Genomic DNA, 54,459 nt, shown 5'->3' on the forward strand with positions numbered 1-54,459 from the left:
GCGCCGGAAGTGGGGCGAATTATAGACTTCCAGAATCTGCCGTCAACACCTATTTATGCTTTTCTATCAATAACTTGTAGAAGGCCTGGAAACAGGTCGATTTCCCTCTATATAGAAGCGCAAATTCACGCCTTCTATATAGAAGGCATCTTTAGAGCACTCCGGCGTCCCTGAAAGCCGCGACCGCATCAGCGTCCAGACCCAACACCCGCTGCAAAACCTCCAACGTGTGCTCGCCCAACAAAGGAGGCGCATTACGATACTCGACTGGCGTCTCAGACAGTCGAATCGGGCTCGCGACCTGCGGCACCATACCAGCCAGCACGTGTGGCAATTCAATTGCCAGCCCGCGCGCCTTGACCTGAGGATCGGCAAACATCTGAGCCAGGTCATTAATAGGGCCGCACGGCACACCAGCCTGCTCTAATTGCAGCACCCACTCCGCGGTGGTCTTGAAGACCGTCGCCTGGCGGATAAGCGGGATCAACACCGCACGATTGGCCACCCGCAGCTTATTAGTCGCAAAGCGCGGATCGTCCGCCCACTGCGGCTGACCAGCCACCTCGGCAAATTTTCGGAACTGCCCGTCATTACCCACGGTGAGGATGAAGTCGCCATCCGCTGTAGGAAAGTCCTGGTAAGGCACGATATTCGGATGCGCATTACCCAGGCGCTTGGGAGCATTGCCTGTCGTCAGGTAATTCATCGCCTGGTTAGCCAGACAAGCCACCTGAACATCCAGCAACGCCATATCAATATGCTGTCCGCCACCAACATGCTCTCGATGAGCCAGCGCGGCAAGGATCGCCACAGTGGAATAGAGCCCGGTCAGTATGTCCGTCAGCGCCACACCGACTTTCACCGGCCCTGCGCCCTCCTCACCCTCCGGTCGCCCCGTCAAGCTCATCAGCCCGCCCAAGCCCTGGATCATGAAGTCATAACCCGCACGCTTGGCATAAGGCCCGGTCTGTCCAAACCCGGTGATCGAGCAATAGATCAGGTTCGGATTGATGGACTTGAGCGTCTCATAGTCCAACCCATAAGCCGCCAGACCACCAACCTTGAAGTTCTCGATCAGGATGTCGGACTTGGCCGCCAACTCACGCACCAGCTTTTGACCCTCTGGCCGCGTGAAGTCGATAGTCACCGATTGCTTGTTGCGATTGGCCGACAAGTAGTAGGCGGCCTCGCTGGTATTCTCGCCATAGGCGTCTTTCAGGAAGGGAGGGCCCCAGGCGCGCGTGTCGTCTCCATTGCCCGGGCGCTCGACCTTGATCACTTCGGCGCCAAGGTCTGCAAGGATCTGCCCGGCCCAAGGCCCGGCGAGCACCCGCGATAAATCCAGTACCCGTAGATGCGAAAGCGCGCCCATGGCCGTTCTCCTATTAATAGAACGCCTGGATGCCGGTCTGCGCGCGACCGAGGATCAGCGCATGGACGTCGTGAGTACCTTCGTAGGTGTTCACCACTTCCAGGTTCACCAGATGGCGAGCGACACCGAACTCATCGGAGATGCCGTTGCCGCCCAGCATGTCACGCGCCATGCGCGCGATGTCCAGCGACTTGCCGCAGGAGTTGCGCTTCATCATCGAGGTGATCTCGACTGCCGCAGTGCCTTCATCTTTCATACGACCCAGGCGCAGGCAACCTTGCAGTGCCAGGGTAATTTCGGTCTGCATGTCGGCCAGCTTTTTCTGGATCAATTGTGTGGCGGCCAACGGGCGACCGAACTGTTGACGATCCAGGGTGTATTGGCGAGCGGTATGCCAGCAGAACTCGGCAGCGCCCAGTGCGCCCCAGGAAATGCCGTAGCGTGCCGAGTTGAGGCAGGTGAAAGGGCCTTTCAGTCCACGCACGTCCGGGAAAATGTTCTCTTCAGGGACAAACACGTTGTCCATCACGATCTCGCCGGTAATCGACGCACGCAAACCCACCTTGCCGTGGATTGCTGGCGCGCTCAGGCCTTTCCAGCCCTTCTCCAGAACGAAACCACGGATGTCGCCGGCATCGTCCTTGCCCCAGACCACGAACACATCAGCGATCGGGCTGTTGGTGATCCACATCTTGCTGCCCGTCAGGCTGTAGCCTCCTTCCACTTTGCGCGCACGAGTAATCATCGCGCCAGGGTCGGAACCGTGGTTCGGTTCTGTCAGACCAAAGCAGCCAATCCATTCACCGGTAGCCAGTTTCGGCAGGTACTTTTGCTTCTGGGCTTCAGTACCGAATTCGTTGATCGGCACCATGACCAGCGAGGACTGCACACTCATCATCGAGCGATAGCCGGAGTCGACACGCTCGACTTCACGGGCAATCAGACCGTAGCTGACATAGTTCAGGCCGCTGCCGCCGTACTGCTCCGGAATGGTCGCACCCAGCAGACCCACTTCTCCCATCTCGCGGAAGATCGCAGGATCGGTCTTCTCATGACGGAAAGCTTCAAGAACGCGCGGCGCCAGCTTCTGCTGAGCGAATTGCTCGGCGGTGTCGCGAATCATGCGTTCTTCTTCGGTGAGCTGTTGATCCAGCAGCAGGGGATCGATCCAGTTGAAGCTAGCTTTACCGCCCATGAGTGAGTCCTCTCGAATCGGGTCAAATTGCGTGGGACTGATCCTAGGCCGGGTTCAGCGTTACAGCAAACGAGGATTTTGCATACTGTTGTGCTAATTTCTCACTCCGTAACATCGTAAAGTGGCTTTTATGCGATGCATTAGTGAGGTAGAAGTACATGCGCCGGAAAATCCCTAGCACGACTGCGCTGATCAGCTTTGAAGCGGCCGCGCGCCACGAGAGCTTTACCAAGGCGGCGCAGGAGCTTTCGCTCACCCAGGGTGCAATTTGCCGACAGATCGCCAGCCTGGAGGAGTTCCTCAGCGTCGAACTCTTCCGGCGCTCGCGGCGGGGAGTCAAGCTGACCGAGGCCGGACTTTCCTACAGCCGCCGCGTCGCCACCCAGCTCGACGCTGTCGAGCGCGACACGCTCTCAGTGATGGGGCAACAGGGCGCCAATGTGATCGAGTTGGCCGTAGTGCCGACCTTTGGTACTCAATGGCTGCTGCCACGGCTGAAGGACTTCCAGCACAAACACCCGGAAGTGACCGTCAACCTCACCAACCGCACACGGCCCTTCCTGTTTGCCGACACTGATTTCGATGCCGCGATCTATTTCGGCGATGCGGATTGGTCGGGTACCGAATCCCACAGGCTGATGGGTGAAAATCCGATGCCAGTGTGCAGTCCCACGTTACTAGGCGATAAGACCTCCCTGTCAGCCGATGAAATTGCCGACATGCCCCTGCTTCAGCAAACCACTCGCCCCTATGCCTGGCGTCAGTGGTTCAACTCACAGAATCTTAATGTGCCGCGAGACATGACAGGACCGCGCTACGAGCTATTCTCCATGCTTGCCCAAGCGGCGATGCACGATATGGGGATAGCCTTGATTCCGCCCTTTCTGATTCAACGCGAATTGGCCGAGAAGCGCTTGGTGATTGCCAACCCCCAGGCACTGTCGAGCATCAAGGCCTATTACTTGATGATTCCGGAGCGAAAGGTCGAATCGGCATCATTACGCGCTTTTCGTGATTGGCTGGTGAACCAGGCGCAGAGCTACAGCCTAGAAGGATAAAGGGTTAGCGCTGTTTACTGACCGCGTAGTCAGGAATAACAAAACCCTACAGATATAAGTATTTGTCGCATATTCGTAGACTGTACCGAAATCAGTACAAACGTCCCACAAGCGCCTAGCCACGTGGCCTTGAGCCTCCATTGATGAGCAATGACCTCTCATTCACGGTGCCGATGCGTAAATTCTTTAAATTTCGCCGCAATCCTTGCAAGGCACGGCCTACAAGGGATTGAGGCGGTTGGTTGCGACATTCGGTCACGGGGTGACTTGTAGTTAATTTTCCGTCACCCGTCATAATCCCTTGAAGGGCACAAAGTTCGCCTGCAAAATGCCGCGCCCCGCCCTGATTTGGCGGGATCGTGCTGATCGGCCGCCCCAGCCGCACCATCCGTAGTGCCTGGGTTTACTCAATAAGATCACGCAGGAGATTTGACGTGCACATTGGTGTTCCTCTCGAAACCCAGACGGGTGAAACGCGGGTTGCTGCAACCCCGGAAACCATCAAGAAGCTGATCGGCCAGGGTCATAAGGTCACTGTACAAAGCGGCGCCGGCATTAAAGCCAGTGTTGTCGACAGTGCTTATGAAGCGGCAGGCGCGACCATTGGCAGCGCCAACGATGCGTTTGGTGCCGAGCTGATCCTCAAGGTAGTCGCCCCCAGCGACAGCGAGCTGACGCTGATTAAAAGCGGCACCGTTGTGGTGGGGATGCTCAACCCGTTTAGCAATGAAACCATTGCCAAGCTGGCCGAGTGCGGCATTACCGCGTTCGCGCTGGAAGCCGCGCCTCGCACCTCCCGCGCCCAAAGCCTTGATGTGCTGTCCTCCCAAGCGAACATCGCCGGTTATAAAGCCGTGTTGCTGGCCGCTCATCACTACCCTCGCTTCATGCCGATGCTGATGACTGCTGCGGGCACCGTGAAAGCGGCACGCGTGCTGATTCTCGGTGCGGGTGTAGCCGGTTTGCAGGCGATCGCCACGGCGAAACGCCTGGGTGCAGTGATCGAAGCGTCCGACGTGCGCCCTGCTGTGAAAGAGCAGATCGAATCTCTCGGCGCCAAGTTCGTCGACGTCCCTTACGAAACCGATGAAGAGCGCGAATGCGCCGTCGGTGTCGGCGGTTACGCGCGACCAATGCCTGCCAGCTGGATGCAGCGTCAGGCCCTGGCTGTGCACGAACGCGCCAAGCAGGCCGACATCGTCATCACCACCGCACTCATCCCGGGCCGCAAGGCTCCGACACTGTTGAGCGCCGAAACCGTGGCTCAGATGAAGCCTGGCTCCGTGGTCATTGACCTCGCGGCAGCCCAGGGCGGCAACTGCCCGCTGACCGTGGCTGACCAGGTCGTCGTCGAGAATGGCGTGACCATTTGCGGCCCGACCAACCTGGCCGGCGCGGTTGCAGCAGACGCTTCGGCCCTGTACGCCCGCAACTTGCTGGACTTCCTGAAGCTGGTCTTCAACAAGGAAGGTCAGTTCGAAGTGAACCTAGAAGACGACATCGTCGCCGCGTGCCTGATGTGCCGCGACGGCCAAGTCATCCGCAAAAACGCCTAAGCAGGGATTCAGACGATGGAAGAGCTTATCTCCCCCGGTATCTACAACCTGATCATCTTTGTGCTGGCGATTTATGTCGGTTACCACGTGGTCTGGAACGTAACGCCTGCGCTGCACACGCCCCTGATGGCAGTCACCAACGCCATCTCGGCGATTGTCATTGTCGGTGCCATGCTGGCCGCCGCACTGACTGTGACGCCACTGGGCAAGACCATGGGCACCCTGGCGGTCGCTCTGGCTGCAGTGAACGTGTTTGGTGGCTTCCTGGTCACCCGCAGAATGCTTGAGATGTTCAAGAAAAAAGCCCCGAAAGCCGTAAAAGAAGAGGCGCCCAAGTAATGAGCATGAACCTTGTCACGACGCTCTACTTGATCGCGTCGATCTGCTTCATCCAGGCCCTCAAAGGCCTGTCGCACCCGACCACGTCGCGGCGCGGCAACGTATACGGCATGCTCGGCATGGCACTGGCGATCCTCACCACGGTCGGCCTCATCTATAAGCTGGGCGCTGAGCTGGCCACCGCCGGTATCGGTTATGTGATCGTCGGCCTGTTGGTCGGTGGCACTGCCGGTTCGATCATGGCCAAGCGCGTAGAAATGACCAAGATGCCGGAACTGGTCGCCTTCATGCACAGCATGATCGGTATGGCTGCGGTGTTCATTGCCATTGCCGCTGTCGTCGAGCCGCAATCGCTGGGCATCGTCAAACAGCTGGGTGACTCGATTCCTGCCGGTAACCGCCTGGAGTTGTTCCTCGGTGCCGCCATCGGTGCAATCACCTTCTCCGGCTCGGTGATCGCGTTCGGCAAGCTGTCCGGCAAGTACAAGTTCCGTCTGTTCCAGGGCGCACCAGTACAGTTCGGTGGCCAACACAAGCTGAACCTGCTGCTGGGCCTGGCGACACTGGGCCTCGGCGTGACCTTCATGCTGACTGGCAACCTCAGCGCCTTCGCTTTGATGCTGGCCTTGGCCTTTGTCCTGGGCGTGCTGATCATCATCCCGATCGGCGGCGCAGACATGCCGGTTGTGGTGTCGATGCTCAACAGTTACTCGGGCTGGGCGGCGGCAGGTATCGGCTTCTCGCTGAACAACTCGATGCTGATCATCGCAGGCTCGCTGGTGGGTTCGTCCGGTGCGATCCTCTCGTACATCATGTGCAAGGCGATGAACCGTTCGTTCTTCAACGTACTGCTCGGCGGTTTCGGCAACACCGCGGATGCGGCTGGTCCAGCTGGCTCGAAAGAAGCCCGTCCGGTGAAATCCGGTTCGGCTGACGATGCGACGTTCCTGCTGACCAACGCCGACACCGTGATCATCGTTCCGGGCTACGGCCTGGCGGTAGCGCGGGCACAGCACGCGCTGAAAGAGCTGACCGAGAAGCTGACCCATCGCGGCGTGACCGTGAAGTATGCGATCCACCCGGTTGCCGGTCGCATGCCTGGCCACATGAACGTGTTGCTGGCGGAGGCAGAAGTGCCTTACGACCAGGTATTCGAGATGGAAGACATCAACTCCGAGTTCGGTCAGGCCGACGTGGTGCTGGTGCTCGGCGCCAACGACGTGGTCAACCCAGCCGCCAAGAACGATCCGAAATCGCCGATTGCCGGCATGCCGATTCTCGAGGCGTTCAAGGCCAAGACCATCATCGTCAACAAGCGCTCGATGGCCAGCGGCTATGCCGGTCTGGACAACGAACTGTTCTACCTCGACAAAACCATGATGGTCTTCGGCGACGCCAAGAAAGTCATCGAAGACATGGTTAAAGCAGTCGAGTAAAAACTGCTCCAATGCAATACCAAAAACCCCGGCCTTTAGTAGGCTGGGGTTTTTTTATTCCTCATGAAACCCGACCAAAGGCTCTAAATCAGGGCTCTGCATTCGACCATGGTAGCGGGAGGAATTTTTCTGAAATCACTAGACTGAACACCTTGCTTCCGTTACCCGAGATAACAATCCATGTACCGTGATCGTATTCGCTTGCCTTCGTTGTTGGATAAGGTGATGAGCGCCGCTGACGCTGCCGCTCTGATTGAGGACGGCATGACCGTCGGCATGAGTGGTTTCACGCGTGCCGGCGAAGCCAAGGCCGTACCTCACGCATTGGCCGAACGCGCCAAAATCACTCCACTGAAAATCACGTTGATGACCGGCGCCAGCCTGGGCAACGACCTCGATAAACAGCTCACTGAAGCCGGCGTACTGTCGCGACGCATGCCATTCCAGGTCGACAGCACGCTGCGCAAGGCTATTAATGCCGGCGAAGTGATGTTCATTGACCAGCATCTCTCGGAAACGGTGGAATCGCTGCGCAACCAGCAGCTCAAACTGCCGGACATTGCGGTGATTGAAGCCGTGGCGATCACTGAGCAGGGGCATATCGTGCCGACCACGTCCGTGGGCAACTCAGCCAGCTTCGCGATTTTCGCCAAACACGTGATCGTTGAGATCAACCTGGCGCACAACCCGAATCTGGAAGGCCTGCACGACATCTATATCCCGACCTATCGCCCGACGCGTACGCCGATCCCGCTGGTGAAGGTCGATGATCGTATTGGCAGCACCGCGATACCGATCCCGCCAGAAAAAATCGTTGCGATTGTGATAACCAATCAGTCCGACTCACCGTCCACTGTCCTGCCACCGGATGTCGATACCCAGGCTATTGCCGACCATTTGATCGGCTTCTTCAAGCAGGAAGTAGCCGCAGGGCGCATGACCAACAAGCTCGGCCCCTTGCAGGCCGGCATCGGCACCATTGCCAACTCGGTAATGTGCGGCCTTATCGATTCGCCGTTCGAAGACCTGACCATGTACTCCGAAGTGCTGCAGGATTCGACCTTTGACCTGATCGATGCGGGCAAACTGAGTTTTGCTTCGGGCAGCTCGATTACCTTGTCCAGCCGGCGTAACGCCGATGTGTTCGGCAATCTCGAACGCTATAAGGACAAGCTGGTTTTGCGACCGCAGGAAATCTCAAACCACCCGGAAGTGGTGCGCCGGCTGGGCATCATCGGCATCAACACGGCGCTGGAGTTCGACCTGTACGGCAACGTCAACTCTACCCACGTCTGCGGCACGCGGATGATGAATGGCATCGGTGGTTCCGGGGACTTCGCGCGCAACGCGCACCTGGCGATCTTCGTCACCAAGTCCATCGCCAAGGGTGGCGCGATCTCCAGCGTGGTGCCTATGGTCAGCCATGTCGATCACACGGAACATGACGTTGACATCCTTGTGACCGAGATCGGCCTGGCGGACTTGCGGGGCCTGGCGCCACGTGAGCGCGCCCGGGTCATCATCGACAACTGTGTGCACCCGGATTATCGCCAGGCACTGGATGACTACTTTACGGCTGCTTGCGCAGTGGGTGGACATACACCGCATATCCTGCGCGATGCCCTGAGCTGGCACATCAACCTGGAAGAAACCGGGCGAATGCTGGCTGACTGATTCAGGAAAAATACAGCTGACACAAACACAGTTGTGTCAGCTGCCCTTCGCCTTCTTCGATTCCGTTTAAAACTGTACTTCTGTACCGGTCATTTCCTACAGTATCGACCTACCAAATCGTGTGAAATGAGCATTTATGCTCTTTATTGGTGCAGACAGGTACAGTTGCCTCAATTTAGACCAGTACACCCCCTATTAACAGTTAACTGGTCCCTCACAATACAGGTGAACTGTATCTACAGGGACTGGCCAAACGAGAGGATCATTGGCATCAGTTAAACCACTACCTAATCCCGCCATAAGCGGAAGGATGTCAACCATGGAACGTACACTCAGTTCCGAACTGTTCTTCGAAGACACTGCTGCAAAATCCCAGGCTTCCATGCCTCTGCGCGTTATTGCCAACCTGATGTTGTGGCAGCGCCGCATCTCCAGCCGCCATCAACTGGCTCGTCTGGATTCGCGTCTGCTGGCTGATGCCGGGATTAGCGAAGCACAACGCTACGAAGAGCTGAGCAAGCCGTTCTGGCGCTAAATTAGCGTCGCTGGCCCTGACCCACCGGGTCCACTGCCAGCATCCAAATTGAAAAAACAGAGCCCGTCGTGGGAAACCACGACGGGCTTTGTCGTTTTCGGCATTGGGCGGCGGCTATACAGAAGGGATAACGGAGAATAGGTACAGTTTAAGTATTTTATATATTGAACCAGTACAATTTCACCGCGGTGTATCTGTTACTCCATTACCAGCGGCATCAACATGAGCGTCCTGACTCAACAATTAAAGGACTGCGTCATGGATGACTTACTGAATGTTTGCGCCCCTCCCCTTCAAGCCAAGCTGCGATTCGGAAGGCTTAAACGATTGCTGACGGCGTTCGCTGATAGCCTTGAGCGCGCTCGAACCCGGCGTTTGTTGGGCCAAATGAATGAACATCAACTCTCGGACTTGGGCATTAGCCACGCCGATCGCCTGAGGGAAATGGACAAACCGTTCTGGCGTTGACGCTCTGCGCTGAAAGACAGGACTATTCGAAGCGATAAAAGCAGGCTTAATATCCAATCCGAACGTGGCGAGCGCTGAATGACAAGCGTCCGATACAACAGCTGCTTCATCACCTCACATTCGGTTTTCCAAAGGAGTTACACCATGTCCCGTCTTCGTCTGCTCAGCGCTGCAGCCCTGCTTGCCGTGGCTGCAAATTCCCACGCAACCAGCTTTATCGTGACCACAGATGCAGTGGTCGGCGCGCTGAAGTCCAGCTCCGATGCAACCTCCGATGTCACTTCTTCCTTTCGCGATGACAAGATTGTCCGCGCCGCCCGTGACGACGCCGCTAGCTACGTGGCCAGCGAAGGCGCCATTCGTGGTGTGAAACTGGAAAGCGCGTTCGACCACATTCGCCGCCAGGTCCCTCAACTAAACGCAACCGATGCACAACTGGCCCAGGCTATTCTGACCATCTAAGCGCTCCGTGCCATGGGATACGCCTGTCGTGTCCCAATGTTTCGACGCTGGCTCTACGCCGGGCGTTGAGCTAGCCTTGGGACTCGCTTTCGGCAATCGAGTCTCATGCGTTTTACTCCAAAGCTTGTTTTCATTTCGGTCATTCTCTCGGCTTTTTGGTCGGGCTCAACGCTTGCCTACGACGCCTTCAACCTGTCCACGCAAGGCATAGTCGCCACGGGTTACGCGACAAGCATGGTGACCGCTGCCCCCTTCGACCGTAAGCTGCTACTGGCTGCGCACGATGACGCTGCTGCGTTCATTGCCAGTGACGGCCAACTACGCGGAGCGCGACTGGAGTCGGCGCTGATTTACCTGCGCCAAACCCAACCAAAACTTCATGCAAGCGACCTTGAACTGGCGCAGGCAATTCTCGTCCAATAGTTATCCTTGTTCTTGCGGAGCTGTTCCATGCGCAACCCCCTGATTGCCGCCACTCTTGGCCTGCTGCTGTTGGCCGACATAGCCCATGCGCAAACCTTGGTTGCCACCAGTAACATCCTCATCAATGCCACGCGGCGCACGCTCGATTTCACGTCTGACACCACGACGTCCATCCGCGACTCCAAGATCGTCCGTGAAGCCCACGACGATGCAGCCAGCTTCGTTGCCAGCAACGGCGACATACGCGGCGCTCACCTGGAAGCGGCCCTCAATACCTTGCGCATCCGCGTACCGGAAGCCCGCGACGCCAGTGATCAGGTACTCGCCGAAGCCATCCTCGCGCTGTGAAGTTGCCCGGCGCCTGGCTCCTGGCCGGGGTAATGTTGCTGCTTTGCAACACGGCTCAGGCGAGCTTGCAATTACGGCTCAAGACAGAAGGCCTTAGCCCTGAACAACAGCAGGCCAGCCAAACATTGCTTGATGAAGCCATGCAGGCCTTGCCGCCACGCTTCATTGAGCAACTGGACCGGCGCATTGATGTCGGCTGGACCGATGACATGCCAAGCAATGCTTTCGGTCAGGCGTCGCTGGTCTCTGAGCTCGATCTGAACCGCAACTTGCTCGCCAGCCTCACCGATGGCAGTGCCGCGACAAAGAAAACCTATCGCCCCCACGGCACTGTCCGCCGCGAAATGCTCGCCACGGTGCTGCATGAGCTCACCCACATTTACGATCGCTCACGCCTGTGGCCAGACGCGGAGCGCAAGCTGATCCAGCGTTGTACCCGACGTAATGACAGTTCGGGCCTGATTGGCCTGCCCGATGAATGCCGAGGCCAGTCCGCACGGCGCTTTACCTTTAGCGATGACCCTCGTCTGCTGGATCTGGCCGGATGGCCGCAATACGTCGGTCGCCGTGGCGAGCGCGAACAGCACAACCGACAAATTGCCCGCAGCCCGGACATCTACGAGACGAGCAGCCCCAAGGAGTTCGTCGCGGTCAATATGGAGTATTTCCTCCTCGACCCGAGCTATGCCTGCCGGCGTCCCGCGCTGTATCGCTACTACAAGGAACATTTCGGTTGGGCGCCCGCCGCCAAAGACACTTGCGCCAAATCCTTCGCCTTCCTCAACGCCGGCAACGACTTCGCCAAACAACCGCTGGGGCAGGTCGATCCGGAACGGGTGTATGCCGTCGACTATCTGTTGGCCGAAGCCAACCAGAATTGGGTCAGCCGCTGGGGCCACAGCATGTTGCGCCTGGTGATCTGCGCGCCAGGGAGGCCAAGGGGACCGGACTGTCGTCTGGATCTGGACCAGCATCTGGTGTTGTCCTACCGGGCCTTTGTCGGTGACGTGCAACTCTCAAGTTGGGATGGACTAGTCGGCAAATACCCGTCGCGTCTGTTCGTCCTGCCGCTGTCCCAAGTAATCGATGAGTACACCAAAACCGAGCTGCGCAGCCTTGCGTCGGTGCCCCTGAACCTGTCACGTCGCGAGATCGAAGACGTGGTGGAGCACGCCGCCGAGATGCACTGGAGTTACGACGGCAATTATTTTTTCCTGTCCAACAACTGCGCGGTAGAAGGCCTGAAATTACTACGCAGCGGCACCAACAATGCGCAATTGGTCGGGCTCGACAGCATCATGCCCAACGGTTTGCTTGAAGTGCTCAAGGGCCGGGGGCTGGCTGATACCAGCGTACTGGATGATCCAAGAGAAGCCCTTCGCCTGGGCTATCGCTTTGACTCCTTCCGCGATCGCTACCAGGCGATGTTCGACGTGCTGAAAAAGCATTTGCCGATCAAGCAGGAAAAGGTCGAGGACTGGCTGGCGTTAAAAGCCGTCGAACGTCGGCAATGGTTCGAACAGGCTGATTTGCGAACCAGTGCGGCATTGCTGTTGCTGGAGCAGGCAAGCTTCCGTCAGCAGTTGGTGTTGGCCCAGGACGAAGTGAAACAGCGTTATCTGGGTGCAAGAGAGTTGAAGAACGGCGGAATGGACAAGGCCAATGCAACCTTGCAGCAGATTCTCGCCAATAGCGGCTTCCTCAGCCGTCCGGCAGAACTGCTGGGTACCGGCGGATATGGTTTGCCTCAGCCGAGTGAATGGCAGCGCCTGGAGTCGGAAAGCAGTCTGCGCCAGAAGCAGCTTCAGTTGCTCACTGGCGATCTGGACAAGGAAGTCCGGGCGCTGCTCGATCCGAGTCGTGCGGCTGAGATGGCCGCCAATGAAGCGAACCTGAAACAGATTGGCGAACATTTGCGCAAATTGCACAAAGCGGCTGGCGGATTGGAATTGCCATAAATAAAAAAGGCTTCGTGGATGATCCACGAAGCCTTTTTGTTACCTGCAGGTTAAATCAAAGCACGCCTTCCAGAATTTCATAGACGATCCCGGTGCCCACGGCGATCAATACAATGTCGCCGCCCGCACGGCGCCATTCGTAACCCGGGTAATACGGCAGTCGACCCAAGGCCCGGTTATCCAGGCGTTCGCCGTAATAGCCATGAGGCAACGGTCGGCCGCGAACCAGGTGAATACCTGGAGGTGGCGGCGCACCCCGTACGAAATAGCCGTGATTGTCATGAATGGTCTGACGCACCGGGCCGAAGTCTCGCGGTGGAGGGCCGCCGCGACGGTTGTCCTGCGGACCACGGTGATCATCACCATGATTGTCACCACGGTTATCGTAATGGCCCTGCTGCTGGCCGTCGCGGTCGTGATCGTCACGCTGATCGGCGCTCGCATGCAACAGAGGGGTGGCACTGAGCATCAGCACACCCAAGCTGGCAATCAGACGTTTCGGCATTTTCATCAGGTCTTTCCTCACTGCGCATACAGCAAAAAGGGCTCCAGAACGGTGTCCTGAAGCCCTCGGTCTTGCTATTTAGTGTGTGCCGCGAGGCGCTAATTCCTCTGTATCAGGAACTTTACCTTCAGCTGACGCGGGCCTTACGCACGCCATCGGCCAATGCCGCGCAAAGACTCAACACCCCATCCACTGCCTGTTCCGACGTCGAGGCATTGGCGATGTGGTCGATCAGTGCCGAACCCACCACAACACCATCCGCCAGGCGTGCGATGGCCGCCGCTTGCTCCGGTGTCCGAATGCCAAAACCGATGCTGATCGGCAGATCGGTGTGGCGACGCAGCCGCGCCACCGCTTCTTCCACGTGTTCCAGCGTCGCCGCGCCAGCACCGGTCACACCGGCAACGGACACGTAGTAGACAAACCCCGAGCTGCCGTTGAGAACGGTCGGCAGGCGCACATCATCGGTCGTCGGTGTCGTCAGACGGATGAAGTCCAGGCCTGCTGCCTGAGCCGGATCGCACAGCTCAGCGTTATGCTCCGGCGGCAAGTCGACCACGATCAGGCCATCAACGCCTGCCGCCTTGGCGTCGGCAATGAAACGCGGCACGCCATACATGTGAATCGGGTTGAAGTAACCCATTAGCACCAGCGGCGTGTCGCTATTGCCTTCACGGAACTCGCGAACCATTTGCAGGGTTTTCGCCAGGTTCTGCTTGGCGCCCAGCGCACGAATGTTCGCCAGTTGGATCGCCGGGCCATCAGCCATCGGATCGGTGAAGGGCATGCCCAACTCGATCACGTCGGCACCCGCACCGGGCAAGCCTTTGAGAATCGCCAGGGACGTGTCATAGCTCGGGTCGCCGGCGGTGACGAAGGTCACCAGAGCGGCACGGTTTTGTTCCTTGAGTTCGGCAAAACGCGTTTGCAGGCGGCTCATCAGTGTTTCTCCTGCTGGGAGTGCTCTTGTTGAGAGTGTTCCATATGGTGCATCACGGTTTGCATGTCTTTGTCGCCACGACCGGACAGGTTGACCACCATCAGGTGATCTTTCGGCAAGGTCGGCGCACGTTTGAACACTTCGGCCAAGGCGTGGGCGCTTTCCAGTGCAGGAATGATCCCTTCCAGGCGACAGCATTTATGGAACGCGTCGAGGGCTTCGTTATCGGTCACCGAGGTGTACTGGACGCGACCAATGTCATGCAACCAGGCGTGCTCAGGGCCGATGCCTGGATAGTCGAGGCCGGCAGAAATCGAGTGGGCGTCGATGATCTGGCCATCGTCGTCCTGCAGCAGGAAAGTACGGTTACCGTGCAGCACGCCTGGCACGCCACCGTTCAGGCTGGCGGCATGCTTGCCGGTTTCGATACCGTATCCAGCGGCTTCGACACCAATGATCTCGACGCTTTTGTCGTCGAGGAACGGATGAAACAGGCCCATGGCGTTGGAGCCGCCACCGATGCACGCCACCAGGCTGTCCGGCAGACGGCCTTCCTGGGCTTGCAGTTGATCACGGGTTTCCTTGCCGATAACGGCCTGGAAGTCACGGACCATGGCGGGATAAGGGTGCGGACCGGCGACGGTGCCGATCAGGTAGAACGTGCTGTCAACGTTGGTTACCCAGTCACGCAGGGCTTCGTTCATCGCATCTTTGAGCGTGCCAGTGCCGGCCACCACCGGAATCACTTCGGCGCCGAGCAGTTTCATGCGGAACACGTTGGCCTGCTGACGTTCAATGTCAGTGGTACCCATGTAGATCACGCACTGCAGGCCGAAGCGCGCTGCCACGGTGGCAGTCGCCACGCCGTGCATGCCGGCGCCGGTCTCGGCGATGATGCGTTTCTTGCCCATGCGCCGCGCCAGCAGGATCTGGCCGATGCAGTTGTTGATCTTGTGCGCGCCAGTGTGGTTGAGCTCTTCACGTTTCAGATAAATCTTCGCACCGCCGCAGAACTCGGTCAGGCGCTCAGCGAAATACAGTGGGCTTGGACGTCCGACGTAATCACGCTGGAAGTAGGCCAGTTCTTCTTTGAACGCCGGATCTTCCTTGGCCAACTCGTATTCACGGGCCAGATCGAGCACCAACGGCATCAAGGTTTCGGCAACGTAGCGGCCGCCGAACGAGCCAAACAGGCCATTGGCATCGGGGCCGGTACGCAAATTAGTCTGGGTCATGGGTCGCTCCAGTTGGATTCGTGAGATGACAATGACGATCACTCTACCCCTGACGCCCTGGCCTGAAAACCGATAAGATCGCCACAACCTGTCAGGAAAACTCACAGATTCCATGAGCCACGATCTCCCCCCGCTGAACGCCCTTCGCGCTTTCGAAGCCACTGCCCGCTTGAACAGCGTCAGTCAGGCCGCCGAACAACTGCACGTCACTCATGGCGCCGTCAGCCGGCAACTCAAGGTGCTTGAAGAACACTTGGGCGTCAGCCTGTTCATCAAGGATGGACGCGGCCTGAAACTCACAGATTCAGGCGTGCGTTTACGTGATGCCAGCAGCGAAGCCTTCGAGCGTTTACGCACGGTGTGTGCCGAGCTGACCCAAAGCACCGCCGATGCGCCATTCGTCCTCGGTTGCTCGGGCAGCTTGCTGGCGCGCTGGTTTATTCCGCGCTTGGGACGACTGAATGCGGACCTGCCGGACCTGCGTCTGCACCTGTCGGCAGGGGAAGGCGATCTGGATCCGCGTCGGCCGGGGCTCGATGCCTTGTTGGTGTTTGCCGAGCCGCCATGGCCGGCAGACATGCAAGTCTATGAGCTGGCCAGCGAACGGATCGGCCCTGTGATGAGCCCGCGCTTCGCGGGTTACGAAAGGCTGCAAGGTGCACCGGCCAGCGCGCTGCTGACCGAGCCGTTGCTGCACACCACATCGCGCCCGCAGGCCTGGCCTAGCTGGGCACAGCAAAACGGCCTCGACGCCAAGGCGTTGAAGTACGGTCAGGGTTTTGAGCATTTATATTATTTGCTGGAAGCTGCAGTCGCGGGGCTGGGCGTGGCGATTGCGCCTGAGCCGCTGGTGGCCGAGGACTTGAAGGCCGGTCGCCTGGTTGCGCCATGGGGTTTCAGTGAAACCCCGGCGCAACTGGCGTTGTGGCTACCCAAGCGCGCCGCGGACGGGCGCGCTCGGCAGTTGGCGCAATGGCTCAAGAATGAGCTGCGCCAACCCGATTAGTCACCGCGCTTGCACAGCAGGTACGCCGCCAGCAGACCGAGGGCACCGACAGCAACGCCAGCGGTAGTCCAAGGGTGTTCCTGGGCGTAGTCCCGAGTGGCAATCCCGGTTTCGCGGGTTTTGACTTTGACTTCCTCATACGCATCGCTAAGCAGATGGCGCGAGTGTTTCAGCGCGTTCTCGGCGTTGCTTTTGAGCGCTTTAAGGGTTTTACGCGACTCGTCCGAGGCATCGTCTTTCAGGCTTTCCAACGATTTTAGCAGACTCTCGATCTCGGCTTCCATGCTTTGCAATGAGGCTTTACGTAAAGAGGTGTTGGCCATGGTGGCTCTCCTTCATTGATATGAGTTGCGTGTGTTGGTTGGGACTTCAACGGTTCGAGAAAGTGCAGTAAATCTGAACTTATGCGTGGCATCAGCCGACAGAAGTAAGACGAAAAATCACTGCTAGGCTGTATTTCACACCCTGAGGAGAACGCCACATGACTGATCACCACACCTACAAAAAAGTCGAGCTGGTTGGCTCATCCACGTCCAGTATCGAAGACGCGATCAACAATGCACTGGCCGAAGCCAGTAAAAGCATCAAGTACCTGGAATGGTTCGAAGTCACCGAAACCCGCGGACATATCAAGGACGGCAAAGCGGCGCATTTCCAGGTGACTCTCAAAGTCGGGTTCCGGATTGCCAGCAGCTGACTTTGAGCTAGTCTTCTGAACTTGCGCGCTGGCCGAGCGCCATAGGGAAATGGCAAGCGCTATATGAGTGCCTCTGGCCCGTGGCTGGATGCTCCCTTTGACCCGACCAGGAATGCGACCGATGAAGAATCTTATTTTGGCGGTAGGTTTGTTGAGCCTTGCGGGGACGGCCTTCGCTGATGGCAAATCGTGTGAAGCGCTGAAAGCAGAAATCGCGGCGAAACTTGATGCCAAGGGCGTTTCCGGTTATTCACTGGAAATCGTCGATAAAGGCGCCGAAGCCGGCGGCAAAAAAGTTGGCACCTGTGAAAAGGGCGCCAAGGTCATCGTTTACAAGAAGTAAGCGGGTTCCCGCGCAAATGAAAAAGCCGACGCAATGCGTCGGCTTTTTTGTAAGTCCATTTTGGGCCTCAGCCCTTCATGACCTGCGCCAGTAACTCATAGGAATGCACACGGTCGCCGTGTTCGTACAGATCACAGGTGAAGATCAGCTCGTCGGCCTGGGTCTGCTCGACCAGCACTTCCAGTTTGGCGCGGATTTTCTGTGGGCTACCCACCATCGCAAGGCCAAGGAAATCGCCGACGGCTTCTTTCTCGTGGGGCAACCACAATCCATCCATGCTCTTCACCGGCGGGCGCTGCACCAGGCTCTGGCCGCGCATCAACGCGAGAATACGTTGGTAGACCGATGTCGCCAGGTAATCCGCTTGCTCATCGGTGTCAGCCGCCACCAGTGGCACACCGAGCATCACATAGGGTTTATCCAACACCGCTGAAGGCTTGAAGTGATTGCGGTAGACGCGAATCGCTTCATGCATGAAGCGCGGTGCGAAATGCGAGGCGAACGCGTAGGGCAAACCGCGTTCACCGGCCAGTTGTGCACTGAACAGGCTGGAGCCGAGCAGCCAGACCGGGACATTGGTCCCGGTGCCCGGCATGGCGATGATCCGCTGGTCCGGCGTACGAGGCCCGAGGTATCGCATCAGTTCGGCGACGTCCTCGGGGAAATCGTCAGCACTGCCAGAGCGTTCACGACGCAGCGCCCGGGCGGTCATTTGATCGGAACCGGGCGCACGACCCAGGCCCAGATCGATCCGTCCCGGGTAGAGACTCTCAAGGGTGCCGAATTGCTCTGCAATCACCAACGGCGCATGGTTTGGCAGCATCACACCGCCGGAACCGACCCGAATGGTCGAGGTGCCGCCGGCCAGATACCCAAGCAATACCGAGGTGGCCGAACTGGCGATGCCGTCCATATTGTGGTGTTCGGCGACCCAGAAGCGGTTGTAACCGAATTTCTCGACGTGTTGCGCAAGGTCCAGCGAGTTACGCAGCGACTGGGCCGCACTGCCATTCTCGCGCACGGGTACCAGATCGAGGGTCGAAAACTTGATATCGGACAGTCGTTTCATAAACCTGCTTCTCCAATTGAGGTCGCAGGTTTTTTTTCGCGAACGAAAACCTGCCGAATGCATAAGCGTGCTTCATGCAATAAGGGCATATACCCGAGTTTCAATAGCCACGGCAAAAAAACCTACGAAAACGGTAGGAATAATCAGATCAGGTGAACTTTGCGCCACCGTCTATCCTCAGAACCCTAGCAACCGAAAACCACAAAGGTGCGACGTTCCGCACCGGATCTTGAGGAGGCAGACATGGCTATTACGAAGAAAGCATCGGCTCATTGGGAAGGTGACCTGAAAACCGGCATCGGCTCGATCTCCACTGAAACCGGCGTACTCAGAGAAGCGCCTTATGGCTTCAAGGCTCGTTTCGAAGGGGGCAAAGGCACCAATCCCGAAGAGCTCATCGGCGCAGCCCACGCAGGCTGTTTCTCCATGGCGTTTTCGATGATCCTCGGCGATGCCGGCCTCAAGGCTGAGAGCATCGACACCAATGCCGAAGTTACCCTGGATCAGGTCGAGGGCGGTTTTGCGATCACCGCAGTGAAGTTGATCCTCAAGGCGAAAATTCCTGGGGCCACGCAGGCGCAGTTCGAGGAGTTGAGCAACAAAGCCAAAGAAGGCTGCCCAGTGTCCAAAGTGCTGAATGCGAAAATCAGCCTGGATGCAACGCTGGTTAGCTGATAACCAGGTACTGACGTCTTCACGAGCAGGCTCGCTCCCCACATTTGGAATCCATTCAAAATGTGGGGAGCGAGCCTGCTTGCGATGCGAGTTTACAAACGACACCCCCCCCCAACGGCTCAACCTGTGAGCGATGTCAGAACTCGCTTTGCAAAACTGTGGTCGAATAAATGACAGCAGCTGAAACGCAGGTCCCTGCGCGCTGCCTCAATGGAGCCTCACCATGAAACGTTTTGCCTTGGCGATTATGTGTTGTGCACTGGCCACATCGGCTCTGGCGGCAACGAAATCCTGTGAAGAACTCAAGGCCGAAATCGAAGCCAAGATCCAGGCCAACAACGTCTCGTCCTATACCCTGGAAATCGTCACCAACGAAGAAGTGCACGATCAAAACATGGTCGTCGGCTCTTGCGACGCCGGTACCAAGAAAATCATCTACCAGAAGAACGACCGCTGATCCGCCTCACATGAGGCAATAAGATTCTCGATCTTCGGCGACGATTTCCCGCTTGGCGTTATACAACCGGGCACCGGGGGTAAACGCCATCGACTGGCCTACCAGCACGTAACGCTGGCCGGCTTCGAAATGATCGTATCGGATGGTCAGGTAGCACAGCCGCTCCGTAGGCCCATCCATCAAACTCGGGCCACCCCCGCCGGGCACTTCGAAGTCGAATCGCACAATCAGCTCATGGCTGCCGGGCGTCACTTGAAAAAAACGCCCGTCAGGCATTCGCTGCTTATCCAGACGTTCGGCCATGAGCAATTTGTCGTTGGGGAACGGTGTAGAAAAATCCACCCAGGCCATTTGCGGGTTAACCGCCGGCAACGGGCTCTGGCAGCCGGTAACGACGCCGGCAGCGAGCAACAACATCAACCTGCGCATGATGAATGTCCCACTGATTGGTGATTCAGCATAACGCCGATCAGCTGCGTTGACAGCCTGCAGGTGTGCCCCGACCAATCACTTTTCGCTGCTGATCATAAAGTTTCGCCCACGGCCGAAAACCGATATTCCCCGCTTGCAACTGATACCGCTCGCCGGCGTTGAAGTCGTTGAATTTCACATTCAGCTGGCAGTCGCGCCACAGCGGCTTGGCATCAGGACCGATATTGGTGGGCTGCACCGCAAACTGGTAACGCACCGTCAGCTCATGGCTTCCCGGCTGAACCTGGAAATAGCGTTTGTCGGGTGAAGCCTTTTTATCGACTTCCAGCGCTTGCAATGTGGTGTCTTCCTGCCGCGAATCCAGATCGATCCACGCTTGAGACGGATCATGGTGAGGGAATCCGAATCCGGCACAGCCGGTCAGCATCAATAAGCCTCCCGTCAGCATCAATTTGCGCATAGCGGAGCTCCAGTCAGGCGGGATAGTCTTGCGGGCAGACTTTCCATGGATGATTTTTATTTTGATCAGGCCGCTTCCAAGCCTTGGGTTACTTGATCGCGTTTTTCGGATTTTGTTTCCGGGTGTATTGCTTTTACTGCTCAGCGGCTGCGCCAGCGTCAGCTATTACAGCCAACTGGCCAGCGGTCAGCTGCAATTGCTGCGAGCCAGGGAGCCGGTTTCCAGCGTCGTCGCCGATCCGCAGCGCAGCGCACAATTACGTGCGCATCTGGCGCAATCACAAAAGGCCCGCACGTTTGCCAGCCAACAGCTGCACCTTCCGGACAATCAGAGCTACCGACTGTATGCCGACATCGGCCGGCCGTTTGTGGTCTGGAATGTCTTCTCCACGCCGGAATTTTCCCTCACACCACAGAACCATTGTTTTCCCATCGCCGGCTGCGTCGCCTACCGCGGTTATTACAGCCAGAGTGCCGCCCGCGGCGAGGCTGCATTGCAACGCCTGAATGGTATGGACGTGTCGATTGGTGGTGTTGAAGCCTATTCGACGCTTGGCTGGTTCAACGATCCGATTATCAGTTCGATGATGGGTTGGGGCGACGAGCGGTTGGCGACGTTGATCTTTCATGAGCTCGCCCATCAACGCTTTTATGTGAAGAACGACACTGAATTCAACGAGTCTTTCGCCACCTTTGTCGAGCAGGAAGGCACCCGCCAATGGCGTGCATTACGCGGCCTGCCTCCGGACGATGGTGTGCAGTCACAACACCGGGATCAGTTCATCCAGTTGGTTCTGGACACTCGCAAACGACTTGAAAAGCTGTACGCCCTGCCGTTACCCGCAGACCAGATGCGCCAACGCAAAGCGGCGGAGTTCGAACGACTGCGCCAGGAGTATCGGCAGCTGCGCGACAGCCGATGGGCCGGGGACAAACGCTACGACGCGTGGATCAATGCGCCGATGAACAATGCGCGGTTGTTGCCGTTCGGGTTGTATGACCAATGGGTGCCGGCGTTTGCCACGTTGTTTAAGCAGGTTGACGGGGACTGGGTGAAGTTTTATGCGGCGGTCGAGAGGCTGGGTGCGTTGCCGATAGGTGAACGCAAGGCGGCGCTGAAGGCTTTGGCGGGGTCATAAAATTTCAGTGGCTTAAAGGGCCTCATCGCGAGCAGGCTCGCTCCCACAGGTCCGTGTCGTGTACGAAAAATGCGTACGACCCAGATCCTGTGGGAGCGGGCTTGCCCGCGATGGCGATTCAACTAGCGCTGCAAAAACGCCTGATGCATCTCTTCAAGCGTTTCGAAGTGATACGCGGGCGCTTCAGCGCTCAACTCTTCCCGGCTGCCAAACCCATAACCCACCGCCGCCGCATCCAATCCATTGCTGCGAGCACCGATCAGGTCGTGTTTGCGATCGCCAATCATCAGCGTGCTGGCCGGGTCCAGACCTTCTTCAGCCATCAGGTGGGCTATCAACTCGACCTTGTTGGTCCGGGTGCCATCCAGTTCGCTGCCATAAATCACTTTGAAGTGCTTGGCGAAATCGAAGTGCCGGGCGATTTCCCGGGCAAACACCCACGGTTTGGACGTCGCGATGTACAGCTGGCGCCCTTGCCCGCTCAAGGTTTCCAACAACGGCGTAACGCCGTCGAATACGCGGTTCTCATACAAACCGGTCACCTTGAAACGTTCGCGATAGAAATTCACGGCTTCCCAGGCTTTGGCCTCGTCGAACGCGTAAAACTGCATGAACGCCTGCAACAACGGCGGGCCGATGAAGTGTTCGAGCTTGGTCAAGTCAGGCTCATCGATGCCCAGTTTGTTCAGGGCAAACTGGATCGAGCGCGTAATGCCCTCACGCGGATCAGTCAGGGTGCCATCGAGGTCGAACAGTACGGTTTGGTAATGCATGAAAATTCCTGGGCAAGTGCGGGACGCTTTCCGTTAGTCGAGGCTCAGAGCAAGTCGTAGCCTTCGGCCATGTGCAAGTCTTTGAGCTTCACGTAATTCGCCGCACTGTAGGTAAAGAAGGCTTTTTCCTTATCCGTCAGCGCACGGATCTGTTTCACCGGGCTCCCCACATAAAGGAAGCCGCTTTCCAGGCGTTTGCCCGGCGGCACCAGACTGCCAGCGCCGATAATCACATCGTCCTCGATCACGGCACCGTCCATGACGATGCTGCCCATGCCGATCAGAATCCGGTTGCCGACGCTGCAGCCATGCAGCATGACCTTGTGGGCGATGGTCACGTCGTCTCCGATCAGGCAGGCAAAGCCATCCGGGTTGAACGGCCCGGCGTGAGTGATGTGCAACACGCAGCCATCCTGAACGCTGGTGCGCGCGCCGATACGGATGCGGTGCATGTCGCCACGGATGACGGTCAGCGGCCAGACCGAGCTGTCTTCGCCGATTTCGACGTCGCCGATCACCACTGCCGAACCGTCGACAAAAGCGCCTTTGCCCAGTAGCGGCGTATGGTTCTGATACTTGCGAAGGGTCACGATAGGGTTTCTCTCTGTTACCGATAGCTGCGGTGAGCGTCGATTGTAATTAAGATGGCCGCATGTTTCTTCCAGCCAAGGTGCCAACCGTGAGCGTGAACAACCCTCTTTTGCAGTCCTACGACCTGCCGCCGTTCTCGGCGATCCGCGCCGAACACGTGCAACCGGCGATTGACCAGATTCTGGCTGACAACCGTGCCGCCATTATCGAGATCCTCAAAACCCAGCGCAAACAGCCGACCTGGGCCGGCCTGGTGCTGGCGATGGACGAACTCAATGATCGCCTGGGCGCAGCCTGGAGCCCGGTCAGCCACCTCAACGCCGTGTGCAACAGCGCCGAACTGCGCGAAGCCTACGAGTCCTGCCTGCCGGCATTAAGCGCCTACTCCACCGAACTGGGCCAGAACCGCGAGCTGTTCGAGGCTTTCGAAGCCTTGGCCACCAGCCCTGAGGCTGCCGGTTTCGATGTGGCGCAGAAAACTATCCTGGAACACTCCCTGCGTGACTTCCGTTTGTCGGGTATCGACCTCCCGCCAGCCGAGCAAAAACGCTACGCCGAAGTGCAGAGCAAACTGTCGGAACTCGGCAGCCGCTTCTCCAACCAGTTGCTCGACGCCACTCAAGCCTGGACCAAACACGTTACCGACGAAGCCGCCCTCGCCGGCCTGACCGATTCGGCCAAGGCGCAAATGGCTGCTGCGGCCCAAGCCAAAGGCCTGGAAGGCTTTCTGATCACCCTGGAATTCCCAAGCTATTACGCGGTGATGACCTACGCCCACGACCGCGCCTTGCGTGAAGAAGTCTACGCCGCCTACTGCACGCGTGCGTCGGACCAGGGCCCGAATGCCGGCCAGAACGACAATGGCCCGGTCATGGAAGAAATCCTCGACCTGCGTCAGGAATTGGCCAAGCTGCTGGGTTTCGCCAGCTTCTCGGAACTGAGTCTGGCGACCAAGATGGCCGAATCCAGCGATCAGGTGCTGAGTTTCCTACGAGACCTGGCCAAGCGCAGCAAACCGTTTGCCACCCGCGACCTGGAACAACTCAAGGCTTACGCCGCCGAACAAGGCTGCCCGGACCTGCAAAGCTGGGACAGCGGTTTCTACGGTGAAAAACTGCGCGAACAACGCTACAGCGTTGCCCAGGAAGCACTGCGAGCCTACTTCCCGATCGACAAAGTACTGGGCGGTCTGTTCGCCATCGTCCAACGCCTGTACGGCATCGAGATTGCCGAGCTCAAAGGCTTCGACACCTGGCACCCGGACGTTCGCCTGTTCGAAATCAAGGAAAACGGCCAGCACGTCGGCCGCTTCTTCTTCGACCTCTACGCTCGCGCCAACAAGCGTGGCGGTGCATGGATGGACGGCGCACGCGACCGTCGCCGTACCATTAGCGGCGTATTGCAAAGCCCGGTGGCTAACCTTGTGTGCAACTTCACACCGGCCGACAGCGGCAAACCTGCGCTGCTGACCCACGACGAAGTCACCACACTGTTCCACGAATTCGGTCACGGCCTGCATCACCTGCTGACCCGCGTCGAACACGCTGGCGTGTCCGGCATCAACGGCGTGGCGTGGGACGCGGTCGAATTGCCAAGCCAGTTCATGGAAAACTGGTGCTGGGAACCGGAAGGCCTGGCGCTGATTTCCGGTCACTACGAAACCGGAGAGCCGCTGCCGCAGGACCTGCTGGAAAAAATGCTCGCGGCGAAAAACTTCCAGTCCGGCCTGATGATGGTCCGACAGCTGGAGTTTTCGTTGTTCGACTTTGACCTGCACGCCACCCACGGTGACGGCCGCAGCGTGGCGCAAGTGCTAGAAGGCGTGCGCGACGAGGTGTCGGTCATGCGTCCACCAGCCTACAACCGTTTCCCCAACAGCTTTGCGCACATCTTCGCCGGCGGTTACGCGGCGGGTTACTACAGCTACAAATGGGCCGAAGTGCTGTCGGCGGATGCCTTCTCGAAATTCGAAGAAGAAGGCGTGCTGAACGCCGAGACCGGTCGCGCTTTTCGCGAAGCGATCCTGGCGCGCGGCGGTTCTCAGGAGCCAATGGTGCTGTTCGTCGACTTCCGCGGACGTGCGCCGTCGATTGACGCACTCTTGCGCCACAGCGGCCTGACTGAGGTCGCGGCAGCATGAGCGAGGGTCCTGTGATTACGAAGAAGCGCTTTATCGCCGGGGCGGTCTGCCCGGCCTGCAGCGAGCCCGACAAATTGATGATGTGGAATGAAGACGAGGTTCCGCACCGCGAGTGCGTGGGCTGCGGTTATTCCGACACGTTGAATGAACAAGGTCTGTCCGTGCCCAAGGAATTGGGCACGCGGGTCAATACATCGGCGCTGAAGGCGCCGGACGCCAAGGTTCAGGCGGTGCAGTTTTTCCCGAACCCGAAGCTGAAGAAAAAGCCTGACGAGCAATAATGAATCGCCACCGTCCACACCTTCAGGGTGTGGACGGTAGCCTCATGATCCCTTCTTGCTATTTATTCTCGACGTTCGCCGATTTGAACCAGTTCTTCATCGAGCACATGGCGAAAGGGCTGGTACTGCAATCGCCATTGGCCAATGCGGTACGCAATTTGTCGGTATCCGCCTGCATCATGTAGCGAACACCGTCCTTGAAGTGGGTGCTGTCACCAAAACCGCCCTCGGTCATTTCGTTCAGAGCGTCTTCCTTGCTCCAACCCTGCACAACCACCCGATACATCGCTGCCATCAGGCCCGTGCGGTCGGAACCGTGTTTGCAATGCATCAACACCGGGCCTTTGGCCTCGGCCTCCTGAATCGCGCGAAGAGCAGCGATGACCTGCGCATCATCCACGTGATTGGTGCGATAGGGCAGCTGGACCTGGTTGATGCCTGGTGTAGACAACCAGCGCGAGTCCGACTCAGGCAGGAAGTTGATGACGGTTCCAACCTTGAGCTTTTCCAGCAGCGGCACCACTCCACTGTCCGGCAATGCACTGCGGTAGAGAGTCGGGGACATCTGGAAGAGGTTGTACTTCGCCTCCACCGGCTGCGCCCATTCCGCAGGTCGCGATGGTGTGCTGTCGCCGGCCAGGGCCAGCGATACATTGAACAAGGCAACAAGCGACAGACACATCGCTGGGATAAAACGAGTAATGAGCATGCTCGGCGGCCGTAGGGAATAAGCGGATTAATGACATTCAGCTTCAGGCTTGAGCGGTCAAAGCACTGTGAGCCAACTGTCAAAGAATCGTGAATGCAGCAACTTTCGTCGCAAAACCCGGTTTATTTCAGCTGAATCGGTTCATCCTGATACTTAGGCTGCTACCATTTGTTACCAAAGTTTGCAGATGCGCAGCGCTCTCACGATCGCCAAGAATCCGCATCCCTGCCAAAACGAAAAGCCTTTCGACGAAACGGCTGAAAAAACCATCAATGCCTGATGAGGTGCCCCCCATGTCTGATCAAGATCGAGACAACCCGCGGCGTGAGTTTTTGCGCAAATCCCTGACCTTGATCCCGGTGGTCACCGTCGCCAGCACCGCGCTGGGCAGCTCCGTCCTGCTCGCCGCGCCAGAATCGACACCGGCCACCCCTGGCAAAACGCCCGTCAGCACCAGCACCTATGAGCCCACCTACTTCACCGCCGAAGAATGGACATTCATCAAGGCCGCCGTTGCTCAATTGATTCCGAGTGATGCCCAAGGGCCTGGAGCGCTGGAAGCCGGCGTGCCGGAATATATCGACCGGCAAATGAACACCCCTTACGCCGCCGGTGCCCTGTGGTTTATGCAAGGACCATTCAACGCCGACGCCGCGCCAGAAATGGGCTGGCAGAGCAAACTGGTGCCCAAAGAGATCTATCGCCTGGGTATTGCCGCCACGGATGCTTGGTCGAAGGCGTTCAACGGGAAAATATTTTCCGAGCAAGACAGCGCTACCCGAGACGATTTGCTGAAACAACTCGAGGCCGGAAAGCCTGAGTTCGATAGCGTCCCGTCAAAGATTTTCTTCAACCTGCTGCTGCAAAACACTAAGGAAGGGTTTTTCTGCGACCCGATCCACGGTGGCAACAAAGGCATGGTCGGCTGGACCATGATCGGCTTCCCCGGCGCCCGCGCCGATTTCATGGATTGGGTGGAACGCAACGAGCAATACCCCTTCCCGGCAGTTTCGATTCGCGGCGAGAGGGCATAAGCATGGCAACGGTAATGAAGAAGGTCGATGCAGTCATCGTCGGTTTTGGCTGGACTGGCGCGATCATGGCCAAAGAGCTGACAGAGGCAGGCCTGAACGTGCTGGCGCTGGAGCGCGGACCGATGCAGGACACCTACCCTGATGGAAACTATCCCCAGGTGATAGACGAACTCACCTACAGCGTGCGGAAAAAACTCTTCCAGGACATCTCCAAAGAGACCGTTACCATTCGCCATAGCGTGAATGACATTGCACTGCCGAACCGCCAACTCGGTGCGTTCCTGCCGGGAAATGGCGTGGGCGGCGCCGGCCTGCACTGGTCCGGCGTGCACTTTCGGGTCGATCCAATCGAGTTGCGGATGCGTAGCCACTACGAAGAACGCTACGGCAAAAGCTTCATCCCCAAGGACATGACCATCCAGGACTTCGGCGTCAGCTATGAAGAGCTGGAGCCGTTTTTCGATTACGCCGAGAAGGTGTTCGGCACTTCGGGTCAGGCCTGGACGGTGAAAGGCCAGCTGGTTGGTGAAGGCAAGGGCGGCAACCCTTACGCACCGGATCGCTCGAATCCCTTCCCGCTGGAATCCCAGAAGAACACGGTTTCCGCACAACTGTTCCATAAAGCCGCTACAGCTGTAGGTTACAAACCCTACAACCTGCCGTCGGCCAATACGTCCGGTCCGTACACCAATCCCTACGGCGCCCAGATGGGCCCGTGCAACTTCTGCGGTTTTTGCAGTGGATACGTTTGTTACATGTACTCCAAGGCTTCGCCGAACGTGAATATTCTTCCGGCCCTCAAGCCGCTGCCGAATTTCGAGTTGCGGGCCAATTCCCACGTGCTGCGGGTCAACCTCGACAGCACCAAGAGCAAAGCCACCGGCGTGACCTACATCGATGGCCAGGGCCGGGAGATCGAGCAACCCGCCGACCTGGTGATCCTCGGCGCGTTCCAGTTCCACAACGTGAGATTGATGCTGCTCTCCGGCATCGGCAAGCCTTACGACCCGATAAGCGGCGAAGGCGTGGTCGGCAAGAACTTCGCCTACCAGAACATGGCCACCATCAAGGCGTTCTTCGACAAGGACACCCACACCAATAACTTCATCGGTGCCGGCGGCAATGGTGTGGCGTTTGATGACTTCAACGCCGACAACTTCGACCACGGCCCCCACGGCTTCGTCGGCGGCTCGCCGATGTGGGTCAACCAGGCCGGCAGCCGGCCAATTGCCGGGACGTCCAACCCACCAGGCACGCCGGCCTGGGGCAGTGCCTGGAAACGTGCCACCGCCGATTATTACACCCACCAAGTGTCGATGGACGCCCACGGCGCGCATCAGTCCTACCGTGGCAACTACCTGGATCTCGACCCTGTTTACCGCGATTCCTACGGCTTGCCACTGCTGCGGATGACCTTCGACTGGCAAGAAAACGACATCAAGATGAACCGTTTCATGGTCGAGAAAATGGGCAAAGTCGCCGAAGCAATGGGCCCCAAAGCCATTGCCGTGATCGGCAAGCAGGTCGGTGATCACTTCAACACCGCGTCCTACCAGACCACCCACCTCAACGGTGGCGCGATCATGGGCACTAATCCGAAAACCAGTGCCTTGAACCGTTACCTGCAGAGCTGGGACGTGCACAACGTGTTCGTCCCTGGCGCGTCGGCATTCCCACAAGGCCTGGGCTACAACCCTACAGGCCTGGTCGCCGCATTGACCTACTGGTCGGCCCGGGCGATCCGCGAGCAGTACCTGAAAAACCCCGGCCCGCTGGTTCAGGCTTAAGGAGCGATGACCATGAAAGCATTCGTTATCGCGACCTTCGCCCTGCTTGGCAGTGGCTCGATCAGTGCTGCTGAAGTTGATCAAAACCTGATCAAACAAGGCGAATACCTCGCCCGTGCCGGCGACTGCGTGGCCTGTCACACCGCCAAAAACGGCAAGCCATTCGCCGGTGGCTTGCCGATGGAAACGCCGATAGGGACGATCTATTCAACCAACATCACGCCGGACAAAACCGGCCTGGGCGACTACAGCTTCGAGGACTTCGACAAAGCCGTGCGCCATGGCGTCGCCAAAAACGGCAGTACTTTGTACCCGGCGATGCCGTATCCGTCCTACGCCAGCGTCAACGCAACCGACATGCAAGCCTTGTACGCCTACTTCATGCACGGTGTGGCGCCGGTGGCTCAGGAGAACAAGACCAGCGATATTCCCTGGCCATTGAGCATGCGCTGGCCGCTGATGGGTTGGCGCTGGCTGTTCGCCCCGGCCGTGGCTGACGACAAAGCGGCGCCTGGCGCAGATGCCGTGGTCAGTCGTGGGGCTTATTTGGTTGAAGGCCTGGGACATTGCGGCGCCTGCCATACGCCGCGTGCGTTGACCATGCAGGAAAAATCCTTGAATGCCGGTGAAGGCAGTACGTTTCTGTCAGGCAGTGCGCCACTGGAAGGCTGGATTGCGAAAAATCTTCGCGCAGATCACAAGGATGGCCTTGGCAGCTGGAGCGAAGAGCAGCTGGTGCAATTCCTCAAGACCGGGCGCAGTGATCGCAGTGCGGTGTTCGGTGGCATGAGCGATGTGGTCACCCACAGCATGCAGTACATGACCGACGCTGACCTGACCGCGATTGCCCGTTACCTCAAGTCCCTGCCGGCCAATGACCCCAACGACCGGCCGCACGAGTACGACAAACAAGTCGCCCAGGCGTTATGGAAAGGTGACGACAGCAAGCCCGGCGCATCGGTATACATCGATAACTGCGCGGCCTGCCACCGTACCGACGGTCACGGTTATACGCGGGTGTTCCCGGCGTTGGCGGGCAACCCGGTGTTGCAGTCGGACGATCCGACGTCGTTGATTCACATCGTGCTCAAGGGCGGGACCTTGCCGGCCACGCATACGGCACCGTCCACTTTCACCATGCCTGGGTTTGCCTGGCGGCTGTCGGATCAGGAAGTGGCGGATGTCGTGACCTTCATCGGCACAAGTTGGGGAAATAAAGGAGCGACCGTAAAGTCCAGCGAGGTAGCCAAACTGCGCAAGGATGATATGAAAACAACTTCCGGCGACGATCTTGGCCAACTTACCCAGCATAACTAAGCTGTCGTGATGAAGTGAACCTGCATGAGCGATCATGCAGGTTTAATTAGTTATCCAACTATCAAGGATTGACGATAACGGAATAGGCCTTGGCCAGAGCCAGCAGCTTTTCCTTGTCATGACTATCGATATCACCGTCACCATCCACATCACTGCTGACTGTCCGGATGTTAAAGGATCGACCGCCATCCGCCGAGACTGCCGTGATGTAGACGGACTCCACCAGTGCTTCGGTCTGTACGCCATTGACAGCATCCCAATCCAACTCCTTGCGGGCAAGTTGCATCGATACTTGCGCTTCCTTTGGATTGACAATAGTCGGGGCCAACAACTGCAAAAAGATACCGCGCTGATTAAACATAGACATTTATTAATTCCATTTAATAAGTAATTCACGAAGGCTTCGTGTGCTGGAGATAGTACTTACCTCACCACACAACAACCTACTATTTATATGTTTCCCATGATGACGACAGACCTCGTTATTACTCCCGATACAAAAACAGTTTTGATGCGACAGATCGCCGAACGGCACTGGCCGAATTCCCAGAGCCCCTATACTGTATGCGCATACAGTCTAGAGCAATAAATCATGGCCACCCCTCTGCCCCCACGCGGTCGCGGCACCGCCACCAACCCGCACAATCGCTTCGCACCGAATCGCTCGGTGGTCGAGGATGACGGCTGGTATCAGGAAGCGCCGGTCACCCAGGGCACCGAGGTGCGCATCGAAACGGCAAAAACCATCATCACCCGCAACAACTCACCGGATCTGCCCTTCGATCGCTCGATCAACCCCTATCGCGGATGTGAGCACGGTTGCATTTACTGCTACGCGCGTCCCAGTCACGCTTACTGGGACATGTCGCCAGGGCTGGACTTCGAAACCAAATTGATCGCCAAGACCAACGCTGCCGATGTGCTGGAAGAACAACTGTCCAAGCGTGGCTATCAATGCGCGCCCATCAACCTGGGCTCCAACACCGATCCTTATCAACCGATCGAGCGTGAACACAAGATCACTCGCAAAACCCTCGAAGTGCTGCTGCGCTACCGCCATCCGGTGACTATCATCACCAAGGGCTCGTTGATTCTTCGAGATCTGGACCTGTTGGCCGAACTTGCAGAACAAAGGCTGGTGGCGGTGATGATCAGCCTCACAACCCTGGACGATGAGCTCAAACGCATCCTCGAACCCCGTGCCGCGGCGCCCAAGGCCCGGTTGCGCGCGATCAGGGTGATGCGTGAAGCGGGTATCCCGGTGGGCGTGCTGTGTTCGCCGATGATTCCGATGATCAACGACAGCGAACTCGAAAGCCTGCTCACCGAGGCTCACGCGGCGGGCGCGCAAAGTGCGGCTTATATGATGTTGCGTTTGCCGCTGGAAGTGGCGCCACTGTTCGAAGAATGGCTGGCGGCCCACTACCCTCAGCGTGCCGCGCATGTGCTGAGTTTGATTCGGCAAAGCCGCGGCGGCGAGCTCTATGACAGTCGGTTCGGTTCCCGGATGCGCGGTGAGGGGCCGTTTGCCGATCTATTGGCGCAACGATTTGCCAAAACCATCAAACGCTTGGGGCTCAATCATCGCGAAGGCTTTAATCTGGACTGCGATTCCTTCTGCCCGCCGGGTCGCCAGATGTCATTGATTTAAGGACAATGGGCGTATGGTTGAGGAATGGGAAATACACTTGGCCATGACGCCGGTCACGTTTTTTGTGACCTGGAACACACGTTCTAGAGCGTTCGATTCAGTTTGAGTTAAGTTTCGACGGCTACCTTGTTCATCGAGTGACTGACGGGTCGAGCTTCACGGCCTGGATGTTTTTTAAACAGCCACTGGCTTCACACCGGACAAAACGGGAAAATTCCCTGACTCCGCCAAAGAGGATGAATCATGAGTGACAAGGATAAACAGCCGTTGGCTGCGTCGGCTTCAGCCCAACACGAGGCGGAAACCGCCGATGCAGCGCTGAAACATATTGTTGACGGCTTTTTGCACTTTCATCACGAGGTTTTCCCGCAGCAGGAAGAACTCTTCAAAAAACTCGCCACGGCCCAAAGCCCACGAGCAATGTTCATCGCTTGCGCCGACTCGCGCATCGTTCCCGAGCTTATTACCCAAAGCGCCCCCGGCGACTTGTTCGTGACCCGTAACGTCGGCAACGTCGTTCCCCCTTATGGTCAGATGAACGGCGGGGTTTCCACGGCCATCGAATACGCCGTGCTGGCCCTCGGGGTGCAGCACATCATCATTTGCGGGCACTCCGATTGTGGCGCGATGCGCGCCGTGCTCAACCCGCAAAGCCTGGAAAAAATGCCCACGGTCAAAGCCTGGCTACGGCATGCCGAAGTGGCGAAAACCATGGTCCAGGAAAACTGCCATTGCGCTGATGAAAACGAGAGCATGCATGTCCTCACCGAGGAGAATGTGATCGCCCAGCTACAGCATCTGCGCACTCACCCTTCGGTCGCTTCGCGCATGGCCAATGGTCAGCTGTTTATCCATGGCTGGATCTACAACATCGAAACCAGCGAAATCAGAGCTTACGACGCTGATCAAGGGTGCTTCCTGCCGCTCGATGGCAGTCATCCGATTCCGGTGGCGACGCCCAAAGCGCGCTTCTAAATCCTCCTAAATCTATGTGTGGTTTAGCCGAGGCTGCTGATTAAGCAGTCTGGCTTTGCCATGCCTGAAGAAAACTTCGGGAGAATCTCCATGCGTGCTGCGCAATTGAAAGCTGTTCTGCCACGGGAGCTGCTGGCATCCGTGGTCGTGTTTCTCGTCGCCCTACCCTTGTGCATGGGCATCGCGATCGCTTCGGGTTTGCCACCCGCCAAAGGTTTGATCACCGGGATCATTGGTGGACTGGTCGTCGGTTGGCTTGCCGGCTCGCCTCTGCAAGTCAGTGGCCCGGCGGCAGGTTTGGCGGTGCTGGTCTTCGAATTGGTGCGCCAGCACGGTATTGCCATGCTCGGGCCAATCCTGCTGCTGGCGGGTTTTCTGCAACTGGTGGCCGGGCGCTTGAAGCTGGGTTGCTGGTTCCGGGTCACGGCGCCAGCGGTGGTGTACGGCATGCTTGCCGGGATCGGTGTGCTGATCGTGCTTTCACAGGTGCACGTGATGCTCGACGCCGTGCCCAAGCCTTCTGGACTGGACAATCTCTCGGCCTTTCCGGCTGCCGTAATGCAGGCCTTGCCGTCCTTTGGCTGGCAGGCAGGTTTGCTCGGGTTGTCGACGATTGCCGTGATGTGGCTGTGGGAAAAATTTCGCCCTCACTCATTGCGCTTCATTCCCGGGGCACTGCTCGGCGTCGGGCTGGCGACTGTCACTAGCCTGACCCTTGCGTTGCAGGTCAAACGGGTGGAAGTCCCGGCCAACCTGGCCGAGGCCATCGATTGGTTGAAACCCACCGACCTGCTCAACCTGGCGGACCCGACCCTACTGATCGCCGCTTTTGCGGTGGCCTTCATCGCCAGTGCCGAAACCTTACTCTCGGCAGCAGCCGTAGACCGTATGCACAGCGGCCAGCGTTCAGACTTTGACCGGGAATTATCGGCGCAAGGGGTGGGCAATATGCTTTGCGGCCTGATGGGTGCGCTGCCGATGACCGGTGTGATCGTGCGCAGCTCGGCCAACGTTCAGGCCGGTGCCACCACACGTCTGTCGGCGGTGTTCCATGGTGTGTGGCTGCTGGCTTTTGTGTTGCTGTTGTCCAGCGTGCTGCAGAGTATTCCGGTAGCGAGCCTGGCGGGTGTGCTGGTGTACACCGGTTTCAAACTGGTCGACCTGAAAGCCTTTCGAGGCCTGGGCCGCTATGGCCGGATGCCGATGTTCACTTACGCGGCGACAGCGCTGGCTATCATCTTCACCGACCTGCTGACGGGTGTGTTGATCGGCTTTGGCCTGACGCTGGCGAAACTGGCGTGGAAAGCTTCGCGACTGAAAATCAGCCTGATCGACCTGCCCACGGACGGTGAAATGGAGTTGCGCCTGATGGGCGCCGCGACCTTTCTCAAAGTACCGGCGTTGACTCAAGTCCTGGGGACCATCCCCGCAGGTACGACGGTGCATGTGCCGCTCAATAACCTGAGCTACATCGATCACTCGTGCCTGGAATTACTTGAGGAATGGGGCCGGGCCAATGCGGCCAAGGGATCGAAGCTGATCATCGAAGCGCGGGGTCTGAAGCGCAGGCTGGAAGGGCGTTTGCGGACAACGTCCGGCGTGGGTTCAGCCGCGTAGAAAACAATGTGGGAGCGGGCTTGCTCGCGAAAGCGGTGTGTCAGTCAACATCAATGTTGAATGATCGACCGCATTCGCGAGCAAGCCCGCTCCCACAGGTGTTCGGTTTCTCCCGTTGGATCAAGCCGCCGGCTGATCCAGTTCAAGGCTCACGCCCAAGCGGCGCGACATGCACGGCCAACGCTTCCACGCGGCGCCAGTGTCCGGGCTGCTGAGCTTTTCACGGTAGGCCTCAACCGACTCCAGCGCAAAGCCTTCGTCGTTGAGCATCTCGTCCACAGCGTGATGTACCGCCTCGTCCAGCTGGTTGGCGAACGCCTCACCGATCAATTGGTGGGCAATCAGGTTGGCGACAGTCATGTCCAAGGGGATCAGTGGCTGGCCAAAATGCTTGATGTACAGGTCATTGACCTCTTCAACCAACCGATGTGCCAGATACGCCTCGTCCAGCAGGCCGTCCAGACCAACATGACCGGCCATGATCGCCGGCGGCTGAAGGAAATACTGTTCGGCAATTGTCAGCACCGGTTTGATCTGTGACTCGATACCCGCTTCCCTAGCGACTTCATTGGCTGCATCCAGCAGATCAGGCACTTCATTAATGTAAGCGGCGACGAAACGCGCCAGCACACCATTGGCATCCGCTTCCGGTAATTGGATCGATGGGTGTAAATGAGGCAGTTTGCTTTCCAGCTGACGAGTCAGCAGGCCGGTCTCGGCTTCATGTTGTTGGGCTTTTTGGATCTGCTCGCGCAATGCGGCGGTGTTCATGAAAACTCCAGGAAACAAGGCAATGAAATAGGGAAGACATAACTTAGCTGGCCTATGACGAACGCTAAGACGCATTTGTCATAATTATTTCATCCTTGAGACGCCTCCGTTATATCGGTTTGCCACCACTCGTCTGCATCCTTCTCCATTCGTGACCTTGAACGCAAGTCCCAGCTGTTTCAGGTCATTTACGCCATCACATTGCGAGGTCGCGGTCGCTGTCTATACTCGGGTTGGAATGGAGTTAGCTGATGACGCCCGACTGCACATGCAGCAAGGCACGGCAATTCAAGTTCGTAGTCTGAAAAAGCCGCTCCCTTGCCGCTGGTGTTTGCCGGCGGGATAACAAGAACGATAAGGGGAACCCGCAATGATGCGACATCCACACGTCTGGATGGGCCTCCTGTTGTGGTCGATTTTCAGTCCTGCGCACGCCGCCTGGACTGTGAATATGGCGCCGGGAGCGACTGAAATCAGTCACGCAGTATTTGACCTGCACATGACCATTTTCTGGATCTGTGTGGTGATCGGCATCATCGTCTTCGGCGCCATGTTCTGGTCGATGATCCTCCACCGCCGCTCGACCGGGCAGGTGGCTGCAAAATTTCATGAAAGCACCACCGTCGAAATCCTCTGGACCATCGTGCCCTTCCTGATCCTGGTGGCCATGGCGGTTCCTGCGACCGCAACCCTCATCAAGATGTACGACGCCAGTGAACCGGATATCGATATCCAGATCACCGGCTACCAGTGGAAGTGGCATTACAAATACCTGGGCCAGGACGTTGAATTCTTCAGCAACCTGAACACGCCTGCCGATCAGATCCACAACAAGGAAACCAAGGGCGAGCACTACTTGCTCGAGGTCGACAAACCGCTGGTGCTGCCGATTGGCGCCAAAGTCCGCTTCCTGGTGACTTCCGCCGACGTCATCCACTCCTGGTGGGTGCCGGCCTTCGCGGTCAAGCGCGACGCGATCCCGGGGTTCGTCAACGAAGCCTGGACCCGCGTCGACAAACCGGGCATCTACCGTGGCCAATGTGCCGAATTGTGCGGCAAGGACCACGGCTTCATGCCGATCGTGGTCGAGGTCAAGGAAAAGGCCGATTACGACAAATGGCTGGCCGAGCGTAAAGCCGAGGCCATGCAGCTTAAAGAGCTGACCAGCAAGGAATGGACGCTCGACGAGCTCAAAGAGCGCGGCGACAAGATCTATCACACCACTTGCGTGGCCTGTCACCAGGCCGAAGGCCAAGGCCTGCCGCCAATGTTCCCGGCGCTCAAAGGCTCGCCGATTGCCACCGGTCCTAAAGCCGACCACCTGCACCGCGTTTACTTCGGCAAACCTGGCACCGCCATGGCGGCGTTCGGCAAGCAGCTTTCGGAAGTCGATATCGCGGCAGTCGTGACCTACGAACGTAACGCCTGGGGCAATAACAAAGGCGACATGGTCACTCCTAAAGAAGTGCTGGAGCTGAAACAGGCGGAAAGCAAATGACCCGGTCTATTGCGCACGTAAGGAACCGGTCGGGGCTGCGCGCCCTGCCCAGCCCAGCCCCTCTGTTTGCAGGAGACAGGACATGACTGCTGTCGTCGATGACCATGTTCAAACCGAGACCGCCCACGCCCACGGCCCCGCCAAAGGCCTGATGCGTTGGGTGCTGACCACTAACCACAAGGATATCGGGACGCTGTACCTGTGGTTCGCGTTCTGCATGTTCCTGCTGGGCGGTTCGTTTGCGATGGTGATTCGCGCCGAGCTGTTCCAGCCCGGACTGCAAATCGTCGAACCGGCGTTCTTCAACCAGATGACCACCATGCACGGCCTGGTGATGGTCTTTGGCGCCGTGATGCCGGCCTTCGTCGGCCTCGCCAACTGGATGATTCCGTTAATGATCGGCGCGCCGGACATGGCCCTGCCACGGATGAACAACTTCAGTTTCTGGCTGTTGCCGGCCGCGTTCATCCTGCTGGTCTCGACCCTGTTCACCCCCGGTGGCGGACCGAACTTCGGCTGGACGTTCTACGCCCCACTCTCCACGACCTACGCACCGGAAAGCGTGACGTTCTTCATCTTCGCCATCCACTTGATGGGGATCAGTTCGATCATGGGGGCGATCAACGTGATCGCGACCATCCTCAACCTGCGCGCCCCCGGCATGACGTTGATGAAAATGCCGCTGTTCGTCTGGACCTGGCTGATTACCGCGTTCCTGCTGATCGCGGTGATGCCGGTATTGGCCGGCTGCGTGACGATGATGCTGATGGACATCCACTTCGGCACCAGTTTCTTCAGCGCCGCCGGTGGCGGTGACCCGGTGCTGTTCCAGCATGTGTTCTGGTTCTTCGGTCACCCCGAGGTGTACATCATGATCCTGCCGGCCTTCGGTGCCGTCAGCTCGATCATCCCGACCTTCTCGCGCAAGCCGCTGTTTGGCTACACCTCGATGGTCTACGCCACAGCGAGTATTGCGTTCCTGTCGTTCATCGTCTGGGCGCACCACATGTTTGTGGTCGGCATTCCACTGGTGGGCGAACTGTTCTTCATGTACGCCACGTTGCTGATCGCCGTGCCGACCGGGGTCAAGGTGTTCAACTGGGCCAGCACCATGTGGCAAGGCTCGTTGACCTTCGAGACGCCGATGCTGTTCGCAGTGGCGTTCGTGATCCTGTTCTCCATCGGCGGGTTCTCCGGCTTGATGCTGGCCATCGCCCCGGCGGACTTCCAGTACCAGGACACGTACTTCGTGGTCGCGCACTTCCACTACGTGCTGGTGCCGGGGGCGATCTTCGGGATCTTCGCGTCAGCCTACTACTGGATGCCGAAATGGACCGGTCACATGTATGACGAAACCCTGGGCAAGCTGCACTTCTGGCTCTCGTTCATCGGCATGAACATGGCGTTCTTCCCGATGCACTTCGTAGGCCTGGCCGGCATGCCGCGGCGGATTCCGGACTACAACCTGCAATTCGCCGACTTCAACATGGTGTCGTCGATTGGCGCGTTCATGTTCGGTGCCACGCAGCTCTTCTTCCTGTTCATCGTGATCAAGACCATTCGCGGCGGCCCGCCAGCACCCGCCAAACCGTGGGATGGGGCCGAAGGACTGGAGTGGAGCATCCCGTCACCGGCGCCGTATCACACGTTCACTACGCCGCCGGAAGTGAAATGACTGTGGGAGCGAGCTTGCTCGCGATTCAGGCGACACGGTGTGTCAGGCACACCGCTATCGCGAGCAAGCTCGCTCTCACAGGGTTATGCGCAGGAACCCTAAGTCATGGCTGATTCGATTTCGCTGAAGAAACTCGTCACCCGCCTGTTGCTGGTAGTGGTGGCGATGTTTGTCTTTGGCTTTGCCCTGGTGCCGATCTACGACGTGATGTGCAAGGCGTTCGGCATCAACGGCAAAACCGCCGGGCAATACGAAGGCGAGCAAGTGGTCGATACGTCGCGGCAAGTGCGCGTGCAGTTTCTGTCGATGAATAACGCCGACATGGTCTGGGAGTTCTATCCCAAGGGCAATGAGCTGACGGCGCATCCGGGGGCCGTGAACGAGATGATTTTTGTCGCCTACAACCCGACCGATCACCCTATGAGCGCCCAGGCAGTGCCGAGCATCGCGCCCAGTGAGGCGGCGGCGTACTTCCACAAAACCGAATGTTTTTGCTTTACCCAACAAGTGCTGCAGCCCGGTCAACGGATCGAGATGCCGGTACGTTTCATCGTTGACCGTGACATGCCCAAGGATGTGAAGCACCTGACGCTGTCCTACACGCTGTTCGATATCACCGCCCGACATCCACCGGTAGCTGTAAACACTGGCGGTTGAGCGTGCCCGATAAGGAGAACAATAAATGGCAACTCATGAACATTATTACGTTCCGGCCCAGAGCAAATGGCCGATCATCGCCACGGTCGGCATGCTCACGACCGTTTTCGGCCTGGCCACCTGGTTCAATGACCTGAAAGCGGCGCGGCCCGAATCCCACGGCCCGCTGATCTTTTTCGTCGGCGGCCTGCTGGTGGCCTACATGCTGTTCGGCTGGTTCGGCACGGTGATCAAGGAAAGTCGCGGCGGCTTGTACAGCGCGCAGATGGACCGCTCGTTCCGCTGGGGCATGAGCTGGTTCATCTTCTCCGAGGTGATGTTCTTCATCGCTTTCTTCGGTGCGCTGTTCTATGTACGGCACATTTCGGGTCCCGCTCTCGGCGGCGAAGGTCCGAAAGGTATCGCCCACATGCTTTGGCCTAACTTCCAGTTCGCCTGGCCGCTGCTGCATACCCCGGATCCGAAACTGTTCCCGCCACCCAAGGAAGTCATCAGCCCTTGGGGTTTGCCGTTGCTCAATACCGTGTTGCTGGTGAGTTCCAGCGTCACCATTACCATCGCCCACCACGCCTTGAAAAAGGGCCATCGCGGTGCGCTGAAAATCTGGCTGGCGATCACCGTGCTGCTGGGTTGCGCGTTCCTCACCTTCCAGGCCGAAGAGTACATGCACGCCTACCACGAGCTGGGCCTGACCCTCGGCTCGGGTATCTACGGCGCAACGTTCTTCATGCTCACCGGTTTCCACGGGGCCCACGTGACCATCGGCACCATCATTCTGTTTGTGATGCTGATGCGGATCATGCGTGGACACTTCGATAACGAACATCAGTTCGGCTTCGAGGCCGCGAGTTGGTATTGGCACTTCGTGGACGTGGTGTGGATCGGGCTGTTCGTTTTCGTCTACGTGCTCTGAGGCTTTACCAAGGTGCTGTAGAGACCAACTGGCCGCTGTAGAAACCCCAGGCGATCAAGCCGACGGTCACGGCGGCCAGTGCAACACGAAAACTCAAGGCAATGACGAGGCGGTTCGAGCTGCTGTCGTCCTTGACCAGAAAAAACAGGCCGCTGAAAAGGCTGACAACCGTGGCAATCAGCATCAGGACGATGGCTGCTTTGAGCATGGTGAAACTCCGGGGGAAAGGCGATGCACTTGAGTATAGCTATCGCGATGACCGACTTTTTGGCGACGCCATGAAGCACTTCCGGCCGGGTGTCGTGCCGACGCTGGTGGTCGCAATCCTGCTACCGCTGCTGGTGTCGCTCGGGTTCTGGCAGTTGAGCCGGGGCGCGGAAAAAAGTGCGCTGCTGCACACTTACACCGAACGCCGTGCCGCCGAACCGATGGCCAGCACCGCACTGCAACACACCGAAGATCCGGCGTTCCGCCGCGTTCACCTGCGCGGCCAGTTCGATCCCGCCCACAGCCTGCTGCTGGATAACCGCCAACGCGACGGCAAGGTCGGCGTCGAGTTGTTGCAACCGTTCCAGGATCAGGCGACCGGGCTCTGGCTGCTGGTCAATCGCGGCTGGCTGCCGTGGCCTGACCGGCGCGCACCACCGCAATTCACTACGCCGACCGAGGCATTGAACCTTACCGCCTGGGTTTACGTGTCCCCCGGCGCGACTTTTCAGCTGCACGCCGACCCCAGCACCACAACCTGGCCGCAGCTGGTGACGGCCGTTGACCCGGCGAAGCTATGGACCACGCTCGATCGTGAAGGCTTTGCTTACGAATTACGTGAAGAAACCGGCCCCGCGTCCTACCAGGCCGATTGGCCCGTGGTGGCCATGGGGCCGGAGAAACACATCGCTTATGCCGTGCAGTGGTTCGCCATGTCGATCGCCCTGCTCGGCCTTTTCATCTACCTCGGCTGGCACAACGCAAAGGAGAAACACCATGGGAGCGGCCATGAATCCACCCAGCATGTCTGAGGCGAAAACACCGGTGAGTCGGCGCAAGGGGCGCTTGCAGTTGCTGCTGATCCTGCTGGGGGTGATCGGTCCGATGATCCTCGCCACCGGCATGTACAAATTGCAGTTCTGGGTGCCGGAGGGCCGCAGCTATCACGGCGAACTGATCGGCAATGGCCAGTCCCGCGCCGACCTTGGCGTGAAGGCGCAAGAGGACCGGTGGCAATTGCTGGTTACGGCGCCCAAAGAGTGTTCGGTCGACTGCCAACAACTGGTGTACCTGGCGCGACAAGTCCAGATCGGCCTTGGCCCCGAGGCGGGGCGCGCCAGTCACGCGCTCGCCGCGGCGCAACCGCTGAGCAGCGATTACGACACCAAACTCACCCGCGAGTATCCTCAATTACAGCGCTATCCACTGAATTTGACCGATTTCCATAAAACCGTCGGCGACCAGTCAGTGCCGCAACTCTGGATCATCGACCCTCACGGCAATCTGGTGCTGCGCTACGACCCGACGGTCAAGGGTAAGGACCTGCTCAACGACCTGCGTCATCTGTTGAAACTGTCGAACATCGGATAAGGGCATCGTCATGGCCAAACCTGGATTTCGCCTCGCGCTGTTTGCCACCTTGCTGGCACTGATTGTGGTGCTGCTCGGCGCCTACACCCGCCTGACCCACGCCGGCCTCGGCTGCCCGGACTGGCCGGGTTGCTACGGTTTCATCAGCGTGCCCAAAGGCGAGGCTCAACTGGCCCATGCCGAATTGCATTTTCCCGAGGCGCCCGTCGAAGCCCACAAAGGCTGGAACGAGATGGTCCACCGCTATTTCGCCGGCACGCTGGGGCTGTTGATTTCGGTGTTGGCCGGTCGCGCCTGGGTGCATCGCCGTCATCCGGGGCAACCGGTGAAGTTGCCATTGTTTTTGCTGGGCGTGGTGTTTGCCCAAGCGGCGTTCGGCATGTGGACGGTAACGCTCAAACTCTGGCCGCAGGTTGTCACCGGGCATTTGCTCGGCGGATTTGCGACGTTGAGCCTGTTGTTTTTGCTGACCTTGCGCCTGTCCGGCGTTGTGCCGGCGCTGACGGTGCCACGGCGCCTGCAACACTGGGCGACAGCCGGGTTACTGCTGGTGATCCTGCAAATCGCCCTCGGCGGTTGGGTCAGTTCCAACTACGCGGCAGTGGCCTGCATCGATTTCCCGACCTGCCATGGGCAATGGCTGCCGCCCGCTGACTTCGCCAACGGCTTTCACCTGACCCAACACATCGGCCCCAATTACCTCGGAGGGCAACTGGACAGCGATGCCCGCACGGCGATTCACCTGACTCACCGGATCGGCGCGTTGCTGGTGACGCTCGTACTGCTCGGTCTGGCCTGGCAACTGAAAGTGGTCGGCATGACCCGCCTGGCAGGGCTGGTGCTGATTGCACTCGGCGCACAAATCACCCTTGGCATCAGCAACGTGCTGTTCCACTTGCCTCTGCCAGTGGCCGTTGCCCATAACGCCGGCGGCGCGGTCCTGCTACTGACGATGGTGCTGGTCAATTATCACGCGCGAACCAGCCTGGTTCGGGTCAAGCAGCAAACTCCGCGCTGGCGGTTCAGCCCGCGTAAACATTCAGCCGGCCCCATAACAATAAAAGGAGAGACGCCATGGCGACTCTGATCGGCGCGCGTCACAGTCAGGCAATCTGGCGTGACTATCTGGAGCTGACCAAGCCCAAAGTGGTGGTGCTGATGCTCATCACCTCGCTGGTCGGGATGTTTCTCGCCACCCGCGCCGGGGTGCCGTGGACCGTGCTGGTGTTTGGCAATCTGGGGATCGCATTGTGTGCGGGCGGCGCAGCGGCGGTTAACCATGTGGTCGACCGGCGTATCGATGCGGTTATGGCTCGCACGCACAAACGCCCCTTGGCCGAAGGTCGGGTGTCTCCGGCGGCCGCGCTGATTTTTGCCCTGGTGTTGGCGCTGCTTGGACAAGCCGTGCTGCTGGCCTTCACCAATGCGCTGACGGCCTGGCTGACCCTCGCCTCGCTGCTCGGCTACGCAGTGGTCTACACCGGTTTCCTGAAGCGTGCGACGCCGCAGAATATTGTCATCGGCGGCTTGGCCGGTGCCGCGCCGCCGCTCCTCGGCTGGACCGCTGCGACGGGGCATGTCAGCGCCGAACCGTTGCTGCTGGTGTTGATCATCTTCGCCTGGACCCCGCCACACTTCTGGGCCCTGGCCATTCACCGCAAAGAGGAGTACGCCAAGGCCGACATTCCGATGCTGCCGGTCACCCATGGCGAGCACTACACCAAAATCCACATCCTGCTTTACACCTTCGCGCTGCTGGCCGTCAGCCTGATGCCCTACGTGATCCACATGAGCGGCATGCTCTACCTGATTTGCGCGCTGGGACTCGGCGCCAGGTTCCTGCAATGGGCCATCGTGCTGTACCGTGGCACTCGGCCGCACGCGGCGATCAACACCTTCAAGTACTCTATTTACTACTTGTTCCTGCTGTTTATCGCGCTGCTCGTAGACCACTACTTACTGTTGAACCTATGACTCGAACTCAGAAAACCGTCTTCATCCTAGTCGCCCTGATCGCACTGGTTCTGGGCCTGACCATCAACAAAGTGCTGTCCGGCAAAGGCCAGGGCGATCCGACGGCGCTGATCGACGCCGGGATCATTTTGCTGCCGCAAAGCCGCAACCTGCCGAACGTGACGATGACGGACGAAGACGGCAAGCCCGTCATGGTCAATGAGCTGAAAGACAAATGGTCGCTGTTGTTCTTCGGCTACACCTTCTGCCCGGACATCTGCCCGACCACTCTCGCCCAGCTACGTCAGATCAAAAGTGAGTTGCCGCCAGAGGCGGTGGCCAAGTTGCAGATCATTCTGGTCAGCGTCGACCCGAACCGTGACACGCCCAAGCAACTCAAGCAGTACTTGGGTTACTTCGATCCACAGTTCAAAGGCCTGACGGCCTCTTCGGTGGACGACATTCAAAAACTGGCCAACGCGGTGAGCATTCCGTTTATTCCGGCGGACACCAGCAAACCGAACTACACCGTCGACCACAGCGGCAACCTTGCGGTGATCGGCCCGGACGGAACTCAACGTGGATTCATTCGAGCGCCATTGAACAACACGAAGTTGGTGGCGCAGTTGCCGGTGATGCTCAAACGCAATTAAGAAAACCGGCCCAAAAAAAACCGCAGCCCAAGCTGCGGTTTTTTGCATCTGATCGTTCCCACGCTCCGCGTGGGAATGCAGCCAGGGACGCTCTGCGTCCCCAAGCGGACGCGGAGCGTCCGGTGAGGCATTCCCACGCAGAGCGTGGGAACGATCGGTGTAGAGGGTTAGATCAGAACGCCGGCAATACCGCGCCTTTGTACTTCTCGAGGATGAAGGCTTTCACTTCCGGGCTGTGCAGGGCAGCAACCAGTTTCTTCATCGCGTCGCTGTCCTTGTTGTCCTCACGGGCCACCAGGATGTTCACGTACGGCGAATCGTTACCTTCGATGACCAGCGCATCCTTGGACGGATCAAGCTTGGCTTCCAGCGCGTAGTTGGTGTTGATCAACGCCAGATCGACCTGAGTCAGCACGCGAGGGATGGTCGCGGCTTCCAGTTCACGGAATTTCAGGTCCTTGGTGTTCTCGGTGATGTCCTTGACGGTCGACAGGATGTTGTTGGAATCCTTCAACTTGATCAGACCAGCCTTGGCCAGCAGCAACAGCGCACGGCCGCCGTTGGTGGCATCGTTCGGAATCACCACGTTGGCGCCACCTGGCAGTTCGGTCAGCGCCTTGTACTTGCTGGAGTAAGCGCCCAGCGGTTCCAGGTGCACGCCGGCAACGGCCACCAGACTAGTGCCCTTGGCCTTGTTGAACTCATCAAGGTACGGCTGGTGCTGGAAGAAGTTGGCGTCCAGGCGTTTTTCGGCGACCTGCACGTTCGGCTGGATGTAATCGGTGAAGACTTTGACCTTCAAGTCCACGCCTTCCTTGGCCAGGGCCGGCTTCACGAATTCGAGGATTTCTGCGTGCGGAACCGGGGTGGCCGCGACGGTCAGTTCATCGGCGTGAGCAGCGAACGCTGCAACAGCGGCGAACGCGACAAGTAGTTTTTTCATTCAGCTAACTCCATGTGAGACGCCTGCATTTGGCGCCTGCCAGCGAATGGCCGGCTCATTTGTCATTTACGTGAAAAGTGTACGACCAGCTTATCGCCGACGGTTTGCAACACTTGCACCAGCACCAGCAGCAACATCACCGTCACGACCATCACATCGGGCTGGAAACGCTGGTAACCGAAACGGATCGCCAGGTCGCCCAGACCACCCGCGCCCACCACACCTGCCATCGCTGTGTAGGACACCAGTGTAATGGCTGTCACCGTAATCGCCGCGAATATGCCCGGGCGGGCTTCCGGCAGCAAGGCATTGGTGATGATCTGCCGCGTCGTGGCGCCCATCGCCTGGGTCGCCTCGATGATGCCGCGATCGACCTCACGCAGGGCGGTTTCCACCAGTCGGGCAAAGAATGGCGTAGCGCCTATCACCAGCGGCGGGATCGCACCGGCGACACCCAGGGACGTACCGGTGATCAGCACAGTGAACGGGATCATCACGATCAGCAGAATGATGAACGGCAGCGACCGCAGGATATTCACCATCAGCGACAGCATCGCGTAGACGCCTTTGGCTTCCAGCAACTGGCGTGGGCTGCAGAGGAACAACAGCACGCCCAGGGGCAAGCCGAGTAAAACGGTAAACAACAGCGAACCGAAGAGCATCAGCAATGTATCGCCGGTGGCCAGCCAGATTTCAAACCAGTCGATATTGACGAAGAAACTTGTCAGGACTTCCATCAGCGCAACACCTCCATGTGGACTTCAGCGGCGGTGAAATGAGCGAACGCCGCTTCCATGTCGCCACCGGTGACGGCCAGGGTCAATTGCCCGTAGGGGATGTCTTTGATGCGATCGATACGACCGGCGAGGATGCTGTAGTCCACACCCGTTTCCCGGGCAACGGTTCCCAGCAATGGCGCGTAGGTCGCTTCGCCCTGAAAGGTCAGGCGTACGATGCGGCCCGGCACGTGAGCGAAGTCATCGCGCTGTTCGCTTTCGTCGATCTGTTCGTCTTCTTGCACGAAGCGCTTGGTGGTCGGGTGCTTCGGATGCAGGAACACCTCGGCCACCGAGCCTTGTTCGACGATCACGCCCGCGTCCATCACGGCCACTTGATCGCAGACCCGACGGATCACGTCCATCTCGTGGGTAATCAGGACGATGGTCAGCTTCAACTCGCGATTGATCTCGGCCAGCAATTGCAGGACCGACGCAGTGGTCTGCGGGTCCAATGCGCTGGTGGCTTCGTCACACAGCAGGATTTTCGGCTTGGTCGCCAGGGCGCGGGCAATGCCGACGCGCTGCTTCTGGCCACCGGACAACTGCGCCGGGTATTTTTTGGCGTGATCGGACAAACCGACCCGTGCCAGCAATTCCGCCACCCGCAAATCGATTTCACTGCGCGACAATTCGCCAGCGAGGGTCAGCGGCAGCGCGACGTTGTCGGCCACGGTCTTGGATGCCAGCAGGTTGAAGTGCTGGAAAATCATCCCGACCTGCTGGCGGAAACGCCGCAGGCTGTTGGCGTCGAGCGCCGTGACTTCTTCGCCGTCGACAATGATCTTGCCGCCACTGGATTCTTCCAGGCGATTGATCAGACGCAGCAGGGTACTTTTTCCCGCACCGGAATGGCCGATCAGGCCAAAGACCTGACCGTTCTCAATCGTCAGACTGGTCGGGTGCAGGGCGGGAATATCCTTACCGGCGACGCGGTAGGTTTTGTGGACGTTTTGAAACTCGATCACGTAGCGAACCTTGTGGGGCGCGTTGGAAAAGGATCAGCGGTTAGCCGGGCGCGCATTTTAGCCTGTCCGTATAGAGGTTATTAGCATTTATTCCGCATTCAACCTTCCATTTGGCAATAACGCGATCAAAGGTTAGAAAAAAGGAACGGCGCAAAACGTCATCAGTCACTAATTAGGCAACTCGAAAACGCCCCCGGTGCCGTGCCTGGGGAATTGCTCAAGAGTCCTGGCTACGGCGGGAGTCGCAACGAGGAGTTTAAAACTGATGAGTACCAAGAAGCCTGCCGCACCAAAAAGCGCACTGGCCGGGACCGATACCCTGGACCGAGGCAATACCAATACCAAGCTCGACAGCCTGGAAAAATTTCGCTCCGATGCCACTGACCAGGCCCTGCGCACCAATCAGGGCGTGAAAGTTTCGGACAACCAGAACACCTTGAAGGTCGGTGCCCGCGGGCCGTCGTTGCTGGAAGACTTCATCATGCGTGAAAAAATCACGCATTTTGACCATGAACGCATTCCCGAGCGCATCGTCCATGCCCGTGGCACGGGTGCTCATGGTTATTTCCAGACGTACGAAAACCATTCAGTCCTGACCAAGGCCGGTTTCCTGCAAGACCCCGGTCATAAAACCCCGGTCTTTGTGCGTTTCTCTACGGTCCAGGGCCCGCGCGGCTCGGGTGACACCGTGCGCGACGTGCGTGGTTTCGCCGTGAAGTTCTTCACCGAGGAAGGCAACTTCGACCTGGTGGGCAACAACATGCCAGTGTTCTTCATTCAGGACGCCATCAAGTTTCCTGACTTCGTGCACGCAGTAAAACCGGAGCCGCACAACGAGATTCCTACCGGAGGCTCGGCTCACGACACCTTCTGGGATTTTGTTTCGTTGGTGCCGGAGTCGGCGCACATGGTGATTTGGGCCATGTCCGACCGGGCGATCCCGAAAAGTCTGCGCAGCATGCAAGGCTTCGGTGTGCACACCTTCCGGTTGATCAACGCCGAAGGTAAATCACGCTTCGTCAAATTCCATTGGCGCCCTACCGCCGGGACTTGCTCGCTGGTATGGGATGAAGCGCAGAAGCTCGCCGGTAAAGACACCGATTTCCACCGTCGCGATCTCTGGGAATCGATCGAGATGGGCGACTACCCGGAATGGGAACTGGGCGTACAGATCATCGAAGAGGAAAACGAGCACTCGTTCGACTTCGATATCCTCGACCCGACCAAATTGATTCCGGAAGAACTGGTGCCGATAACCCCGTTGGGCAAAATGGTGCTCAACCGCAATCCGGACAACTTCTTCGCCGAAACCGAGCAAGTCGCGTTCTGCCCAGGGCATATCGTGCCGGGCATCGACTTTTCCAACGATCCGTTGCTGCAAGGTCGGCTGTTTTCCTACACCGACACGCAAATCAGCCGCCTCGGTGGGCCGAACTTTCACGAGATTCCGATCAACCGTCCGGTCGCGCCGTTCCACAACGGTCAGCGCGATGCCATGCATCGCACCACCATCGACAAGGGTCGCGCGTCCTATGAGCCGAACTCGATTGATGGTGGATGGCCAAAAGAAACGCCACCGGCGGCACAGGACGGCGGCTTCGAGAGCTATCCGGAGCGCATCGACGCCAACAAGATCCGCCAGCGCAGCGAATCGTTCAGCGACCACTTCTCCCAGGCGCGGCTGTTTTTCCACAGCATGAGCAAGCACGAGCAGGAACATATCATCGCGGCCTACAGCTTTGAGCTGGGCAAGGTTGAGCGTGAGTTTATTCGTGCGCGCCAAGTGAATGAGATCCTGGCCAACATCGACCTGGAACTGGCCAAGCGCGTTGCGACAAACCTCGGTTTGCCAGCACCCAAAGCCGGCACTGTCGAAGTGCGCAAGACGTCGCTTGATCGCTCCCCAGCCCTGAGCCAGGCCAACCTGCTGCCGGCGGATATCAAAACCCGCAAAGTGGCGATTCTTGCAGCCAACGGTGTTGATGGCGCGGCGATTGATGCCATGAAGAAGGCGCTGCAAGCAGAAGGCGCGCATGCCAAATTGCTCGGCCCGACCTCCGCGCCCGTGAAAACGGCAGATGGCAAATCACTGCCGGTGGATGCATCGATGGAAGGATTGCCTTCGGTGGCGTTCGACGCGGTATTCGTACCGGGTGGCGCAGCGTCGATCAAAGCGTTGAGCGGCGATGGCGTGGCGCTGCATTACCTGCTCGAGGCGTACAAGCACCTGAAGGCCATTGCGCTGCATGGCGAGGCAAAGCAGTTGTTGGATGTGCTCAAGCTTGAGGTCGATGCGGGGCTTATCGTGGGCGCGGATGCCAAGTTGATCAAACCGTTCTTTGCCGCCATCGGTCAGCATCGGGTTTGGGATCGGGAGCCGAAGGCCAAGGCGATTCCGGCTTAAGTTTCTGCGTAGACAGGTAGGATGCCTTCGCGGGCATGCCCGCTCCTACAAGGATTAGGGCCGTTCGCTATTAGGTGAACGACGTGAATCCTGTGGGAGCGGGCTTGCCGGCGATGCTTTAAGGTTTACGCGGACTCAACACCATTTGTGCCGGAACGTTGCGCAGGACCTGCTTCTCAAGGTTCAGATCAAACCCGGAATCCAGTTTCTTCACCCGCTTGGTGAGCAGCGTCGTCAACCAAGGGAAATCCTCGGTGCGTGGCGCTTGAATGCTCACGTCGCACTGGTAATTCACCACATCAGCGGCAATCGCATCGAGTTGGCGGCGAAGCTTTGTCATATCGGCGAGGTTCAGCGCGATCGTTGTGCTTTCTGCCGTCGGATCGATCACTTTCGCCTGGGGCTTTGCTTCTGCAGCCATGAGGGCAGCTTCGGCTCTGTCCAACTCGGCCTTGCGAGCATTGACGATGGCGTTGTTGACGCCACCTGTCAGCGCCGGAGCCTTGGGCATCAGTGCGCGAGCCCGGGCCAGCGCCGTTGCGGCAGCATTGACATCACCTTTTTGCAGCACGATCTGGCTTCGACGCAGGTACGCTTCCGCCAATTGCCGCTGATACGGCACAAGGGATGGATCGTTCGGCGACTGTGCCTGTAAGGCAGCCAGTTGGTCTTCGGCAGTGGCCAGCTCGCTGCTGGCCAGGTTTTGTTCCAGCTGCGCGATGGCCGCAGCCCGTGCATCGGTCGCCTCAGTGGCGGCCGGCGGCGTGCTTTGGCAAGCGCCCAGTAGCAGCGAAAATGCGACAAGGAGCAGATAACGGGAGGCTAACAGCTTCATTCCTGCGACTCTCTATTTGCGCAAAAAACGAGCAAGTCTACACCCCTCTACGGGGCAGGACAAAACTCAGCAGAAACAGTGCGGCGGCCGTCACAACAATTGACGGGCCCGCCGGGGTGTCTTTGAACCATGACAACGCCAACCCGCCACAGACCGCGAGCATGCCCAGCAGGCTCGCGCCCAGTGCCATCTGCTCCGGAGACCTTGCGTGACGTTGTGCCGCAGCCGCCGGAATGATCAGCAACGAAGTGATCAACAACACACCGACAATCTTCATCGCCACCGCGATCACCACAGCAATCAGCAACATCAGGGTCAGGCGCAACGCCGCGACCGGCAAGCCTTCGACCGTGGCCAGTTCTTCATGCACCGTGATTGCCAGCAACGGCCTCCACAATGTCACCAGCAAGGCCAGAACGGCCGCGCTGCCACCGAGAATCCAGGACAAGTCCGTCGGACTGATCGCCAACAAGTCACCGAACAGGTAGGCCATCAGGTCGATCCGCACTTCGTGCATGAAGCTTAGTACGACCAGGCCCAAAGAGAGCGTGCTTGGCGCGAGAATGCCCAAAAGCGTGTCGGAAGCCAGTGGCTGACGCTGCTGCAAGGTCACCAGCAACACCGCCAGCAGCAGGCAGCCAACGGTCACGGCCACGGCCGGGCTGACGTCCAGCAGAAAGCCCAACGCCACACCCAGCAAGGCCGCGTGGGACAAGGTATCGCCGAAATAGGCCATGCGCCGCCAAACCACAAATGAGCCCAGAGGTCCCGCGACCAACGCCAAAGCCAGACCTGCAAGCAGGGCGTAAAGCAGAAAATCAGCCATGCTTGCAGCTATCTCCATGGACGTGGGTATGGACCGCCGGGGTCGCGGTGACCACCGAGCCATGCAGGTCATGGGCGTGGTCGTGATGGTGGTGATAAATCGCCAGGCTTTGCGCGTTCTTTCCGAACAACTCGACGAAAGCCGGATCGCCGCTCACCTGTTCCGGGTGCCCGGAGCAGCAGACATGGCGATTGAGGCAAACCACCTGGTCGGTAGTGCTCATCACCAGGTGCAAATCGTGGGAAACCATCAACACGCCACAACCGTGACGGTCGCGCAGGCGTGTGATCAAGCTGTAGAGCTCTGCCTGGCCGGCCACATCGACACCTTGCACAGGTTCGTCGAGCACCAGCAATTGCGGTTCACGCAACAATGCCCGAGCCAACAACACGCGCTGCATTTCGCCGCCGGAAACACTTTGCACCGGACTGTCGATCACCTGCTCGGCGCCGACTTCCTTGAGGGCCGACAGGGCCATGGCGCGATCCACGCCCGGTACCAGGCGCAAGAAGCGCAGCACCGAAAGCGGTAATGTCGGGTCGACGTGAAGTTTTTGCGGCATGTAACCGACGCGCAGCTTCGGCTTACGCCAGACGCTGCCGCTGTCGGGCCTCAACAGGCCGAGTACCGCCCGAACCAACGTGGTCTTACCCGCGCCGTTAGGGCCGATCAGCGTCACGATCTGCCCTGGCTCGACGCTCAGATCGATATTGTCCAACACGTTTTGCCCGGCAAAAGTGACGGCAACCTTTTCGAGGCGGATCAGCGTGTTGCTCATCAAGCCCCCTGACAACCCGAGCAGAGCCCGACCACTTCAACGGTCTGGCCTTCGACGATGAAACCAACCTCCTTCGCGCTGCCAATAATGGCGTCGCTGATGGACTTCTGTTCCAGCTCGATGGCGGCGTGGCATTCGCGGCAGATCAGGAACTGCCCTTGGTGGGCATGCTCCGGGTGATTGCAGCCGACGAAGGCGTTCAGTGACGAGATACGGTGCACGAGGCCGTTTTCCAGCAGGAAATCCAGCGCTCGGTACACAGTGGGCGGCGCGGCGCGGCGACCGTCCTGCTCGCTGAGCACCGCCAGGATGTCGTAGGCGCCCAGCGGTTTGTGGCTTTGCCACACCAGTTCCAGCACCCGCCGACGCAAGGCGGTCAGGCGCAGGCCTTGCCGCGCGCACAAAACGTCGGCCTCTGACAGAGCGCTATGCACGCAATGAGAGTGGTCGTGGGGACGGCTGGCAATCGGTGTTTTAGGCATGAGCGGCGACGAGTTTTGTGAGAGACGTTATTATGTTACCCGTTCTCGCCTCTTCGAGTGGTCATCGTGTCCCGAATTTTTTCCTTCTTTTTCGCCTTTTCCGCCAGTTTCCTGTTGATCGGCTCGGCGCATGCCGACGTCAAGGTCCTGACCAGCATCAAGCCGCTGCAGTTGATAGCCGCTGCGGTGCAGGACGGCGTGGCGATTCCGGAAGTGCTGTTGCCACCGGGGGCTTCGCCGCATAACTACGCACTGCGTCCTTCCGACGTACGGAAGGTGCAGTCGGTGGATCTGGTCTACTGGATCGGTCCGGACATGGAAGGTTTCCTGCCTCGTGTGCTCAATGGCCGCTCGCTGCCAAGCGTCGCCGTTCAGGATCTGCCGGGACTTAAACTTCGTCGATTCGCCGAAGATAGCCACTCACACGCCGAAGAAGCCGACGAGCATGACCACGATCACCGCCCCGGCAGCCTGGACGCGCATTTGTGGCTGTCGCCGGTCAACGCCCGGGTCATCGCGGCAAAAATGGCGACTGACCTGAGCGCGGCCGACCCGGCCAACGCGGCGCGCTATCAGAGCAATCTCAAGGCGTTCGATGAGCGTCTCGATGCGCTGGATATACGCCTGAAGAAACGTCTGGCCGCTGTCGAAGGCAAACCCTACTTCGTGTTCCACGAAGCGTTCGACTACTTCGAAGACGCTTATGGCCTCAAGCACACCGGCGTGTTCAGCGTTGCCGCCGAAGTGCAGCCTGGTGCCCAACACGTCGCAGCGATGCGTGCGCGGTTACAGGAAGTCGGAAAGACCTGTGTGTTCAGCGAGCCGCCACTGCGTCCACGCCTGGCGGAAACCCTGGTAGCCGGCCTGCCGGTGAAACTGGCTGAGCTGGACGCGCTGGGCGGGTACACCCCGGCGACCGCTCAGGGGTATGAGCAGGTGTTGGAGAAATTGGGGAATGATTTGGCGGGGTGCCTGGAGTCGCTTTAAACGTTATTCGGCTTCGCCTCAATCGCGGGCAAGCCCGCTCCCACAGGTTCGCGGTGATCCTTGTGGGAGCGGGCTTGCCCGCGATGCTTTTCAGAGGGCGAAGGGCAATGAAGTACTAACCTTCTGGCGCTGCGCCAAGCGCTGCTGAAACTCCATCGGATCGTGAATCAACACGTCCTGCCCGGCGAAAGATTCCGCGGCGATCAACCGTGACAACCAGAACCGCACACACGCCACGCGCAGCATGGTCGGCCACAGCTCAGCCTCGGCTGCCGTGAACGGTCGTAACGCGGCATAGGCCCCGAGCAACGCCCGCGCCCGCGGTCCGTCGATCAGCCCGTCTTCATCCGAACACCAGTCATTCAAAGCGATCGCAACGTCATAGAGCATCGGACCCGAACAGGCGTTGTAGAAGTCGATCAGGCCGGTCAGGTGCGTGCCTTCGAACATCGCGTTGTCGCGGAACAGATCCGCGTGGATGTTCGCCCGTGGCAACGCGAGAATTTTTGTCTTCTGCTCGGTGATTTCATCCAGTGCACGTTGCAGCAGATCGCTTTGCTCGGCATTCAGGTGCGAGAGGAACTGCGTGCCCTCCTCCAACATCCAGTCCAGGCCACGATCGGTCTTGCGCTTGATCATGTTGGCTTGGGTCGCCAAGTGCAGATGGCCGAGCAACTCGCCAACTTGAGCGCAATGCTGCGCATTGGCTTCCTTGATGTGTTTGCCGGCCAGGCGTGGCTGCAGCAGCGCGGGTTTGCCGGCCAGTTCGCGCAGGGCGACACCGTCGGTCGTTCGCAGCGCGTACGGCACTGGCAGGTCAGCCTCGTGCAGCACGTCGAGCAGTTCGATGAAGAACGGCATCTCCTGCACCGGACCACGCTCAACCAGGGTCAGGACAAATTCGCCCTGCTCCAGGCTGATAAAGAAATTGGTGTTTTCGCTACCGGCGGCAATCCCCTGGAAATCAAGCAGGCGGCCGAGCCCGTATGGGGCGAGAAAGGTTTCCAGCTCGGGCCGAGCCAGCGGGGTAAACACAGACATGTTTTAACTGCCAGTACGGGCGCCGCTGCTTGAGCCAGCGCCGATTGAAATTAAGAAACTACTTC

The 54,459-nt window shown here is 58.5% G+C and carries 60 protein-coding genes (1 of these 60 only partly in view); 36 read left to right on the forward strand and 24 right to left on the reverse strand.

Annotation, left to right across the window (positions count from 1 at the left end; genetic code table 11):
- Window positions 1-151 precede the first annotated feature (151 nt).
- The gene (locus QRN31_RS08165; RefSeq protein WP_285431337.1) at window positions 152-1,372 is read right to left on the reverse strand and encodes a CaiB/BaiF CoA transferase family protein; all 1,221 of its coding nucleotides are present in this window, start codon (window positions 1,370-1,372) and stop codon (window positions 152-154) included.
- 13 nt (window positions 1,373-1,385) lie between these two features.
- On the reverse strand, window positions 1,386-2,567 hold the full coding sequence (locus QRN31_RS08170) for an acyl-CoA dehydrogenase (protein WP_090177263.1): 1,182 nt from the start codon (window positions 2,565-2,567) through the stop codon (window positions 1,386-1,388).
- A 158-nt stretch (window positions 2,568-2,725) separates the two neighbouring features.
- Here QRN31_RS08170 and QRN31_RS08175 point away from each other — a divergent pair, with 158 nt between their 5' ends.
- The 11 genes from QRN31_RS08175 (at window position 2,726) to QRN31_RS08225 (ending at window position 12,824) form a co-directional block, all read left to right on the forward strand.
- Window positions 2,726-3,625, forward strand: coding sequence for a LysR family transcriptional regulator (locus QRN31_RS08175; protein WP_285431341.1), 900 nt, complete (start codon window positions 2,726-2,728; stop codon window positions 3,623-3,625).
- Between the two features lie 434 nt (window positions 3,626-4,059).
- The gene (locus tag QRN31_RS08180) at window positions 4,060-5,181 is read left to right on the forward strand and encodes a Re/Si-specific NAD(P)(+) transhydrogenase subunit alpha (protein ID WP_285431343.1); all 1,122 of its coding nucleotides are present in this window, start codon (window positions 4,060-4,062) and stop codon (window positions 5,179-5,181) included.
- A gap of 15 nt (window positions 5,182-5,196) precedes the next feature.
- Window positions 5,197-5,520: an NAD(P) transhydrogenase subunit alpha part 2 gene (locus QRN31_RS08185; RefSeq protein WP_003187010.1), complete on the forward strand. Its 324-nt coding sequence runs from the start codon at window positions 5,197-5,199 to the stop codon at window positions 5,518-5,520.
- Entirely contained in the window at window positions 5,520-6,956 is a 1,437-nt protein-coding gene (locus QRN31_RS08190; RefSeq protein ID WP_208670635.1) for an NAD(P)(+) transhydrogenase (Re/Si-specific) subunit beta, read from the forward strand. Before QRN31_RS08185 ends, QRN31_RS08190 begins: the two co-directional genes overlap by 1 nt.
- Window positions 6,957-7,136: 180 nt before the next feature.
- Complete coding sequence (gene scpC / locus QRN31_RS08195) at window positions 7,137-8,630, forward strand: succinyl-CoA:acetate CoA-transferase ScpC (RefSeq protein ID WP_285431346.1); 1,494 nt, start codon at window positions 7,137-7,139, stop codon at window positions 8,628-8,630.
- A gap of 319 nt (window positions 8,631-8,949) precedes the next feature.
- Window positions 8,950-9,165, forward strand: a complete 216-nt coding sequence (locus tag QRN31_RS08200; protein WP_090177277.1) for a DUF1127 domain-containing protein — start codon at window positions 8,950-8,952, stop codon at window positions 9,163-9,165.
- 258 nt (window positions 9,166-9,423) lie between these two features.
- A complete protein-coding gene (locus QRN31_RS08205) occupies window positions 9,424-9,633 on the forward strand; it encodes a DUF1127 domain-containing protein (protein ID WP_285431756.1) in 210 nt (69 codons plus the stop codon).
- A gap of 144 nt (window positions 9,634-9,777) precedes the next feature.
- On the forward strand, window positions 9,778-10,095 hold the full coding sequence (locus tag QRN31_RS08210) for a DUF2388 domain-containing protein (RefSeq protein ID WP_285431348.1): 318 nt from the start codon (window positions 9,778-9,780) through the stop codon (window positions 10,093-10,095).
- Between the two features lie 105 nt (window positions 10,096-10,200).
- A complete protein-coding gene (locus QRN31_RS08215) occupies window positions 10,201-10,518 on the forward strand; it encodes a DUF2388 domain-containing protein (RefSeq protein WP_285431349.1) in 318 nt (105 codons plus the stop codon).
- Between the two features lie 27 nt (window positions 10,519-10,545).
- Entirely contained in the window at window positions 10,546-10,866 is a 321-nt protein-coding gene (locus QRN31_RS08220) for a DUF2388 domain-containing protein (protein WP_285431350.1), read from the forward strand.
- 32 nt (window positions 10,867-10,898) lie between these two features.
- Window positions 10,899-12,824, forward strand: a complete 1,926-nt coding sequence (locus QRN31_RS08225; RefSeq protein ID WP_414922712.1) for a DUF7844 domain-containing protein — start codon at window positions 10,899-10,901, stop codon at window positions 12,822-12,824.
- A 55-nt stretch (window positions 12,825-12,879) separates the two neighbouring features.
- Here the strand turns inward: QRN31_RS08225 and QRN31_RS08230 are convergent, their stop codons facing one another.
- The 3 genes from QRN31_RS08230 to trpB all read right to left on the reverse strand — a co-directional run bounded on the left by QRN31_RS08230 (window position 12,880) and on the right by trpB (window position 15,504).
- Window positions 12,880-13,335 (reverse strand): anti-virulence regulator CigR family protein, encoded by a 456-nt coding sequence (locus tag QRN31_RS08230; RefSeq protein WP_285431353.1) that lies wholly within the window; start codon window positions 13,333-13,335, stop codon window positions 12,880-12,882.
- A 121-nt stretch (window positions 13,336-13,456) separates the two neighbouring features.
- Complete coding sequence (gene trpA / locus QRN31_RS08235) at window positions 13,457-14,269, reverse strand: tryptophan synthase subunit alpha (protein ID WP_285431355.1); 813 nt, start codon at window positions 14,267-14,269, stop codon at window positions 13,457-13,459.
- On the reverse strand, window positions 14,269-15,504 hold the full coding sequence (trpB, locus tag QRN31_RS08240; protein WP_285431357.1) for a tryptophan synthase subunit beta: 1,236 nt from the start codon (window positions 15,502-15,504) through the stop codon (window positions 14,269-14,271). Before trpB ends, trpA begins: the two co-directional genes overlap by 1 nt.
- A 112-nt stretch (window positions 15,505-15,616) precedes the next feature.
- Here trpB and QRN31_RS08245 point away from each other — a divergent pair, with 112 nt between their 5' ends.
- Window positions 15,617-16,510 carry a LysR family transcriptional regulator gene (locus tag QRN31_RS08245; RefSeq protein WP_285431358.1) on the forward strand — a complete coding sequence of 298 codons (894 nt, stop codon included), beginning with the start codon at window positions 15,617-15,619 and terminating at the stop codon, window positions 16,508-16,510.
- On the opposite strand, the gene QRN31_RS08250 is transcribed toward QRN31_RS08245, so the two are convergent.
- Complete coding sequence (locus QRN31_RS08250; RefSeq protein ID WP_090177306.1) at window positions 16,507-16,833, reverse strand: ElaB/YgaM/YqjD family protein; 327 nt, start codon at window positions 16,831-16,833, stop codon at window positions 16,507-16,509. The genes QRN31_RS08245 and QRN31_RS08250 overlap by 4 nt on opposite strands.
- A gap of 158 nt (window positions 16,834-16,991) precedes the next feature.
- On the opposite strand from QRN31_RS08250, the gene QRN31_RS08255 reads away from it, so the two are divergent.
- Window positions 16,992-17,207: a dodecin gene (locus QRN31_RS08255; RefSeq protein ID WP_222589230.1), complete on the forward strand. Its 216-nt coding sequence runs from the start codon at window positions 16,992-16,994 to the stop codon at window positions 17,205-17,207.
- Window positions 17,208-17,328: 121 nt separating this feature from the next.
- Window positions 17,329-17,550, forward strand: coding sequence for a DUF1161 domain-containing protein (locus QRN31_RS08260; RefSeq protein WP_285431361.1), 222 nt, complete (start codon window positions 17,329-17,331; stop codon window positions 17,548-17,550).
- A 67-nt stretch (window positions 17,551-17,617) separates the two neighbouring features.
- Here the strand turns inward: QRN31_RS08260 and QRN31_RS08265 are convergent, their stop codons facing one another.
- Window positions 17,618-18,619, reverse strand: coding sequence for an LLM class flavin-dependent oxidoreductase (locus tag QRN31_RS08265; protein WP_285431363.1), 1,002 nt, complete (start codon window positions 18,617-18,619; stop codon window positions 17,618-17,620).
- A 243-nt stretch (window positions 18,620-18,862) separates the two neighbouring features.
- Here QRN31_RS08265 and QRN31_RS08270 point away from each other — a divergent pair, with 243 nt between their 5' ends.
- Window positions 18,863-19,294 carry an OsmC family protein gene (locus tag QRN31_RS08270; protein WP_222589227.1) on the forward strand — a complete coding sequence of 144 codons (432 nt, stop codon included), beginning with the start codon at window positions 18,863-18,865 and terminating at the stop codon, window positions 19,292-19,294.
- Between the two features lie 223 nt (window positions 19,295-19,517).
- Window positions 19,518-19,751, forward strand: a complete 234-nt coding sequence (locus QRN31_RS08275; protein WP_285431365.1) for a DUF1161 domain-containing protein — start codon at window positions 19,518-19,520, stop codon at window positions 19,749-19,751.
- A 6-nt stretch (window positions 19,752-19,757) separates the two neighbouring features.
- Here the strand turns inward: QRN31_RS08275 and QRN31_RS08280 are convergent, their stop codons facing one another.
- Complete coding sequence (locus tag QRN31_RS08280; protein WP_285431367.1) at window positions 19,758-20,180, reverse strand: PA0061/PA0062 family lipoprotein; 423 nt, start codon at window positions 20,178-20,180, stop codon at window positions 19,758-19,760.
- A gap of 40 nt (window positions 20,181-20,220) precedes the next feature.
- On the reverse strand, window positions 20,221-20,643 hold the full coding sequence (locus QRN31_RS08285) for a PA0061/PA0062 family lipoprotein (protein WP_285431369.1): 423 nt from the start codon (window positions 20,641-20,643) through the stop codon (window positions 20,221-20,223).
- A 61-nt stretch (window positions 20,644-20,704) separates the two neighbouring features.
- Between QRN31_RS08285 and QRN31_RS08290 the strand changes: the two genes are divergently transcribed.
- Window positions 20,705-21,781 carry an aminopeptidase gene (locus tag QRN31_RS08290; RefSeq protein ID WP_285431370.1) on the forward strand — a complete coding sequence of 359 codons (1,077 nt, stop codon included), beginning with the start codon at window positions 20,705-20,707 and terminating at the stop codon, window positions 21,779-21,781.
- Window positions 21,782-21,903: 122 nt separating this feature from the next.
- Here the strand turns inward: QRN31_RS08290 and QRN31_RS08295 are convergent, their stop codons facing one another.
- Entirely contained in the window at window positions 21,904-22,554 is a 651-nt protein-coding gene (locus QRN31_RS08295; protein WP_285431372.1) for an HAD family hydrolase, read from the reverse strand.
- Window positions 22,555-22,598: 44 nt separating this feature from the next.
- Complete coding sequence (locus QRN31_RS08300) at window positions 22,599-23,144, reverse strand: gamma carbonic anhydrase family protein (RefSeq protein ID WP_285431373.1); 546 nt, start codon at window positions 23,142-23,144, stop codon at window positions 22,599-22,601.
- A 62-nt stretch (window positions 23,145-23,206) separates the two neighbouring features.
- On the opposite strand from QRN31_RS08300, the gene prlC reads away from it, so the two are divergent.
- Window positions 23,207-25,285, forward strand: coding sequence for an oligopeptidase A (gene prlC, locus QRN31_RS08305; RefSeq protein WP_285431374.1), 2,079 nt, complete (start codon window positions 23,207-23,209; stop codon window positions 25,283-25,285).
- Window positions 25,282-25,566 carry a YheV family putative zinc ribbon protein gene (locus QRN31_RS08310; protein ID WP_285431376.1) on the forward strand — a complete coding sequence of 95 codons (285 nt, stop codon included), beginning with the start codon at window positions 25,282-25,284 and terminating at the stop codon, window positions 25,564-25,566. The genes prlC and QRN31_RS08310 overlap by 4 nt, the downstream gene beginning before the upstream one ends.
- Window positions 25,567-25,624: 58 nt before the next feature.
- On the opposite strand, the gene QRN31_RS08315 is transcribed toward QRN31_RS08310, so the two are convergent.
- A complete protein-coding gene (locus QRN31_RS08315; RefSeq protein ID WP_285431377.1) occupies window positions 25,625-26,275 on the reverse strand; it encodes a phosphatase domain-containing protein in 651 nt (216 codons plus the stop codon).
- A 293-nt stretch (window positions 26,276-26,568) separates the two neighbouring features.
- Here QRN31_RS08315 and QRN31_RS08320 point away from each other — a divergent pair, with 293 nt between their 5' ends.
- Genes QRN31_RS08320 through QRN31_RS08330 form a run of 3 tightly spaced genes read left to right on the forward strand, consistent with a single transcriptional unit; the run spans window position 26,569 to window position 30,413 of the window.
- Entirely contained in the window at window positions 26,569-27,309 is a 741-nt protein-coding gene (locus QRN31_RS08320; RefSeq protein ID WP_285431379.1) for a gluconate 2-dehydrogenase subunit 3 family protein, read from the forward strand.
- 2 nt (window positions 27,310-27,311) lie between these two features.
- Window positions 27,312-29,096 carry a GMC family oxidoreductase gene (locus tag QRN31_RS08325; protein WP_285431380.1) on the forward strand — a complete coding sequence of 595 codons (1,785 nt, stop codon included), beginning with the start codon at window positions 27,312-27,314 and terminating at the stop codon, window positions 29,094-29,096.
- Between the two features lie 12 nt (window positions 29,097-29,108).
- Complete coding sequence (locus QRN31_RS08330; RefSeq protein ID WP_285431381.1) at window positions 29,109-30,413, forward strand: c-type cytochrome; 1,305 nt, start codon at window positions 29,109-29,111, stop codon at window positions 30,411-30,413.
- Between the two features lie 61 nt (window positions 30,414-30,474).
- Here QRN31_RS08330 and QRN31_RS08335 read toward each other — a convergent pair whose 3' ends face one another.
- Window positions 30,475-30,780: a hypothetical protein gene (locus QRN31_RS08335; RefSeq protein WP_285431383.1), complete on the reverse strand. Its 306-nt coding sequence runs from the start codon at window positions 30,778-30,780 to the stop codon at window positions 30,475-30,477.
- Window positions 30,781-31,005: 225 nt separating this feature from the next.
- On the opposite strand from QRN31_RS08335, the gene QRN31_RS08340 reads away from it, so the two are divergent.
- From QRN31_RS08340 to QRN31_RS08350, 3 genes are all read left to right on the forward strand, one after another.
- Complete coding sequence (locus tag QRN31_RS08340) at window positions 31,006-32,064, forward strand: PA0069 family radical SAM protein (protein ID WP_285431385.1); 1,059 nt, start codon at window positions 31,006-31,008, stop codon at window positions 32,062-32,064.
- Window positions 32,065-32,307: 243 nt separating this feature from the next.
- Window positions 32,308-33,039, forward strand: coding sequence for a carbonic anhydrase (locus tag QRN31_RS08345; RefSeq protein WP_285431387.1), 732 nt, complete (start codon window positions 32,308-32,310; stop codon window positions 33,037-33,039).
- A gap of 90 nt (window positions 33,040-33,129) precedes the next feature.
- Window positions 33,130-34,656: a SulP family inorganic anion transporter gene (locus QRN31_RS08350; RefSeq protein WP_285431388.1), complete on the forward strand. Its 1,527-nt coding sequence runs from the start codon at window positions 33,130-33,132 to the stop codon at window positions 34,654-34,656.
- Window positions 34,657-34,776: 120 nt separating this feature from the next.
- Here the strand turns inward: QRN31_RS08350 and QRN31_RS08360 are convergent, their stop codons facing one another.
- The gene (locus QRN31_RS08360; protein WP_285431389.1) at window positions 34,777-35,427 is read right to left on the reverse strand and encodes a hypothetical protein; all 651 of its coding nucleotides are present in this window, start codon (window positions 35,425-35,427) and stop codon (window positions 34,777-34,779) included.
- A gap of 370 nt (window positions 35,428-35,797) precedes the next feature.
- Here QRN31_RS08360 and coxB point away from each other — a divergent pair, with 370 nt between their 5' ends.
- From coxB to QRN31_RS08380, 4 genes are all read left to right on the forward strand, one after another.
- Complete coding sequence (coxB, locus tag QRN31_RS08365) at window positions 35,798-36,925, forward strand: cytochrome c oxidase subunit II (RefSeq protein WP_285431390.1); 1,128 nt, start codon at window positions 35,798-35,800, stop codon at window positions 36,923-36,925.
- An 82-nt stretch (window positions 36,926-37,007) separates the two neighbouring features.
- Window positions 37,008-38,600: a cytochrome c oxidase subunit I gene (ctaD, locus tag QRN31_RS08370; RefSeq protein ID WP_259157710.1), complete on the forward strand. Its 1,593-nt coding sequence runs from the start codon at window positions 37,008-37,010 to the stop codon at window positions 38,598-38,600.
- Between the two features lie 105 nt (window positions 38,601-38,705).
- Entirely contained in the window at window positions 38,706-39,257 is a 552-nt protein-coding gene (locus tag QRN31_RS08375; RefSeq protein ID WP_285431394.1) for a cytochrome c oxidase assembly protein, read from the forward strand.
- Between the two features lie 25 nt (window positions 39,258-39,282).
- Window positions 39,283-40,170 (forward strand): cytochrome c oxidase subunit 3, encoded by an 888-nt coding sequence (locus tag QRN31_RS08380; protein ID WP_259157708.1) that lies wholly within the window; start codon window positions 39,283-39,285, stop codon window positions 40,168-40,170.
- A gap of 4 nt (window positions 40,171-40,174) precedes the next feature.
- Here QRN31_RS08380 and QRN31_RS08385 read toward each other — a convergent pair whose 3' ends face one another.
- Window positions 40,175-40,378: a twin transmembrane helix small protein gene (locus QRN31_RS08385; RefSeq protein WP_285431396.1), complete on the reverse strand. Its 204-nt coding sequence runs from the start codon at window positions 40,376-40,378 to the stop codon at window positions 40,175-40,177.
- A 70-nt stretch (window positions 40,379-40,448) separates the two neighbouring features.
- Here QRN31_RS08385 and QRN31_RS08390 point away from each other — a divergent pair, with 70 nt between their 5' ends.
- From QRN31_RS08390 to QRN31_RS08410, 5 genes are read left to right on the forward strand one after another with little or no spacing between them, the layout of a single operon-like run.
- Window positions 40,449-41,189, forward strand: coding sequence for an SURF1 family protein (locus QRN31_RS08390; protein ID WP_285431397.1), 741 nt, complete (start codon window positions 40,449-40,451; stop codon window positions 41,187-41,189).
- The gene (locus QRN31_RS08395; protein ID WP_285431399.1) at window positions 41,155-41,748 is read left to right on the forward strand and encodes a PA_0111/PP_0108 family redox-active disulfide protein; all 594 of its coding nucleotides are present in this window, start codon (window positions 41,155-41,157) and stop codon (window positions 41,746-41,748) included. The genes QRN31_RS08390 and QRN31_RS08395 overlap by 35 nt, the downstream gene beginning before the upstream one ends.
- A 10-nt stretch (window positions 41,749-41,758) precedes the next feature.
- The gene (locus tag QRN31_RS08400; RefSeq protein WP_285431400.1) at window positions 41,759-42,835 is read left to right on the forward strand and encodes a COX15/CtaA family protein; all 1,077 of its coding nucleotides are present in this window, start codon (window positions 41,759-41,761) and stop codon (window positions 42,833-42,835) included.
- The gene (gene cyoE / locus QRN31_RS08405; RefSeq protein ID WP_222589203.1) at window positions 42,823-43,722 is read left to right on the forward strand and encodes a heme o synthase; all 900 of its coding nucleotides are present in this window, start codon (window positions 42,823-42,825) and stop codon (window positions 43,720-43,722) included. Before QRN31_RS08400 ends, cyoE begins: the two co-directional genes overlap by 13 nt.
- Window positions 43,719-44,354 (forward strand): SCO family protein, encoded by a 636-nt coding sequence (locus QRN31_RS08410; protein ID WP_285431403.1) that lies wholly within the window; start codon window positions 43,719-43,721, stop codon window positions 44,352-44,354. The genes cyoE and QRN31_RS08410 overlap by 4 nt, the downstream gene beginning before the upstream one ends.
- Before the next feature lie 172 nt (window positions 44,355-44,526).
- On the opposite strand, the gene QRN31_RS08415 is transcribed toward QRN31_RS08410, so the two are convergent.
- The 3 genes from QRN31_RS08415 to QRN31_RS08425 all read right to left on the reverse strand — a co-directional run bounded on the left by QRN31_RS08415 (window position 44,527) and on the right by QRN31_RS08425 (window position 47,041).
- Window positions 44,527-45,297, reverse strand: a complete 771-nt coding sequence (locus QRN31_RS08415) for a MetQ/NlpA family ABC transporter substrate-binding protein (RefSeq protein WP_285431404.1) — start codon at window positions 45,295-45,297, stop codon at window positions 44,527-44,529.
- A gap of 62 nt (window positions 45,298-45,359) precedes the next feature.
- The gene (locus tag QRN31_RS08420; protein WP_131059102.1) at window positions 45,360-46,034 is read right to left on the reverse strand and encodes a methionine ABC transporter permease; all 675 of its coding nucleotides are present in this window, start codon (window positions 46,032-46,034) and stop codon (window positions 45,360-45,362) included.
- Window positions 46,034-47,041 carry a methionine ABC transporter ATP-binding protein gene (locus tag QRN31_RS08425; protein WP_285431406.1) on the reverse strand — a complete coding sequence of 336 codons (1,008 nt, stop codon included), beginning with the start codon at window positions 47,039-47,041 and terminating at the stop codon, window positions 46,034-46,036. The genes QRN31_RS08420 and QRN31_RS08425 overlap by 1 nt, the downstream gene beginning before the upstream one ends.
- 265 nt (window positions 47,042-47,306) lie before the next feature.
- Here QRN31_RS08425 and katE point away from each other — a divergent pair, with 265 nt between their 5' ends.
- Window positions 47,307-49,445: a catalase HPII gene (gene katE, locus QRN31_RS08430; RefSeq protein WP_285431408.1), complete on the forward strand. Its 2,139-nt coding sequence runs from the start codon at window positions 47,307-47,309 to the stop codon at window positions 49,443-49,445.
- Window positions 49,446-49,563: 118 nt separating this feature from the next.
- Here the strand turns inward: katE and QRN31_RS08435 are convergent, their stop codons facing one another.
- From QRN31_RS08435 to zur, 4 genes are read right to left on the reverse strand one after another with little or no spacing between them, the layout of a single operon-like run.
- Window positions 49,564-50,280 carry a PA5502 family lipoprotein gene (locus QRN31_RS08435; RefSeq protein ID WP_285431410.1) on the reverse strand — a complete coding sequence of 239 codons (717 nt, stop codon included), beginning with the start codon at window positions 50,278-50,280 and terminating at the stop codon, window positions 49,564-49,566.
- Between the two features lie 37 nt (window positions 50,281-50,317).
- Window positions 50,318-51,106, reverse strand: a complete 789-nt coding sequence (znuB, locus tag QRN31_RS08440) for a zinc ABC transporter permease subunit ZnuB (RefSeq protein WP_090177401.1) — start codon at window positions 51,104-51,106, stop codon at window positions 50,318-50,320.
- The gene (gene znuC / locus QRN31_RS08445; RefSeq protein WP_285431411.1) at window positions 51,099-51,884 is read right to left on the reverse strand and encodes a zinc ABC transporter ATP-binding protein ZnuC; all 786 of its coding nucleotides are present in this window, start codon (window positions 51,882-51,884) and stop codon (window positions 51,099-51,101) included. Before znuC ends, znuB begins: the two co-directional genes overlap by 8 nt.
- Window positions 51,884-52,366 carry a zinc uptake transcriptional repressor Zur gene (gene zur, locus QRN31_RS08450; protein WP_285431413.1) on the reverse strand — a complete coding sequence of 161 codons (483 nt, stop codon included), beginning with the start codon at window positions 52,364-52,366 and terminating at the stop codon, window positions 51,884-51,886. The genes znuC and zur overlap by 1 nt, the downstream gene beginning before the upstream one ends.
- A 66-nt stretch (window positions 52,367-52,432) precedes the next feature.
- Here zur and znuA point away from each other — a divergent pair, with 66 nt between their 5' ends.
- Window positions 52,433-53,353, forward strand: coding sequence for a zinc ABC transporter substrate-binding protein ZnuA (gene znuA, locus QRN31_RS08455; RefSeq protein WP_285431414.1), 921 nt, complete (start codon window positions 52,433-52,435; stop codon window positions 53,351-53,353).
- Window positions 53,354-53,443: 90 nt separating this feature from the next.
- Here the strand turns inward: znuA and QRN31_RS08460 are convergent, their stop codons facing one another.
- Entirely contained in the window at window positions 53,444-54,394 is a 951-nt protein-coding gene (locus QRN31_RS08460; protein ID WP_259157681.1) for a homoserine kinase, read from the reverse strand.
- A 58-nt stretch (window positions 54,395-54,452) separates the two neighbouring features.
- Window positions 54,453-54,459 carry the end of a DUF2782 domain-containing protein gene (locus QRN31_RS08465; RefSeq protein WP_201199341.1) on the reverse strand. The gene runs 284 nt beyond the window's last position, so 7 of the gene's 291 nt are visible here — the last part of the coding sequence; its start codon lies beyond the right edge, outside the window — the gene reads right to left on this strand; it ends in the stop codon at window positions 54,453-54,455.

The sequence above is a fragment of the Pseudomonas sp. fls2-241-R2A-110 genome (genome assembly GCF_030209165.1).
GTDB lineage: Bacteria > Pseudomonadota > Gammaproteobacteria > Pseudomonadales > Pseudomonadaceae > Aquipseudomonas.

Bases quoted from the DNA above. Each gene is read 5' to 3' on its own strand.
- QRN31_RS08165 (WP_285431337.1), bottom strand. From the start codon at position 1,372: ATGGGCGCGCTTTCGCATCTACGGGTACTGGATTTATCGCGGGTGCTC.
- QRN31_RS08170 (WP_090177263.1), bottom strand. From the start codon at position 2,567: ATGGGCGGTAAAGCTAGCTTCAACTGGATCGATCCCCTGCTGCTGGAT.
- QRN31_RS08175 (WP_285431341.1), top strand. From the start codon at position 2,726: ATGCGCCGGAAAATCCCTAGCACGACTGCGCTGATCAGCTTTGAAGCG.
- QRN31_RS08185 (WP_003187010.1), top strand. From the start codon at position 5,197: ATGGAAGAGCTTATCTCCCCCGGTATCTACAACCTGATCATCTTTGTG.
- QRN31_RS08190 (WP_208670635.1), top strand. From the start codon at position 5,520: ATGAGCATGAACCTTGTCACGACGCTCTACTTGATCGCGTCGATCTGC.
- scpC (WP_285431346.1), top strand. From the start codon at position 7,137: ATGTACCGTGATCGTATTCGCTTGCCTTCGTTGTTGGATAAGGTGATG.
- QRN31_RS08200 (WP_090177277.1), top strand. From the start codon at position 8,950: ATGGAACGTACACTCAGTTCCGAACTGTTCTTCGAAGACACTGCTGCA.
- QRN31_RS08205 (WP_285431756.1), top strand. From the start codon at position 9,424: ATGGATGACTTACTGAATGTTTGCGCCCCTCCCCTTCAAGCCAAGCTG.
- QRN31_RS08210 (WP_285431348.1), top strand. From the start codon at position 9,778: ATGTCCCGTCTTCGTCTGCTCAGCGCTGCAGCCCTGCTTGCCGTGGCT.
- QRN31_RS08215 (WP_285431349.1), top strand. From the start codon at position 10,201: ATGCGTTTTACTCCAAAGCTTGTTTTCATTTCGGTCATTCTCTCGGCT.
- QRN31_RS08220 (WP_285431350.1), top strand. From the start codon at position 10,546: ATGCGCAACCCCCTGATTGCCGCCACTCTTGGCCTGCTGCTGTTGGCC.
- QRN31_RS08225 (WP_414922712.1), top strand. From the start codon at position 10,899: ATGTTGCTGCTTTGCAACACGGCTCAGGCGAGCTTGCAATTACGGCTC.
- QRN31_RS08230 (WP_285431353.1), bottom strand. From the start codon at position 13,335: ATGAAAATGCCGAAACGTCTGATTGCCAGCTTGGGTGTGCTGATGCTC.
- trpA (WP_285431355.1), bottom strand. From the start codon at position 14,269: ATGAGCCGCCTGCAAACGCGTTTTGCCGAACTCAAGGAACAAAACCGT.
- trpB (WP_285431357.1), bottom strand. From the start codon at position 15,504: ATGACCCAGACTAATTTGCGTACCGGCCCCGATGCCAATGGCCTGTTT.
- QRN31_RS08245 (WP_285431358.1), top strand. From the start codon at position 15,617: ATGAGCCACGATCTCCCCCCGCTGAACGCCCTTCGCGCTTTCGAAGCC.
- QRN31_RS08250 (WP_090177306.1), bottom strand. From the start codon at position 16,833: ATGGCCAACACCTCTTTACGTAAAGCCTCATTGCAAAGCATGGAAGCC.
- QRN31_RS08255 (WP_222589230.1), top strand. From the start codon at position 16,992: ATGACTGATCACCACACCTACAAAAAAGTCGAGCTGGTTGGCTCATCC.
- QRN31_RS08260 (WP_285431361.1), top strand. From the start codon at position 17,329: ATGAAGAATCTTATTTTGGCGGTAGGTTTGTTGAGCCTTGCGGGGACG.
- QRN31_RS08265 (WP_285431363.1), bottom strand. From the start codon at position 18,619: ATGAAACGACTGTCCGATATCAAGTTTTCGACCCTCGATCTGGTACCC.
- QRN31_RS08270 (WP_222589227.1), top strand. From the start codon at position 18,863: ATGGCTATTACGAAGAAAGCATCGGCTCATTGGGAAGGTGACCTGAAA.
- QRN31_RS08275 (WP_285431365.1), top strand. From the start codon at position 19,518: ATGAAACGTTTTGCCTTGGCGATTATGTGTTGTGCACTGGCCACATCG.
- QRN31_RS08280 (WP_285431367.1), bottom strand. From the start codon at position 20,180: ATGCGCAGGTTGATGTTGTTGCTCGCTGCCGGCGTCGTTACCGGCTGC.
- QRN31_RS08285 (WP_285431369.1), bottom strand. From the start codon at position 20,643: ATGCGCAAATTGATGCTGACGGGAGGCTTATTGATGCTGACCGGCTGT.
- QRN31_RS08295 (WP_285431372.1), bottom strand. From the start codon at position 22,554: ATGCATTACCAAACCGTACTGTTCGACCTCGATGGCACCCTGACTGAT.
- prlC (WP_285431374.1), top strand. From the start codon at position 23,207: ATGTTTCTTCCAGCCAAGGTGCCAACCGTGAGCGTGAACAACCCTCTT.
- QRN31_RS08310 (WP_285431376.1), top strand. From the start codon at position 25,282: ATGAGCGAGGGTCCTGTGATTACGAAGAAGCGCTTTATCGCCGGGGCG.
- QRN31_RS08315 (WP_285431377.1), bottom strand. From the start codon at position 26,275: ATGCTCATTACTCGTTTTATCCCAGCGATGTGTCTGTCGCTTGTTGCC.
- QRN31_RS08320 (WP_285431379.1), top strand. From the start codon at position 26,569: ATGTCTGATCAAGATCGAGACAACCCGCGGCGTGAGTTTTTGCGCAAA.
- QRN31_RS08325 (WP_285431380.1), top strand. From the start codon at position 27,312: ATGGCAACGGTAATGAAGAAGGTCGATGCAGTCATCGTCGGTTTTGGC.
- QRN31_RS08330 (WP_285431381.1), top strand. From the start codon at position 29,109: ATGAAAGCATTCGTTATCGCGACCTTCGCCCTGCTTGGCAGTGGCTCG.
- QRN31_RS08335 (WP_285431383.1), bottom strand. From the start codon at position 30,780: ATGTCTATGTTTAATCAGCGCGGTATCTTTTTGCAGTTGTTGGCCCCG.
- QRN31_RS08340 (WP_285431385.1), top strand. From the start codon at position 31,006: ATGGCCACCCCTCTGCCCCCACGCGGTCGCGGCACCGCCACCAACCCG.
- QRN31_RS08345 (WP_285431387.1), top strand. From the start codon at position 32,308: ATGAGTGACAAGGATAAACAGCCGTTGGCTGCGTCGGCTTCAGCCCAA.
- QRN31_RS08350 (WP_285431388.1), top strand. From the start codon at position 33,130: ATGCGTGCTGCGCAATTGAAAGCTGTTCTGCCACGGGAGCTGCTGGCA.
- QRN31_RS08360 (WP_285431389.1), bottom strand. From the start codon at position 35,427: ATGAACACCGCCGCATTGCGCGAGCAGATCCAAAAAGCCCAACAACAT.
- coxB (WP_285431390.1), top strand. From the start codon at position 35,798: ATGATGCGACATCCACACGTCTGGATGGGCCTCCTGTTGTGGTCGATT.
- ctaD (WP_259157710.1), top strand. From the start codon at position 37,008: ATGACTGCTGTCGTCGATGACCATGTTCAAACCGAGACCGCCCACGCC.
- QRN31_RS08375 (WP_285431394.1), top strand. From the start codon at position 38,706: ATGGCTGATTCGATTTCGCTGAAGAAACTCGTCACCCGCCTGTTGCTG.
- QRN31_RS08380 (WP_259157708.1), top strand. From the start codon at position 39,283: ATGGCAACTCATGAACATTATTACGTTCCGGCCCAGAGCAAATGGCCG.
- QRN31_RS08385 (WP_285431396.1), bottom strand. From the start codon at position 40,378: ATGCTCAAAGCAGCCATCGTCCTGATGCTGATTGCCACGGTTGTCAGC.
- QRN31_RS08390 (WP_285431397.1), top strand. From the start codon at position 40,449: ATGAAGCACTTCCGGCCGGGTGTCGTGCCGACGCTGGTGGTCGCAATC.
- QRN31_RS08395 (WP_285431399.1), top strand. From the start codon at position 41,155: ATGGGAGCGGCCATGAATCCACCCAGCATGTCTGAGGCGAAAACACCG.
- QRN31_RS08400 (WP_285431400.1), top strand. From the start codon at position 41,759: ATGGCCAAACCTGGATTTCGCCTCGCGCTGTTTGCCACCTTGCTGGCA.
- cyoE (WP_222589203.1), top strand. From the start codon at position 42,823: ATGGCGACTCTGATCGGCGCGCGTCACAGTCAGGCAATCTGGCGTGAC.
- QRN31_RS08410 (WP_285431403.1), top strand. From the start codon at position 43,719: ATGACTCGAACTCAGAAAACCGTCTTCATCCTAGTCGCCCTGATCGCA.
- QRN31_RS08415 (WP_285431404.1), bottom strand. From the start codon at position 45,297: ATGAAAAAACTACTTGTCGCGTTCGCCGCTGTTGCAGCGTTCGCTGCT.
- QRN31_RS08420 (WP_131059102.1), bottom strand. From the start codon at position 46,034: ATGGAAGTCCTGACAAGTTTCTTCGTCAATATCGACTGGTTTGAAATC.
- katE (WP_285431408.1), top strand. From the start codon at position 47,307: ATGAGTACCAAGAAGCCTGCCGCACCAAAAAGCGCACTGGCCGGGACC.
- QRN31_RS08435 (WP_285431410.1), bottom strand. From the start codon at position 50,280: ATGAAGCTGTTAGCCTCCCGTTATCTGCTCCTTGTCGCATTTTCGCTG.
- znuB (WP_090177401.1), bottom strand. From the start codon at position 51,106: ATGGCTGATTTTCTGCTTTACGCCCTGCTTGCAGGTCTGGCTTTGGCG.
- znuC (WP_285431411.1), bottom strand. From the start codon at position 51,884: ATGAGCAACACGCTGATCCGCCTCGAAAAGGTTGCCGTCACTTTTGCC.
- zur (WP_285431413.1), bottom strand. From the start codon at position 52,366: ATGCCTAAAACACCGATTGCCAGCCGTCCCCACGACCACTCTCATTGC.
- QRN31_RS08460 (WP_259157681.1), bottom strand. From the start codon at position 54,394: ATGTCTGTGTTTACCCCGCTGGCTCGGCCCGAGCTGGAAACCTTTCTC.